This window comes from Nitrosopumilus sp., from assembly GCF_025699125.1.
GTDB lineage: Archaea > Thermoproteota > Nitrososphaeria > Nitrososphaerales > Nitrosopumilaceae > Nitrosopumilus.
The window spans coordinates 169,543-211,692 of sequence record NZ_JAILWC010000004.1 but is presented as its reverse complement, the minus strand read 5'-3'; the positions used below and the strand labels follow the sequence as shown (position 1 = coordinate 211,692).

Here is a 42,150-nt window from a genome sequence, read left to right as displayed (position 1 = left end):
CAGAACCAACACCAGAACCAACACCAGAACCAACACCAGAACCAACACCAGAACCAACACCAGAACCAACACCAGAACCAACACCAGAACCAACACCAGAACCAACACCAGAACCAACACCAGAACCAACACCAGAAAAGAAAATTTCTTCTGATGATCCGTTTGACGGAATTAAAGATGATGATATTACAACTTATTCAGATCTGTTTGATATCGCACCGCCTGAAAACGATGATGAAGCTTTCAAATTAGGAAATAAAATTCGTCAGTGGATTAAAAATGGCAAGCCTACACCTGGTGACTCTGAAGTTGAACAAGATGAAGAACAAAATGAAACAGAAGATACACAAAAACATGATAAAGAAGAAAAACCTAAAAAGAAACGAGGTATGTTTGGATTCTTTAAGAAATGAAACTCAAAACAAAAAATTTACTCACTTTAGCGGAATTAACCCCAAAGGAATTTTTAGGATTAATTGATGATTCTATCAAACTAAAGAAGGAACTCAAAAAGGGATCAAACAAACCTGTTTTGAAAAATAAAACTTTGGCAATGATCTTCCAAAAACCATCTACTAGAACACGAGTAAGTTTTGAAACAGGAATGTTTCAGCTAGGCGGGCATGCAATTAATTTGTCATCAAATGACATGCAATTATCTCGTGGTGAATCAGTTGAGGATACTGCAAAAACTCTTTCAAGGTATACTGATTGTATAATGGCACGTGTTTATTCTCATGATTTGCTAGAAAATTTATCTGAGCATTCTAGCGTACCTGTAATTAATGGACTATCTGACTCTTTTCATCCTTGTCAAATTTTGGCAGACTTTATGACGATTAAAGAAAAAAAGAAAAAACTCAAAGGATTAAAGATTGCATGGATTGGGGATGGAAATAATGTATGTAACTCTATGATTTATGGTGCTGCATTATCTGGTATAGAAATGTCAATTGCAACTCCGAAAGAATTTGCACCTGACAAGGATGTTGTAAAAAAATCAAAAAAATCCACAACCATTGAATTAACTTCTGATCCCTTAGTTGCAACAAAAAATGCAGATGTGGTAGTTACTGATACACATTCATCAATTCACAACAGTGATCCTAAACGAATCAAAAAATTTCTTCCAAAATACCAAGTCAATTCCAAACTGATGAAAACTGCTAAGAACGATGCGATCTTTTTGCATTGTCTTCCGGCAAAACGAGAACAAGAAGTTACATCATCAGTAATTGATGGTACTCAATCTGTTGTTTGGGATGAGGCAGAAAATCGTCTTCATACTCAGAAGGCTTTGTTAGCTGCGCTAATTCGCGCTTAACGTATATAAGAGCAGATTCAAACTCGGTTTCTATAGATGGCCTATTCGACAATATTGCGAAGATTAAGGGAACAAAAGACCAATTATAAAAAACGTGGTACCATGTTGATGGGTAAACGCGATTTTATCACTGTAAATATTACTAATGAAAATACTCAAGTTCAAATTCTGAAGCCTGGAATGACGGGAGACAAAGTTCTTGCTTCTGCCCACTCTAGATATCTCCTTGAAAAAGGATGGAAGGGCTCTAGAAAAAGTGTACCTGCAGCATATCTTACTGGATATCTTGCAGGTAAGAAAGCACTAAGTGAAGGCGCAAAGGATGCAATTCTTTACACTGGAACTAGAAAATATACCCAACGAATGGCAGCAGCCCTCAAAGGAGTGATTGACGCAGGAGTTGCAGTACCAGCTAATGCTGAAACATTTCCACCAGAAGAGAGAATCAACGGTGAGCATCTTACAGTAAAAAATGAAGTTTCAAAAATAAAGTCTGCCATTGACAGTGAGGTCAAATAGACATGAGCCAAACTGCACAATCAAAAGGTGGACAAGGTCAAAGAGGACGAGGTGCACCAGTTTATGGAAGAGGTCCATCAGGTGGATCTAAAACAGGCAGTGATCGTCCTAGAAGACCAAGAAGAGAACCGGAAGAAGAAGTTTGGGTTCCAAAAACTATCTTAGGCCAAAAAGTAGCATCTGGAGAAATTACTTCCCTAGAAGAAATTATTGAATCCGGATTAAGAATTCAAGAATCTGGAATTATTAAGAAACTATTGCCTGACTTGAAAAGCGAAGTTGTAGATGTTGGTATTATTCAAAAGATGACTTCAAACGGACAATCAACTAGATTCAAAGCAATAGTTGCAACTGGAAATGAAAACGGTTACTTGGGAATCGGTCAAGGAAAATCCAAACAGATGAGAATTGCAATTGAAAAAGCAACTAGCCAGGCTTTCCTTAATGTTAGTCCAATTAAAATGGGATGTGGCAGTTGGGAATGTAAATGTGAGCAAAAGCATTCTGTTCCATTCAAAGTAAAAGGAAAAGGTGGAAGTGTTACAATTGAAATTATTCCTGCACCTCGTGGATTAGGTCTTGTTGCAGGTGGTAAAATTAAACGATTGTTGGAATTGGCAGGTCTCAAAGACGCATGGACTACTGCAAAGGGTTCTACTCCTACAATGAATTCAACTTCTAAAGCAATTTTGGACTGTCTGAGACAGACGTTTAGTCAAGGTTGATAGAAAATGGCACACGCTTATCTTGTTGTTAGAATTAAAGGTCAAGCTGACTGTCCTTATTGGGCAACTCATACTATGACTTTGTTAAAATTAGATAAAAAATACCGTGCCACAATTCTTCCTGCCAAAGAAAATACTTTGGGAATGCTAAGAAAAGTTCAACACTATGTTTCTTGGGTTGAACTTGATGCATCATTGGCAAAAGAATTGATTGATAAAAAAGCAAGAAAAGGCGGTTATCAAAAAATTACTGCTGAAGATCTTAAAGAACTAGGATTTGCAAATTCTGATGAATTAGGAACTGCATTAGCAGAAGGAAAAGCTACTCTATCTAAACTAAAACCTCTAAAACCTTGGTTTGCTTTAGCGCCTCCGAGACTTGGATTCAAAAGAAGTACAAAGAGACTTTATGGAAATAAAGGCATTCTTGGACAAAACAAAGAACTTGACGCTATTGTAAGGAGAATGATTTGATATGGCAACAAGACTAAGAAAAACAAGACGACTTAGAGGTGGACGACACATGGGATGGGGACAAGTAGGTCAACATCGAGCAAGTGGTCACAAAGGTGGTCTTGGAGTTACTGGTATGATGAAACATCATTGGAGTTCTACTTTAAAATATGATCCAGATCACTATGGTCATGATTCCCCTAAAACACCTCACCCAAATATTGCCAAAACATGGACTAGCGTCAGAGATCTTGATGACTTGTTCCTAAAGTTCGGTAAAGAAGAAGGAGGAAAGAAAATCGTAGACCTTGAAAGCGCAGGATACGAAAAACTCCTTGGTGGCGGAAAATTAACTAATGCATATTCCGTCAAAGTAAAACAATTCACTGCAACTGCAGAAGAAAAGTTAAAAGCTGTTGGGGGAGAGGTGCTATCTAATAATGGCTGAGGGTAGTATTACCACAATTATTCGAAAGGTTGTTTTCAAAGCAGAACCGTATCTTCCTCAAGTACCAAAACCAAAAAAGAAAATTCCACTTCCAACTCGATTGTTGTGGTGTGGAGTAGCATTACTAATTTACATGATAATGGGTCAAACTCCATTATTTGGAGCAACAGCACCTCAGTTTGACTTTTTAGCATTTGCTAGAGTAATTTTTGCATCACAACAAGGAACTCTTGTTGAATTAGGAATTGGGCCGATTGTAACTGCTGGACTCTTAATGCAGTTGCTGAGAGGTTCAGATATTCTCAAATTTGATTTCAAAAAACCTGAAGAGCGAGGAATATTTCAGACTGCAACTAAAATTGTTACATACATTGTAATTGTTGCAGAATCTATTGTATATGCTATCGCAGTATATGGGCCTGGCGTTACAGAGCCTTACTTTTTGTATGTTATGATTGGACAGCTGATGGCAGCGTCAATTATCATTATGTTCTTAGACGAATTAATTCAGAAAGGCTGGGGACTTGGCAGCGGAATCAGTCTTTTCATTATGGCAGGTGTTGCTCAACAAATTCTATGGAGTATGTTTAGCCCGCTACCTGCAGGAGATGGAGGAACAATTGGTATTATTCCGTATCTCGGTCAGTCAATACTTGATGGGGATCTGTCTAATGTATTCTTCCGTCAAAACCAGCTTCCTAGCATCTTTGGTGTGTTTCTTACTGCAGGAATATTGTTAATTCTGGTATTCACACAGGGAATGAAAATTGAAATTCCAATCGTCTCTACAAAATACAGAGGTTTCTCTGCAGTATATCCTATCAAATTGATGTATGTTTCTAACATTCCAGTAATTTTGGCATCTGCCCTTACTGCAAACGCTGTTTTCATTTTCCAAATGCTGTGGGCGAACATGAACCCGCGAAATAATAATTTCTTCATGAACTTTATTGCACAATTTGATCCTACAAGTCCATCTACACCCGTTGGTGGAATTATTTACTACATTACTCCTCCAAGAGGATTGGATGTGGCAGCATTGGATCCAATGCGTGCAGTCGGTTACATTTTGTTTATGGTTGGAATTGTAGTTGTATTTGGTAGATTGTGGGTAGAGCTGGGAGGATTATCCCCCAAGAGTGCAGCTAAGAACTTACTTGATGCTGATGTGCAAATTCCTGGATTTAGAAGATCGAATGCCCCCGTTGAAGCGTTACTAAACAAGTACATTCCATCAGTTACTATTATTGGCTCAATGATTTTAGGTCTGCTAGCCGGCGTATCTGATGTTCTTGGTGTATTTGGATCTGGTATTGGAATTTTACTTATGGTGGATATTCTCATCAACTATTACACACAGTTAGTAAAAGAACAAGTAGAAGTCGTTATGCCGCGTTTGGGTGCTTTACTTGGAAGGAAATAGGAGGATAATTCTAGTAGGAATTCCCGGTGTGGGGAAAACGACAATTCTTTCTAAAATGGTTCAAATTCTAAAAGATCATGATAAAACTGTACATGTAGTAAGTTTTGGAACGTTGATGTTTGAAGTTGCCAAAGAAAATGGTCTCAAAGACAGAGATGAGCTTAGACATTTACCTGTAGAGAAGCAACAACAACTTCAAAAAATTGCCGCTGAAAAAATTGCTGCATATAATGAACAAGTGGTTATTGTAGACACTCATGCGTTTATCAATTCACCAGAAGGCTACTATCCTGGATTACCAGAACATGTCTTAAAAATTATCAAACCAACTAACTTTGTTTCAGTTTCAGCAAAACCTGAAGAAATCTACAATAGGCGAATGAAAGATGAAACACGAAATCGAGACAAAATTACTCTGCCAAATATCAATAAAGAACTTGACATCCAATCAGCAATGATATCTGCCTGTACTGTGCTCACAGGCTCGCCTGTAAAACATATTCTTAATAGAGAAGGAAAGATTGATGAAGCTATAGACAAAATAATTAATGCAATAGGACTGTAAAAAATGGACTTTAACTTTATTCTACTATTTCTTGATTCGATACATCTGCAATTTGATATCTTTGGCGGTGAAAGCAGACAGGCCTTAGGCAGTGATGATCCAATTATCAAAGGATTGATTCTTTCAATGTTTGCAGTATCTGGATTTGGGATTTTACTGAATCTCTTCAACTCTGCTGTTAGAAAGAAGATGGTTGATCAAACAAAACTCAAACGAATAATGAAGGAAACACGTGGATGGCAAAAAGAAAGAATGGCTGCAATGAGAGCAAAAGACCAAGCCAAAATTGCCGAACTTGGAAAAAAGTCTGCATATATGAACAAAATGTCAATGGAGATGATGCAGATGAACATGCGACCAATGATGATTACTTTCGTACCTTTAATTTTGATATTTTATTTTGTATTGCCTCAATTGTTTTCTTACACTGTGGCATTATCTCCAATTCCTCTAAATGTAATCCCCGGAGATTTCTTCCAACTAACATGTACTGCAGAACATGCGGCAATAGAAGGTGATCCTTGCTATGGGCATGAAAATTCACTGTATCTCTGGGCATGGTACTTCCTTTCATCTATTGCGTTTAGTGGCATTGTTATGAAACTGACTAAAACCTCAATGGATCTCAGTTGACAAAATCTATAGTAATTTCTGGTCCTCCCGCAGTAGGTAAAACAACTGTTGCCAAAGGATTGGCTGAAGAGTTTCAACTAGAATATCTTAGTGGCGGTGATGTGCTAAAAGAGATGGCAATGGATGAAGGATTTGATTCTGATGGTGATGATTGGTGGGATACTGAAGAGGGAATGAGATTTCTAAATAAACGAGAACAAGATTCAAAGTATGACAGAGCATTAGATGAAAAATTAACACTGCTCTTCAAGAAGGGCGGAGTGGTAATTACTAGTTACACTTTACCATGGTTAGTTACAGATGGAATTAAAATTTGGTTAGAAGGTTCCCATGAAAGCAGCACAAAAAGAATGCAAACAAGGGATAACATGAGTCCTCAAGAGGCATATGAAATCACAAGAGAAAGATTTGACAAGAATAAAGCATTGTATAAAAAACTTTATGATTTTGATTTTGGTGAAGATAAATCTGTCTTTGATTTAATAATAAACACTGATCATCTAACAGCTCAGCAAGTAATTGATGTTGCAAAAGAAACTGTGAGAAAATTACTATGACACTCAAACAACTTGAAAATCTAATTGAAATTGATCAGGATATAACTGACGATGCATATGGAACGCCTTATGACAAAAGAACACTCGAACAATTGCTAAACTATGGTGTTATTTTGCTAGACAAACCTCCTGGTCCTACAAGTCATGAGACTGTGGCTTGGGCAAAACGAATTTTGAAACTTCCCAAGATTGGTCACAGTGGAACACTTGATCCTCAAGTATCAGGAGTATTGCCATTAGGATTAGGCGAGGCAACAAAAGCACTGGGAGTTTTACTTTTGGGTCCTAAAGAGTATGTTGCATTAGGACGAGTGCATTCTCTTCCTTCAAAAGAAAAACTTTCAGAAATTATTAATTTGTTTAAAGGGGAAATTTTTCAAAAACCCCCACAACGTTCTGCAGTTGTGAGACAAACAAGAACGAGAACTATCTATGAATTTGAATTAATAGAGCAAAAGGAAAGACTGCTCTTGACTCGAGTCTTGTGCGAAGCTGGAACCTATATTAGAAAATTATACTATGATATAGGAGAAATTCTTGGACCTGGAGCTACGATGATTGAGCTTCGAAGAACCAGAGTCGACCAATTTTATGAAACTGACGGCCTAGTAACTCTTCATGAACTAGCAAATGCATTTGCACTATGGGAAGAAAACAAAGATGAAACAAGATTAATGCAAATGATAAAACCAGTAGAGTATGCACTAAGTGAACTAAAATCAGTAGTAATTCGTGATTCTGCAGTAGACGCAATGTGCCATGGCGCACAACTTGCAATTCCAGGTGTTTTGAAAATTTCTCCTAATCTAAAAAAGGGGGATCTTGTTGGGATTTACACGCAAAAAGGTGAGGCAGTTGCTTTGGCTGAATCTACAATGTCTGAAGAAGAGATTCGTGATGCAACAAAGGGATATGCATTTGAAACAAAGAGAATCATCATGGCTCCAAATACATATCCTAAAAAATGGAGAACAAAACCGACTCATTCAAAGGATTAATTTAAAATCATTCTGAAGACATGTTAGCAAAAAGCCTGGTAATTTTTATTGTGATTGGAGTAGTTTCTGGATTTGCATACGGCGTTTACTTGATGGATGTGAAAAACACCAGTCAATTAGTATTTGTTGATGGTCCATCAATCTCATTAGTTACTGAAAAATTTGATTTTAAAAAAGGTGAAGCAATTAAAATTCGAGTAGTGAATTCTGGCACAACTCCTTTGACTTTCTCTGATACATCTTATGGCCTTAGAATTACTGGACTATCTGGAATATTGATGTACACACCTGTTGGCGCACCAGTAATTTCTAATCTTGAACCTGGTGACGAAATTGTATTATTCTGGGATCAGATAAGAAATGATGGCAATGTTGCATTGGAGGGTCTGTATAAAATATCTGCAAAAGGGACAGATGAGAAAGGAAATTCAGTAGAAAAATCAACTACAGTTACAATTTGGAAGTAGATTTCCAATCAAAGTAACATAATTTATAATCACATTTTACCGAAGACTTTTGTCGTAAGACTTGTGCCGGGGTCGCCTAGCCTGGTAGGGCGCGCGCCTGGAAATTGTTTAACCATAAAGCGCGTTCTCGCAAGGGAACGGGAGTTCAAATCTCCCTCCCGGCGCCTTATATTATGAGTCGTAGGCGCAATGAACAAAATTTTCCCCCCTTAAATCCAACCCAACATCGTATTTGTGTGAAAGAAAAAGCAGGTGGCATAGATTGGCACAACTCAAAGAGAAGGGCGGAGCTTGCAAAGATGAGAATTCAAAAAAGATTCTCAAAGGAAAACACAGCTGTTGCCTGGAGATTCCTGGACCGATTGAGGCTTGATAACATGTCTTATGGAAGAATTGAAAACTATTCGGGCTCTGTAATCAGAATACTTCAGCTCAAAGATGACAAAGAAATCAAAGACTGGTCCAAAGAAGAGATTGAAAAAGTGCACATGATGATAGCAGACTCGTCTTATGAAAATTCCGTCAAAAAAGATACCCTTACTGCCCTCAAAAGGTTCTATCACTTTGCAGTACACAATGAAATTGTTGTCAAATCAAAAAACCAAGAGTATGATCCCAACGTTGCATGGATAACCCCTGGGTCATTTCGTGATAAATTTGAAAAAATACAACCGCGGGATCTTCTCACTGATGAAGAAATACTGCAGTTAATTCAGGCCATAAAAAAGATTGGAGGAAAATATGTAAAAAGAAACATTGCACTCGTATTTGTTCTACTTGAAGGAGCATACCGTCCGGGTGAGCTTCTTAACATCAGGATGGGAGGAATTGAATTTCATAAAGACTTTGTGCAAATTCACACTACTGGCAAAACTGGTCCAAAGTCACTAACACTTGTTGCATCATACAATCCGCTCAGGGAGTGGTTAAATGAGCATCCAAAAGATGGTAATCCTTTGGCCTTTCTACTGTATCATGACAATGAAAGCGAAGTCATGAGATACTGGGCACTTGATCATCTCATAAAAAAGGCAAGGGAAAAAGCTGGAATTACAAAACGTGTATGGCCATATCTGTTTAGACACACGGCGTTGACCGAGTATAGCAAAAAGCTAGGAAATATTGCTAAAATTTACGGCAACTGGTCAAAGGACTCGGACATGCTATCCCACTATGAACACCTTGCAAGCTCAGACCAGCAAGATGCTGTTTTGAAGCTTCATGGTCTTAAAAAAGACGATGAACAAAATTCAATCTTGTTTTCCAAAGTCTGCCCTGACTGCAAGCAGCAAAACAGTAGCGACAAGTCGCATTGCATTCGCTGTGGAATGGGACTCTCAAAGGAGCTTGCACAGGTAAGGCAAGCAATGTTGCTATACTACATTATACGAAATCACGACAAGACGATAAATCGAGAATACTATCTGTATTCAGTAATTTCAAAAATAGGCTCTCGTCAAAACAAAGTTTTTAAAATTTACAGAGATTTATGTGAGAAATTTGGTGCACCTTCAGATCAAATTGACTATCCCCTAATGTGGATGAATATTGCAAATTATTTACAGCAAAACCACAATTATGAAATAGATTCTGAAGAATTTAAACGGCTAATTAAAAAATATCCTGCAAAAAAATTTAGTCAAATGAGGGGATTGAAAATATTATTTAATAGAGCCCAGAAATCACCAAAAAGATATTTGGAAAAAGAAATAGAAGCAATTATTACAAAATCATTTTCTGAAATGCATTTACTATAATGAAACAATATTGTTGACAGTTTAGAAGTTTTTAAATTTCATAATTTTCCTTCTTTGTTCATTGTCAATTATTTCAGTTTTTAAATCTGCTAATTCAGGATATTTTTCACGATAAGTAATATTACCAAAATTTACTAACAATAAATGGATTAATCGCAGTATCTTTAGTATCTGAAAACATAAGATAATTTCTATTTGTATTTAGAAACATTTCATCTGTAATTATTGTCCAATTCTTCCCACCATAGTCTATAGCTTCCAAAAATGTTACGCCAAATTCATTAGTGATTTCTTTCCTAACTTGAATTTGTGTTGGATATACCTGTTTATCTTTTAATTCTTGTGCAACATCAATTAGTTTATCAATAATTTCTTCATGATTAAATGTTGTATCTAAAATTCGGGTTTCAGCATCATGTGCAAACCGAGTTCTGTTAAGATTAATTTTCTTCAATAACTCAAGTATGTTTTTGGGTAAGATTTTATCTCGTTTAAAAGTAGACCGTATTTTTTTCTGAAAATCCTCTTTTTGGCTTGTTACGTTAATTTTTTCCAATAGCAGGACTAACTCACCAAATGTATGACGATCAATATTTTTTGATGCGATTTTTGCTTTTCGTAACACTTTGTTTATTTCCTTGTTTTGATCTTCTGCTTCATAGTCATTGTTGATATCTGGCCAAAGAGCAAGAGAGTAAAAATAAACCATATCTTTCAGTATTTTTTCAGATTCAACGTATATCGTATTGATTATCCCTCTCATTTCTTCAACACCTGAATTTTTTATTTGAGTTTGGTATCCTAGTAACATAGAGGTAAAACTTTCAATCCCTTCTAATTTTCTAGGAACTGAAAATCCTAATCTGAGAAGGATGTATCGAATAAGATTCTCTTTATTATTTACCGAGTCTACGGATTTTAATCCCAAATTAATTGCGATTTTTCTCAGGTGAGGCATTCCAAAAAGATTTGAAAGAATGTCATCAGGTCTTTCTTTAACACATTTTTCAATCAATCTTGATTTTACTGTTCCAGTTAAATAATTCTGTATTTGTAGTTCTGTTTCTAACTCATTTTCAGGATATTCTTTTAAAATAATTTCAGTCATTCTTTCAACAGGATCATACACTGAATCTTCAAATATCCCGCATGGGGTTATGGTGTAATTCCAAAACACTTCGTCATTATGTATATTGATTATGGATTCATCAATTAGTTGATTCAAAATTGAAAGGATATCGTCATCTTCACCATATGTTAGAATTAGTTGTAGATATTTTAGATATGTTATAGGCTCAGTTCTATCATAATTGTTATTCTTTGGTAGGAAAATAGATTTTTCAATAAACTTTTCAACAGAATTAATATTCAAGTATTTTAACAAAAGACTTATCAAATCATCAGCATCAGTTTGTTTTCTAGTTGTTACAGATTTTGTAATTCCCAACGCACCTACAACCCATTTTCCTTTTTGAGACAATGGATCTATTTTGTGCTCTAAAATCAGTTTTGGTAAAATTTCAGCAAAATCTTCAGGTTTTGTATTTTGTGTAATTTGTAAACTTAATGAATCAATGTTTTTAGAATCATATTTCCATTTTTTCTCTTTTTCACTCAATATGTCTGCAATTAATAATAATTCTTCTTTTGAAAAAAAATCAGTTGCTTTCCAAATGGAATATCGTTTTACAATTCCTTCAAAACTTTCTGCATTCATTAATTTTTGGCAAAATTCTTTTTCCATATTGTCATTGATCATAGTTTCAATTATTTTGTCATAGGATATCCTCTTTGAGATGTTTAATCTCAATGCCAGATTTAGTAGATTAACAAAGGATTCTTTGTTTTCAAACATTTCCCGAATTATAGGCACCATATTTTTGATTATTTCTTCTTTTTCCAGAATCTTTGTTTATTTGTTCAATATATGAAATTTTAGAGACACAAATTTTGAAATAGAGCACTGTACCAAAAAAATCATTGAAAAAATATCTTATGATATTCATATTTGTGCTAGTTATCTGGGTACCGTTAAATGCACATGCAGTTTCTACATCGTTAGGTAAAATTTGTCTAAATGAAGATGGAATTCGAGAACTCAATTTTCATTATACTGTAGGATTGCAAGAATTTGACGTGTTAAACAAACAAGTGTATGCTATTATTGATTTTGATGCAGAGGATGAAGATAAACAAACAGAATCTTTTCAAGTTATTCATAGAAGATATCCTTACTTGGGAGCACAGATTATTCATGTGATTGAAAAAAACGATAAAGGGTATTTTGAAACTGAAGTAAATCAACATATTCATGAAAGAAGAATTACGCCTATTTTTGATTCTCCAAATCTGTGGCCATATCAAACATACGAATTTCCATTATTTTTAGAATTTGATAAAGATGTAAAATTATGTTATGACAAGTGGGATGATGCTAGTAGTGATATTAATATTTACAAGGTAGGAGATTTTTCACAAAACCCTAGTTGGAGTCTAATGATAACTCCACATGAAACCAGTTTTGAGAAAATACGAGAATTAGTCCCAGACATAAATCCAAAATTTGAAGATTCAACGATTTTTCAATTTGATGTTGAGATAGCAAACGCTGAAAATTATCAACAGAAAATTATTCCATATCTTGTCTTAACTGGAATGCCAATATTACTAATGATTGGTCATGCATTGTGGATAAGATCTGATACATTCGTTTTGCATGTGACATATTTTGCTGCTGTTTCTATTTTGATTTTGTCAAGTATTGTAGCAATGACTGATTTTATTCCTCCTGACCTTACTTGGTTTGAAGTTTTAACCATATCCAGTGTTACATTATACATTATTGGGTTTTTTGTATTTGTAGCAAAGCGATATTACAATAATACAAAAAAGAAAAACAAATAATACAATTCTTACCAAAAAAACTAGGTGAGGATTAATTATGAGCAAAGAAAAATTTCTGTCTGCATATATGTTTGTAATTCTAGTTGTTGCCACATCAATGTTAATCGTAGGTGTAATTTTGGTTATTTCTGGCATCTATCAAATAGATTACAAAACAGAAAACGATTTCATGAACTGGGCCGCAGTCGTAATTGAAGTAGGTATTGCAGGATTTATTTCAGGAGTAGTGTTATTGTTTGATAAAAAATACAAAAAACAAATGAAATCTCAACAAGGTGAAATTTCTGAATTAGTTATAGAGATTCAAAATATGGAAAAATCCCAATTGGATCTAGATAAAAAACTACTGGAGACAATAGAACAACAATCTTTGTTTACAAATAATCGTAAAAACTTTGCATACCGCAAGATTATTCTTGAATTATTTAATGTACTTAATGGTATAAAACAGATTAGACAAGCCATTCCAGAAGGAGGAGAACAATATATCTATCCAGAACATGACCAAGATTCGTATGTCTCCTATCTTAATTATCCAATCGAGGAACCAATTCAAAGCATCGAGCATGTTATTGAATTATCTAATGATGTGATTGATTCAGATACGTTGTATAGTCTGTTTGCGTTTATTCAAATAACCAAAACACATCGTGTTAGCATTTATGAAAACATCATCAGTAGAGAAAGCATTAATTTTCTCATACCTCCACTAGAAAAACTAATTGAAAAGATCACCATAGAATTAGAGAATTTTCGCTGATTAATTTACTCAAGATAATTTTAAACTAAACAGACTCTCAAAATTTACCTAGTTCCTAGCACAATTTTACTCACAAAGAGGGGGCGTTCCCTTTTTACTGTTTGTCGATAAAAACAGTATCCCCCCACTTTACTCGTGATTTTATGACGCTTTGTCGTAATGCTTAAGAAAATAATCCTTCTTTCCAATACCACATAATTGTTAATGTTAATATCAAAACCGAGATGATGAAAGTTCCCCAATCTTTTATTTTTAAAACAAATTTGTTAGATGTAATGATATTATGTGATTTCACGCCCATTAGTTTGCATATTTCATTCAGTGCATCATAATTGTTATTGGATTTAAATGACGCTATTAGTTTTTGAATAATTTGTATTTTTTCTGATTCTTTTTTAGAAACAATCTCAATAATGATATGTTGAATATCAATAATTTTTTGCTTGTGATGTATTTTAAAAAAAGTATTGTATGATTGTAAACCATAATCCAAATACTCTTTAATTTTATCTTTATTTTTTAATCCTTCTTCGAAAAACCCCCCAGATATCCATAGTAAAAAATCATCTTTATCACGATCCACTTTTATTTTTACAGATGTGATTGTAAACATGAGCATAAACCCAAAGAATAATGAAAAAAAGAATACAGCAATAGGATCCAATTGTTCTGCATTTATGTCATCGCTTTGAGGATTTATCACAATGTATGCTACAAAGATGATTACTGAAATAATCATGAGAATAAATGTCACAAGATAAATTTTTTCCAATATACGATTTTCTTTAATTATGTATTTTGAACCTAAAATTTCAAAATGTTTTGAAACATTGGTTTTTTTATATGTGCTTACATATCTGTTATTAACTATCGAAATGAAAATCATCATCAAATAGATAACATATGGTCCAAAAGGCAGTATGGGTGTTTCGAAATTGGAATTAATTGATTTAAGAATATCTGAACTGTAAAAAATTAAAAGTAAAAAAATACACGGCACAATTATGACATATAGAAAAATTTTCCATATCGGATTTTGAATTAATTGATTTTTTATTCTAGATGGTTTTGAGATTTTTTTCTCACTGTATTTTGTAGTAATGGTTGTAGTTATTGCAGATATCTTGCTATCGTGAAGAGAAGAAGATGCAGTTTGAAAAATCCGAATAATTGTAGATGTGCCCCATATTATGAAAATGACTCCAAAACTAAGTTCTAATGCTAAATCAGTTAACAACTTTTTCTGTTCATTCGAAATGGGGTTTGAAAGTCCGCCTTCATTAATTAATGTGGACAAAATATCAGTCGCATAATAAGAAGATGCAATTCCTAAACAAAGCATAATAGATGCTAGAAGAAATGAGAAGAAAAGACGCTTCTTGGTAATCATAACACGAAAGATTTGTTTGAATTCATCCACAGTTCCGAATTCTTTTTGTTTGAATTTTAGAAATTTTTTAATTCCAACAAAAATCAACAGGGCAAAAATTAATGTAAAAAAGATATTTTTTCCAAGATTAAAAATGAGTGATTTTAATAACTCTTCTGAATAGTCATCAATAATTAGTTTTAATATATTTTCATATACCGAAACTATTGCAGTGATTTGACTTGCAATTAATAATGACAATATTAGTGAAAATAAAATTGTAAAAATCCGATTTGAGTTAAAATCACTCATATCCAACAAATTATTTTCATACTAATAAGGTATGATCATATTTTTGAAAGAAATACATCTACGGAACAGATTATTTTATCAAACATTTCTAATGTTTGTGTCTCAAACGTGCTACCCAAACTGTATGACGACAGTTGTCCTTTCAGATCACGTCTTTCATCAGTATCATGTGAATCGTTGTATGATTTGATGTATGTGTTCATAAATTCTAAATCATGCAATAAAGAATTAATTCCATGAGTGTAACTGCCTTGTCCAGTATGTTCGCCCCACAAGTCTCTTTCTTTTAGAAATGCATCACAAGAAACAGCAGTAGTTCGTAAATACGATAATTCTAGAAGAGAAATTTTCATGTTTGACTCAGGCGAAACAAAATAAATTCTGCTAATAACATGTCTAAAAGATTCTTCCACCATACTACTTGCAGAACGTAAACTTTCAAGATTTTTCCTCTGTTCGATTGATGTTCCAAATAAATTAAAAATAATTGAACGATTTGCACGTATTTTTGAGTTATGAATTCTTACAAAACACTGGTCAGTTGAACGTACAAAATAAGGTTTATTTGAAAAATTATTTTGAATTTGGATTACGATATAGAATTTTTTGTTATCTTTTTCATGAACTGGAATAATATCCACATCAGGTATTGGTTCTATCAGAAGAACACTGTTACTGATTTGATTTTTAATGTTATCTTCAAAACCATGTTTAAACCCACGTTTTTCAAATTTTACAATTTGCTTTCCATCTTCACTATCAATTTGTTCAATCCCCAATACTAGATGTCCTCCCTTGGTATTTGCCATTGCACAGATATGTTCTTCTAATTGATTTGGTTCTTTTTTAAAATCAAAAGTATCTGATTCAATCCCCACATATTGAATCAACTCATCTATTTTTTCTATAGACCAATTCTCAACTGACGAAGGAATTTTGGGAATTTTCATCATATCATCTCAATTTTTCTTCTAGAGCAAGTGTCAATATCTCGATTTTTTCTTTTAGAATGTTTCTCTGATCATTGATTTTATTATATGGGAATTCTGCATCTAGTTTATCTATTAAATAGGGAATCATTTTTAAGATTTCAGTAAAAATCAACGGATTGTTTTGATGCCATTTGTCATATGATTTTGAATATCTTTCGCCCCATTTCTTTAGTGCAAAGTCTTTTAATGTTACGTACAACTCCAATCGATTTTGAATTTGAGGGTTAAACAGAACATCCTGACAGTTATGAATCCATTCTTCGGGATTAAGATCATATCCTCCAAAAGAAAGAGTTCCATCCAAATTGAACAAATGATATTTTTCAAAAATAGGTCTAAGCATTTCTCCTAATTCTTTTCGTTTGGATTGGCATTTATTTTGAAAGTCTATCCACATTAGATGCCAAGTATTTCTCTCTTTTTCGTATTCCTGAAAAAGTTTTGATATTTCAGGCTCACATTTTAATTGCCAAAATGGTTCAAGTTTGTTCCACGCATTATCTGGAATTTCTGTTATGAAATCTCGTTTTGGATATATATTCATTAATTGGTTAAAACAAGGACGATACACATGTGTAATTAGATCATCTTTTTCTTTTTGAGATAGTTTTTTTCTAATTCCATTTTTTTGAATATTTTTTATTATATTTCCTAGATATTTTTCAAAATCATATCTTGTAAAAATTTCAATGTCTTTGCCTTCTACTAATACTCCTTTTGCTTCTTTTTCTTCAGCCATTACTCTGACAGGAACTCCAATTCCCATAGCGTATCCTATTTCTTGATGTACTGATGGTGCAAAATGAGAGTTTTTAGTAATAATGGCTACTAGATAGTCTGATGATTTAATTTCATTTTTTATTTTCTCTCCAAATACAATATCATATTCTTTTCTTCGTTCTGCCAAGTAACCATAGATGTTATTTTCATTAAGATTGTGTTCTAAGGCTTTTGCTAATTTTTGGTCTGATTTTACAAATTTGTGGCTGATAAAGACCTTGATTTTACCAGTATGATCTTCATGAGACACATCAAATTCTAATGGCTCATTATCATCAGCATGTTCTTTTTCATAGTTTAGTAATTCATCCATTCCATTAGCGTTGATTCGTTGAACCCATTCACCATGAACATCTTTGAAAGATCTTATCCAGTCTTTTTCTTTCAGATAGATTAACGCCCCTTGAATTACTTCTTCAGGAAGTTTAAGTTCTGGTTCAAAGTAATCCATACCCATGTAACTCATAGGGTCCATATTGTAAAGATCTCGCATTATTTTCAAAATTTTGTATGGTAATTCATTGTCCATTTTACTTTCCTGATTGAATAGTTTTGTCCACCACTTTACATTTGAAAACTTTACTAAATAATCAGTAAACTTTACTCCGATAAGGTGTTATTTTTCATACATAGAATTATGATTTTACTGAATTTTACTAGGCATAAAACAGTAAATTTTTCCTTGTTTTCATGATTTTATTCATAATTTTACTGGGGTTTCTGTAAACTTGTTTTCGTAAATTTTACTGTATCAAAATGAACAGGTTTTCAAAAATACCCTCCAATTACTGAAAAAGTTCATTGATGTCAACGGCGATTCAAAAAGGTTACGATTCGACAAACTAGGTTCACTTGATGATTCGAATTAGGTCAATTCCTATGCTTTTGCCGTTTAACTAGGCGTGAAAAGTGCAAATTCGAAGATATAACTCGAACGGGCTTTATCCGAATTAATATCATAATTGGAATTTTACAATTCGAATTAGAATTAAAAAAGATAATACAAACACAATTTGAAACTGTAACAGTTCCATTAGGAATTATTCCACATGTGGAATTTTTTCTACGAATAAATAATTGGAATTCAAAATGGAATATTATGCCTGATTCTGTAATAATTCACAATATTATGGCTAGTTATTCACAAAATCAGTAAAATCATTACTGAATTGTTACAATGAAACTAAACCTAAACTGTAACTCATTATGGAATTGTAATGATATAATTATGTAAAAACATTAATTTTTCTTTATAGTTTTACCATTTGAATTAAAATTACATTAATGATTATAGTAGACATATTTTTAAAAATATTTTATTCAAAGTGTTTTCTAAATGGATTATTTTTAAAATCAATCTTTCCAACTTTGACTCCAATTTTAAATCCTCCATATTGATTCCAAAGAGTTGCAAATTTTATCAATGCTTTTTTAGGTATTTTTTCTTGTACAACAAATAAAAAAACATAAGACAGAAGATGATGATACAATTTTTCTAATTGTTTTTGTTGTAATTTTCGTTGTGATTTTGAACCACGTACTTTTTTAGGTATTTCATCATTAACATGTTTTTTTAATTTCATTATCCTTTCATTGATTTTCTCAAGCGAAATTCTTACTGGAATGGGCTTTGTTGTTGATGTATTTATTCCATACAACAATATTGCAGCACACATGCCAACCATGTTTGTGATTTCCTGTAATAGATTTTGGTAGTTTTTTGGTTTTACATGAATATTAAGATCAACTATAAAATGATTAAAAAATTCAGCATTGGTTACCAGAAATAAAAGATAATTCATATCAGCCTTATCCAATACAACATCCTTCGAATTCAAATATTTTACAAGTTCATCAGTAAGTGTTTTTGGATTGTGATGATATTTTTTGTCTTTATATGTGATGTATCCGTGTTCTATCAATTTTGCCAAAACTCGATAAACAGATTTTGTGTTGGGGGTCTTTGTCGTATTCTGAACAATTTGAGCCAGTTTGTAGCCTGATGCAGGCATCATGAATATCTCAAAAAATAACTCTTGTGAAAGGCGATTTTTAAGAACAGACTTAGGATTCTTTTCATTTACCATGTCATTTTTACCTTTTTTGACATATGTCTCATAACATCATAAATCTACTTACCAACTGATAATCTATGGTTTTATGCCTATGATATGCGAAAAATCGACCGATTGCGCTCAGAAATTGAAGTTATCAAGAAGGAAATTGAGCAATTACAGGTATTTCGACAGACGGCTCAAACCAAGAAATTTCTCAGACAGTTGATGGGCGAACGCATGAACATTCAGAACCAGATTCAAAAACTGCTAAAATCTAAAAACCAAAAAGAAGAGGAAAGACAAAAGAAAAGATCAGATGCAAACAAGAATCGCAGTCAAAAGATGCGACGAAGCTGGAATTACTTTAGATCTATACAAAAGAATTTTGATACTGGAAAATCACTTAGAGAAATAAGAAGCGAATTCTCAAAATTAAGGCGAGGACTTGAATCAGACATCTCAGATGTCATATGGAGGAATCCAAGCCCATGACATTGCAAGTTTACACTCCGAAATCAAATGCCAAAGACCTGACATTTATCAAAACTAGAAAGCAGAACAGAAATCCAAACATCTCACAACGAAGAAAAACTTTGGGGGCTGACACTGAAACTGTTAAAGGAAACATTTTTCTTTTCATGTTGTCAAATGGTGTTAAACTAGAATATCCAGACATAACATTTGATAACATTGCAAAACTTCTTCTAAAGCATGAGGGGTATTGGATATTTTTTTACAATCTACAATATGATGCTGAATGCATTTTAAAATTATTGCCCAAAGACATTCTTAAAACCTACAAGACTAGTAAAAGATTAGATTTTCAATACAACGGATATCAAATAAGATACATTCCAAAAAAGCAACTAACAATTAGAAAAGACAAGCATTCCATTTCATGCTATGATATTGCACAATACTATGATAACAAACGACTCGAGGTTGCATATTCTGAGCATATCAAAAAGACTCTTGATCAAGAGTATCTTGAAACAAAAGAAAAGAGAAAAAAGTTTTCACTGCGATACTTTATGAGAAACAAGCAAAAGATCCGAGACTATTGTCTTTTGGATTGTGTTTTAACTCAAGAACTGGCAGATTACTGGCTAGATACTTTTTTTAACGCATACCAGTTTTACACGGCAAACTGGATAAGTTCGGGATATCTGGCAGAAAAAGTATTGATATTCAATGACGTGGAAATCGCATTGTTTACTGATATTCCCTATGAAATACAGGATTTGGCGTGGAAATCGTTCTATGGAGGGCGATTTGAGCTAATTCAACGCGGATTCATCGGAGAGTGCTACATCTATGATATCAATTCAGCGTATCCATATGCGTTAACATTTCTTCCAGACATTACTGATGGCAAATGGATTCATTCCACTAGAATAAACCCCAAAGCATCATTAGGATTCTTTCACATCAGAGCATATGTTTCTGATTCTGTTAAAATTTCGCCATTTCCATTTAGAACAAAAAATAATAGAATCATCTACCCATCAGGAGAGTTTGAGACATTTGTCACACTAGAGGAACTAAAGGCAGTAATTGGTGACTCTAGAATAAAATACAAAATAATAGAATCACAGCAATTCATTGCAAATGAAAACTGTACATATCCATTTAGAGACTTTGTAAATTCCCAATATGAGAAAAGAATGGAATTACAAAAAGAAGGAAATTCGCTAGAGAGAGCAATCAAGATCATTCTAAATTCCGTCTATGGTAAGATGGCTCAGCGAACAAATGGTGTTATGGGCAATTTGTTTAATCCAATTATTGCATCTTACATCACAGGTTTTGCAAGGGCACAACTGTACAAGTTTGTCAGAGACAATAACATTGAAAGAGATGTAGTGGCATTTGCAACTGACTCTATTGCATGCAGAAAAAAGATTCCAAATCTAGATAGTAAAAAACTAGGGGGGATGAAACTTGACAAGTATGGCTTTGACACGTATTTTCTTTCTAACGGATTCTATCATATCAATGGCAAATGGAAGAATCGTGGAATAGGATATGACACTGAAAGAAAGATAGAGATTGAACATTTGGCAACAAAGATTGATGAGGAAGGAAATCTCTACATTACTGTTGCAACTACAAGAACCACCCATATCAAAGGAGGAATTGTATATGACAAAATTGATGATATTGGAAAGATTGAAACGTATGACAAGAAAATTGGACTAAACTCAGATAGAAAGCGACATTGGTTATCCGATTTGGAATCATTAAAAGACAAGAAATGGTGTGATTCTGTGCCTATTCCTATTGATATTATAGGAGATATTATCTCAAAGAATGAGATTATTTGGTCAGGATATGATGAATTTGTATATGAACCTGAAAGTGATCTTTAAATTCTTTATCAGATCGATTGTAAATAGTGTATCTTGAAAAAATACGTCTAGAGAATTTTAAATCACATGTTAATTGGGAAATACCATTAAGTCAATTCAATATTCTCATAGGATCTAACAGCAGTGGAAAATCATCTATTCTTCAAGCTCTTTTAATTTTAAAAACATCATTGAAACAACAAGGAACCAATAATCTAACATATTCAACAGACTCTTATGATTATGGAAATTTTAAAGATGTTGTCTCATTTGGTGACCTTACACGAAAAATACGAATTGGGGTAGAAGGGATAAAAACAATCGCCACCGGAATTGATTATGAAGGAAAAACAAAAGCTGATTTCGGGTATTATGTTACAGAAGGGGAAAAGGGTATTTCTGATGTGTATCTAGGTGTAAATGTAGATCACTACGATTTTGAATTTAGTTATCGAAATCAGAAAACACGTATTAATTCTAGAAGAGGACAAGAGGAAAAGTCCACGTTAGAGTGTTCCATAAATGGACTACACCCACGAATAGCATCTAAGGAGGGGAGTGAAACAAGTACTAGAATCAATAATATATTTGCAAATGGGGAATTTACCGAACAATTGTTAGATGAGTTTTTCTATATTCCATTTTTTCGTTCTGCAACAAAATATGGTGTTAAATTGGTACGAACACCTGATGATTTACTTTCAAGTAGTCCAGAATCTTTAATGGATGTAACTTTAAGCAAATTAAGCAAAGATACCGATTTGCTAGGTAAAATCAGTTCATTTATCCATCAATTAACGGGTAAAACGATTCGTACTAGAAATGTAGACCTTCTTTCATCTGAACTGCAAGGAGTGACCTTGGAATTTGTAAAGAATGGATTTGCTAATGCTATTGCAAACGAAGGAACTGGTCCTAATCAAGTAATCTTGTTACTTACAATACTGGTAGGAAGTCCTTCAGGTTCTGTAATTGCCATAGATGAGCCTGAAATCCATTTGCATCCCAAAGCTCAATCAAAACTTGTAGAATTAATGATAGAAATTTCAAACAAAGACAATAAACAGCTTATTTTTACTACTCATAGTGAGCATATGCTCTATCCATTTTTAGCAAAAATTGCAAGCAAACAGCAAATTAACCCCACTAGAGTCACAGTAAATTCATTTTATCAAGATGAAAAAACAGGGGTTTCAAAAATAGAGACTTTACCTATTAATGAACATGGACAAATCAAAAATGGATTAAAAGAATTTTGGGAAACTGATTTTGAAATGTTTTCTAAATATGTGGGTGAACCCAATGACTGATTATGTAATTGATGAAAATGTTGTTTTAAATGCAATTCATGGAAAAAAAGCATCAAACAATAAATCTAAAAATGCAGATACAGAAAAAATATTTCTTTATGGATTTTTCTCAAACAAAGACAAACAGTTTATGAATTTGAAAATTCAACAAAAGTTTTTTGCATTACCTAAAAAAGTGGAACAGAAATACAATAACGAGATATTAGACAATCATATAATTCCTAGATTTTTAGGAGTGATGAGTGATCCATTGAAAACGAGTATAATAGAGGGTATTTCAAATAATTTTGAAGGAGTTAAAAAATGTGACACTGAATTTGTTGGTGTAACATTACAATCTAATGCAATCCTTGTAACTGCAGATGGAAATCTAAAAAAAGCTATTCAAGAAGATAGTTTTGTTTCTAAATGTAAGTGCTCTACAGTTGAAGAAGTTTTAGAAAAATAAAAAATTATTGGCTACAAAAATCAGATAATTTTTGAATCATAATCTTTGCAACAGTAATTTCTTGAACTGATTTCAAACCCGATTCAGTCTTCTTTCCATGCCTAAAATCATACTTTCTTTCCTGTTGGAACTGTCTTTCTAACATCTCCAAAAACCTCTTGATCAAAGATGAATCCATCACGACATTCCCCTCCCTTGTATGAACAAATTCCTTGAGTTTGATTCTATAACGATAATTTGGATGGTTTGCAATTTTGAATACAGTATAATCAACTAGCCATCGAAATGGTTCTATCAAATCATAAACCAACGGTTGAAATCCCGTATGAGATTTGTGCATAAATCCAAAATAAGGATCTAATCCAAACCCGCAGACAAACTTTGAGATTTCCCCTGCCAAAACAGAATAACCATAGTTTAGTAACGCATTGATGATATCAGTTGCATTGTTTTTTGATGTTCGGATAAACGATTGATTTCTTGAATTAAATCCATATCTTTCAGGAATGACTTTGGCAAATTCTTTGAAATAGACTTTACTTGCAAGATGTTCTTTTTCAGGTAGAGAAGTTACATCACTACCAATTAGTTTTAACAGTTTTAGTTGAGATTCTTTTTTACTTTGTATAATCTGCTTACGCAGATACTCACATTTCTCAGGATCTCTGAACGTATCGTACTGTGCCATTCGATATTTTGTAGCCGTTAGAGAATCCATCATAGAGTTGCAGAAGATTATTGGTTTACCGTATGTGTCAATTAGGATTATGTTTCTGTTCTTTTGAGATAATAATGATAATGCTTCCGTACTAACATATCCTTTTCCAGAAAGTATTATTTTTTCATATGGCATGTTGTTGACAAACCATTCTTCGGATTCTTGTTCTCCTGTGATAACATGCCTTCCATTTTTTAGAATAATTTTAGAGTCTTTGAGAGATATGGATACTCCGTAGCCTCGTAGTAGTTTTACGTTATAGTGATTCTTTTGTCCCTTTTGTGTCATTGTATTTTAGTAATGGAAACGAGGCAGTGTCTAAAGTTTGTTCATTATTTTGAGCATAAATCAAAAACCTATCCACTATCACCCAAGTTTTTTGCATTATCTCTACCCGTTCATCATGTGTGATTGATTTTTGTTTTCCATGTCTCGGATCTAATGCAAAATCAGCTATTCTAGCTGTCCAACTTTTATCAACATTAAGCTCTGCATTTAATTTTTCCCAAGCTTTTTTTCTTGCATCTCTGGAATCGCCTTTAACTCCAAAATATTGTCTAATGCTTTCAACGGCTCTATAACAAAAGGTTCCTGTATCAGAAGGATATTTGATAGATAGTCGAAGATTTGCTAATGTGCCATAAATGAATCGATATTTGTCTTGTATTGCTAATAAGATAATTTTATCTATTTTTTGAAACGCGCGTTTGGATTCTTCATCGGTCAATTCCTTTATCCCTACTCCAAAAATTATGTAAGGTTGATTGTTCTCGCCACTTACAGATGTGATTTCTGCATCATATGCATATCCCTTAATGTATCCGTACGAATCTGTATGTAATCGAACAAAATCCAGTAAGAAATTTCTAACTTCTGCAAAATCAGTAATTTCTCCAAAAGATGTTACATGTATTGAAATCAAAGATTTTCGAATTTCAAAAGATATTCTAAGATCATACCCAGTGCTAGTTTGTATTCCGATAATTGGACCTCCTGTGATTTCGACATCTGCTCTTTCTGGTAAAACTCTGCCATGAAATACATACTTGAATTCTTTAGGCTTTTGTGATTCAGACAATAATTGTTATTTTTGATCTTAACAGAAAAGCATTACGACAACCGTCAGGAATTTACGCGTATTTCGGGGGGATACTGTTTTTACTGTTTGTCGATAAACTCGTTAACACTTGAAATTAGAGACTTGAATCAAAGAGACAGTTATTCTTCAGAGAATTAGAGTGCCGAATTATTCTTGTAAATCTCGCTCAAGTAACTGACATTTATCCCCAAAATGGGAGTAGAATCTCCAATAAGACAATGTAATATATGATAAAAAATACATTGTGACATGGTCAAAGTATCAATCAAAGCTATTGAAAATGGTCCATTAATTGTAGAAACTGATGGAAAGAGACTATGTGCATTATGTAGATGTACTGCATCAGAAAACAAACCAAATTGTGATGGTTCACATGCAAAATCTGGTTTCAAAGCAGAATCATCAGAAATTAAAGTCTGTGATTAAATTTACAATACATTTTTTCTTATTTGATACTTATCTGCGTCCATTTCCACCCCAAAATGGTGGTAGAGTCCCCGTGGATTCAAACCAATATTTGCAAAACGACTATGCGTCTGTGAATCATTCCTAGTTTAACTTACAGTATGCATCAAATTAAATAGACTGAAGGGGTATGACTTTCAGTGTTTTACTTTGCTCTTTTTAGTCTTTTGACTATTGGGGGAATAACATTTGATGATGATCTGACTTCTGCATTTACTGATTTTGAAAACATTACAAGTCAATTTGGAACTGATGTGTCAGTTGCAGATTTGATTGGTTATTCTGTTGGAATGGTAATTTATGGAATCTTCATCTGGAATTTCTATAGATTTCTTGCAAGACGTGAAATGATTCCTTTAGGATTAAAAAAATATCAAACCGATGGGAAAAAGATTACCTCGATCGTAGCATATGTTCTCAAATACGTCATCATATTTCCATTAGTCGTTTTAGTCTGGTTTGTTGTTTATTCCACATTTTTATTTTTCATGGCACCTGACTTGCCAACCGAACATGTATTTTTGATTGTCATCTCTTTGGTAGTTACAGTAAGAATATCTGCATATTACAAAGAAGATCTTGCAAAAGACTTTGCCAAACTAATTCCATTTGCTTTATTGGGTATTTTTCTTACTAGCAACATCTTCTTTACTCCAAATGATATATTGGATAGGGCATATGGATTTGTTCCATTTTTAGGTAAAATTATTGGCTTTGTAATGTATGCAATACTAGTTGAGGCTGTTTTACGAATTTTATTTTTGATAAAACGAAAGATTTTGCCCGTTGCTGAAGAAAAATTAGAGGAGCAAATTGAAAAACAAATTGATGAGAAGATAAAAGTTCATGTAGAACAAATTGAAGAAAAACATGAAGATCTAGAAAAGAAGATAGAAAAAGAAACAGATGAACTAGAGAAAAAAATTGATAAAGAAAACACTAATTCAAATAAGGATTCCATCGAAAAATAGCCTTGGCATCTGGATCTACCAACGCAGTTTACGCAGCACTTTTTGGAAATCTGGGAATTGCAGTTACAAAGTTTATTGCAGCTGCAATGACGGGTAGTGCTTCAATGTGGGCAGAATCTTATCACTCTGCTTCAGACACAGTTAATCAAATTCTGTTGTTGCTGGGTATCAAAATAAGCAAAAAACCTGCTACTGATTTACATCAGTTTGGCTTTGGAAAGTCCCAATTTTTCTGGTCATTTGTTGTAGCTACCATGATCTTTGGAATATCTGGCATATTGTCCCTTGAACAGGGATTCTCATCTTTGTTGGGCGAGGGGCATAATTTTGAAAATCCTGTAATAAATTACATTGTACTTGCAATTGCATTTGGTTTTGAGGCAAATGCGTTAAGAATTGCACTAATTCAATTTAAAAAACCAATTAAAGAACGAGGTGAAAAGACAAGACCTTCAACTTTGTATAATGAATTTAAAAATAGCAAGGACACTTCAATTCTAACTGTAGTGGTGGAAGACACTGCTGCATTGTTAGGAATTGGAATTGCAGCTGTAGGAATATTTCTTACAGACATAACTGGAAATACTGTATATGATTCTATAAGCTCAATTATTATTGGAATACTGCTGATGTCGTTTGCCTTTTTCTTGGCCAAAGAAAACAGAGGTCTGCTAATAGGAGAATCAATTTCCCCAGAACAAAGAAAACAGATTATAGGTGTTGTTGCTGCAATACCTGAAGTCCACAAAGTTGTCACTATGAAAACAATGCATCTTAGTCCTACTATCATCATAGTTGGAATTGAAGTAAATTTGATTGATGGGTTGGATACGGATAAAATTGAGGTGGTAACTGATGTGATTGAACACGAAATTATGAAAATTCTGCCAAATTCCAACAAAGAGTATATTTTTGTAGAAATTGAACGATAGTTATATGCAAAATCTAATTTTCATATGGGGCCAATATTGGGAATTTCATCTTTAATATCTGGCATCACTGTAAGTAAAACTGAAAAGACCACTTCTCCATTTGCAATAAGAGCAGGTATCAGATGCACTTGCATGTGTCAATCCAACAAAATACAGGCTTGGCGCAATACTGCACCACACAATGCTATTGAGAACACCCATAGTAGATCTCTTTTTGTAAGATTACAATGATGTGAGATCCCCCAATTCAGACAACAAATGATGGAATCAACAACACAAGATCAAGAGGCAATAAGAACATGGATGCAAAATACTCAACATGCAGAGGATATGGGAATTATGATGAGAAAAAATCATGATTTTATGCAGGAAATGATGATGGAAATGATTAACGATCCAAACATAATATTGCAGATGTTGGGCCACATGTCAGAAAACCCAGAGGTAATGGGGCAGATGCAAGAAATTATACGCGGAAACATGATGGATGATAAGATGATGCATCCATGATCGAGTTCAAATTAAATAAAAAAAATTATTGAAGAATTTTTGGAATCTTCAATTTTGAATTGATGGAAATTTTTCCTGTACCTGTTACAATAACAAATAGCATCATTGTCAGTAGTGCAAGATCATAATCCCATCCACCTTGGGCTATGAAGAATCCATTTTCCCATCTGATGTGAAATATTGCATCTAGCAGAATTATGCTAAATACAGCACCAGTAATTCTTGTCATAAAACCAACTATTAGGAATATTCCTCCTATGGTTTCAGCTAACGCAATAGGAATTTGCAGTTCTGGAGGAAATCCAAAGTTGATTAGATGTTGTTTCCATATCGGGTCGAATTTTTGCATACCATATACAAAAAAGATTGCTCCAACTGAGGCTCGGATTCCCCAATAGGTTAATTCTTGGATTTTGTTTAGTTGTTGTTTTTGTTGTTGTGAATTTATCATGTATTTACATATGCTGCAGGATAAATCAACAGTATACTTTACAATTGTAAAATGAAAAATCTGAATTGCACTACATCCATCATAACCAATATTTACAATTGTAAAGTCTAGCGAATATCTATCCAACAATCTAATGCAAATTCATGAAATTACATATGACAATCCATGCAAATTATGAACAGCGTTCATTGAATTTACGAATAGAAACAACAACGCACATATCCAATAATATATTATATCATGAGAAAATCTGTTCAAGAAGGAAAAAATTTTCTTATCACTATTTTTTTTTATTTTCTTTATACTGTTCTATTAGAGACTGTATTCTTCCACCATACTTTCCCTTGTAATCATTTCTACAAGATGTACAGCAAAAAAATCGTTCAATGTCTGCAAACTTTAGTGATTTGGGTCTTCCATTGATTGGACCCTCACAGAAATCGCATTTCATTTTTACTTGAAGATTATCAATTTTAACATGAAAGTGTTTTTTGTTTGTTTTAAGTGAATTAAGCAAATCCTCCGAAAGAGATTTTTTGTTTGACTTGGATATTTTTGTTATATCAATTTCAGGCCTCACAGATTTTATCAAGCCTATTTTTACTAGTCGTTCGTATCTTGCCTTTATGGTTGGCGTACTGATTTTCAATTCTCTAGAAATTGCACGAAAGGATTTTCTTCCATCCTCCATTAGAGAAGTGATAATTGATGTATCTAGTTGATCTAACTCGTAACCCATACAATGTCAATTCCCTATTTTGTATTTAGAGTTCTCTTTACATTTGTAAAGTAAGATGTTATACATCTGTTTTTGGCAATATAATCATGGCAAAAGATCCTGTATGTGGAATGGTTGTAAATGAAGAAACAGGCATTAGTTCTGAAGTAGGTGGAAGATTATTCTATTTTTGCAGTCCCATGTGCAAGCAGACATTTGTCCAGCCTGAAAAAGAACTTGCCAAAATGAAAAAGAGAATGTATGTTGCAGCATCTGGTGCCCTAGTTTTAGCAATAATTCGGGCTGCCCTTTATCTCAGTGTAGCTGCTGGTGCAATGGTGGTTTCTTGGGTTCCCTTTCCTGAAATCCCTTTTCTTTCATACGGGCTTTTGTTGTTCATCATAGTAACTCCTGTTCAGTTTATTGGAGGATGGTCTTTCTATGTAGGGGCATATCATTCCATAAAACACAGAACAGCTAACATGGATCTCTTAATTGCAATTGCAACTCTAACTGCATACATTTACAGCACTGTTGTACTGTTCTTTCCAGACGCAATTCCGGGAGAAGAAAAATACGTCTACTTTGAGGTATCTGCTGTAATCATTGCATTTGTTTTGTTAGGTAAGTACATGGAAGAGGCAATCAAAAAGAAGAGCTCAGCTGCTGTAAGAAAATTACTGGACCTAAAACCTGCAATGGCTAGGGTCATACGAGACGGATTAGAAACTGACATTCCGTCAAATCAGGTAATTGAAGGTGATGTAATGATAGTAAAACCCGGAGAAAAAATCCCAACTGACGGAACTGTAATAGAAGGTAAATCATCAGTTGATGAAAAAATGATTACAGGTGAGAGTCTTCCAGTAGGAAAACAATCAGGCGATGAAGTGATTGGTGCAACCTTGAATATACAAGGACTGCTCAAAGTAAAGGCAACAAAAGTAGGAAAAGAGACTGCACTATCCCAGATAATTCATGTAGTGGAACAAGCACAAGCATCTACTGCAAAGGCTCAGAGGTTGGCAGATTCAATTGCAGCAAAGTTTGTACCCGCAGTGGTTTCTGCATCTGCTGTAACTTTTTTGGTGTGGTATTTTGTAATGCAGGATTATATCTCAGGACTGTTGGCTTTTGTTGCAGTATTAATCATAGCATGTCCGTGCGCACTAGGCGTTGCAACCCCTGCAGCATTAATGGTAGGTGTAGGTAAAGGTGCCGAGTCTGGAATATTGATTCGAGGTGCCGAATATTTGGAACGTTCACAAAAGATCACTACTATTGTATTTGATAAAACTGGTACTCTGACAAAGGGTGAGCCAGAAGTAACAGATATTGTATGTGTGGGAACACTTTCTGAAAAAGAAATTATGGAATTGGGTGGATCTGTGGAGACTGGTTCTGAACACCCGATTGCTCAGGCTATTGTCAAAAAAACAAAAGATATGGTAACTTTACCTTTATCTCTGAATGATTTTGAATCACTAAACGGTCTTGGGGTTCAGGCTATTGTAAACGGTAGACAAATCTATGGCGGTAATCGTAAGATGATGAAAAAATACGACATTTCAACTGAAAATGTTGAATCTAAATTAAAACAACTAGAATCTCAAGGAAAGACTGCAATCATGGTTGCAGTTGATAATAAAATTGAAGGAATTATTGCAGTAGCTGACTCTCTAAAAGAATCCTCTCCCATGGCAATTGCAGCACTAAAAGATCTTGGAATTGAATGCATAATGATTACAGGTGACAATGAAAAGACTGCAAGTGCAATAGCAGAAGACGTAGGAATCAAAAAGGTAATTGCAAATGTTCTTCCTTCTGACAAGGCATCTGAGATAAAAAAATTGCAATCCAAAGGTGAGATTGTTGCAATGGTGGGTGACGGCATTAATGATGCGCCAGCACTTGCACAAGCTGACATTGGTATTGCTATAGGAAGTGGTTCTGACATTGCAAAGGAAACAGGTGGAATTGTTCTAATCAAAAATGATATCATGGACGTATCTCGTGCCATAAGACTAAGCCAAGCTACTATGAAAAAAATAAAACAAAACCTCTTTTGGGCATTTGCATACAATTCTGGAGCTATTCCATTGGCAGCAATCGGATTGCTTAGTCCAATTATTGCAGCAGCTGCCATGGCACTAAGCTCTATTTCTGTAATTGCAAACTCTGCAATGCTAAAACGTTACAACATTACTAATGGTGAGGAGAAACTAATGAAAAATTTCAAAAATAAAAAATTCTAAGTGTCATCCTATCTGCGCCTATCTTTATCTTCGAAATGGTGTTGTATCCCGTAGAGTCATGGGCATGAATTTCGTGACAATTACCCCTTCTCATTTTCTAAGGTGTGATTCATGTTAATCATAAAAAAGGAATTTTGTTGCTAGCCTAACAAACCACTAGCAACAAGATATGCTCCAGCACCCATTCCAATTACTGCGCCGATTCCCATGCAGATGAGGTCAAACTTTACGACCTTTTTGAAAGGGGCATGAACCATTCTATCCCAGTTTGAGTTTTGTGGTGTTTTCATAATTCTATTTAGAACTAGTTGCAGATAGAGTGCGGTAAGCTACTTAGCTTACTCTAGCTTATCATCATATGATGAAACGCAATACAAACACTCAAACAACAAAATTATTTTCTTGATTGTTTAACTTCTTGTGATATATTCTATTTTTTGCTCTAATTCGTAGTTTTGTGTTGCAACAAGAACATCTAATCGATTCTGTTTTGATGAATCTGGAACATGTCGCACACCATTTTAATCCATTTTTATATTTTAATCCATTCTCAAATCTTTTTGTTACAAAATCAACACAATGTCCTTTACATCTTGGGGCCAAGATAAATTAAAGAAAATCAAAGTACATAAGAACAACGTATGGTTGTGTTTGCAATTGTTTGCAAAATAAACCTCTTAATTAAAAACAATATCTGATATTGCTTTTCGTGGACAGAACTACTGTTATGCTTATAGGGGTTGTTTCTCTTGGAGTGGCGCTTGGTATTTTTTTCTTAAATGCAGAGATACCTTTACAGTCTTTTGCTGAAGATAATTCTGTCCACAATTCCCCCGTTACTCGTACATATACTGTGGTTGCAGAAGATACAACCTTGGAGATTTCACCTGGTCTCAGGGTTGAATCTTGGACGTATAACGGTACAATTCCTGGTCCAACATTGCGTGCAACTGAAGGCGATAGGGTAATTATCAATTTTATCAATAATGGAAAACTTCCACATACAATGCATTTTCATGGAGATCATGATGAGAAAAATGATGGTGTGTTCCAAGAAGTTCTTCCAGGTGAATCTTACACATATGACTTTACAGCAGAACCTGCGGGATTATTCATGTATCACTGCCATGTCATGCCCGTCTCTGAACATATCCGAAATGGCTTGTATGGTGCGTTTATCGTAGATCCTAAAGAAGGATTAGAACCTGCACGTGAATATGTGCTTGTCAAAGGTGAATACGACTTGGAAGACCAAGAGACATGGACTCCTGATTATGTTTTCTTTAACGGGTATGCTGATCAATATTGGACAAATCCATTACCTGCAAAAACAAATGAATTGGTAAGGCTATACTATGTTGACATGGGTGCCATCCCTGCATTTGGATTTCATATTCATGGTACTATATTTGAGACCATAGTCTCAGGAATATGGGCGAATGCTCCCATCAAGACTCAGACATGGGAGGTAGGTCCTGGCAATGCTGCAATATTTGAAGCAAAATGGAAAGATCCTGGAAGGTATCTCTTCCACTTGCATGGTATCCCAGAAGAAAAGGGTACTATGGCATACTTTGATGTTAGAGATGCTCACTCTGATGCAATTGATGGCGTGGATATTGCAAAGACTAAATCCATTGACATGTGGAATTGGCAAAAACAAATCTTGACAGACTTGGAAATGCCTGATAATGCAGAAATTACAAAAACTACTGCAAACACATCTTCTCATGAGAAACATCTCACATTTGCACAAAACACTGATGAGTCACAGATAGTTGAAACTACTCTTTGCGAAGTGGAAGAAGGTTCTGCGATAAAATCTTCCAACAAGTCATACTATCCTAAACTAACGCAGATTCAAGTAGGTGACACCGTAACGTGGACAAACAAGGATATCTCAGTTCACACTGTAACAAGCAATGATGAATTGTTTGATTCTGGAATGATGATGCCTGGAGATACATTTGAGCAGACATTTGAAAGTGTGGGGTTGTATGAGTATTATTGCATGCTTCATCCATGGATGACTGGAACAATCAAAACTGTTTGATTATTTTTCAAAAGTCAATTCCGTCATTCTGTCTTTTATCTTAAAGTCAATCCTTTTCTCAAACGCATCATTGAAAATTAATTCCAACACTGTTTTGTGATATAATGACCAGTTGTATCCTAAATCATGTTTTATTATGTAACTATGCGTTGAGTTTTTTATCGTGTGGTTCAACTCAAAATCCGATATTTTCATTCTTGTGATGAACCATGATACAAACGAGTCTAGGTCAAGTGAGCCTTTCATGAATGTGGCTATGTCTGATACGATGCTTTTGCCAATTTGTTTTGCCAGGTCAACAGTCTCTTGTTCTGAAAGTTTCTGAAATAATGCAGTTACAATGGGCTTAGCTATTGGAACCATTCCGACTTTGGGTTCAAACATGCCCCAATCCACATATCTTGAAAAAATTTTGTTTGCCAATATGTTCAAACTAACGCCTTGAGATTCTGATTCTGTTCGTAATTTGTCTAAGATCTGACTGTCTAGTCTAAACGACATTGTCTCTGTTTTCTTTTTTTGTTCAGTACTCAATTGCTTCTTTACCATAATTGATAGTTAATTATGTGTTCTATTTTGAAGAATCTTTATCCAATTTGTAAGATTGTCCTATGACTGAGCAACGTGTTGTTTACTACCTATAATGTAGTTGTATGATAATTAAGAACATGGAAGTATGCCCAAAAAGGTATCTGAATCCTCGTGATGCTGAATCGAATCTTTTCTCCCAATAAACAGTTCAAGCCTTTACGGGTTCATAACCTTTGGTAGATTTTTTGTAATTTAATCTGAAATCACTCATTATGACGGTAAAAATAATGCCACATTGATTCTTTTTGGTAAAATTTGATTTTCATCAAAGATTATAATCTCATATTTTATCACATGATTGATAATGATGTTCGAGTTTACCCGAAACAAAATTGCATTCTTTATGGGACTTGCAATATTTTGTTTGGTTTTTCAACCAACAGTTTTTGCTGCTTCTCCAAAAGATGCTGCATTGGATTCACCTTTTACTCTAAAGATTGAAGACACTGCAAAAATAGATTCAGAGTTACAACTTACTGTACTTGACGCTGTCGAGGATTCCAGGTGTCCTTCTGATGTTACTTGTGTGTGGGAAGGTACTGTGTCCGTACAAGTTAATCTAATCAAAGATGACCTAGATCTTGGCAATCATGCAATTCTGTTAGGGGAAAGTGGGGATGATAAACAAATCTTTGATGGATATTTTGTTAAATTAATTACCGTGGAACCTTATCCATCAAGTACTACTCCAATCAAATCTTCTGACTATGTCATGACATTTCTTGTTTCTAAGATAAATGAAATGAAAATAGATGCCCCATTAAAACAATTCAATATTGGAATTTCCATTAACAATATTCAATGCAAGGCAGATCTTGTACTTGTCATCAAGTCAAGTAATTTCAGTCCTGCATGTGTGACGCCAAATACTGCAGAAAAATTGTCTTTACGTGGATGGATAGATGAAAATACAATCTCCGTTAATCCGATAATTAAAACTGGAACTTATGCGGGACATTGCATTGGATATTGTGCAAAAGAGTTCCTGATAACTCCTGATAAAATTATCTTTTCACAAAATGGTCGTGATTTTGTTTCTGATGAATGGTCCGATCTTCCTGAGAAAACCAAAGAATTCACACTATCTCAAGCAGAATGGAATGGATTGATAGATTTGATTGATTTTGATCAATTTAGATCTCTTCCTGACAAAATCGGATGCCCTGGTTGTGCTGATGCTCCAGTTGAATGGATTGAAATTTCATATGATGATAAAACAAAAAGAATTGAATTTGAAAATGGGGATGAAATTCCAGAACTCTCCGAACTTATAGTTGCCCTCCAAGAAATTCAAAACAGAGCAGAACCTATTGCAAGCTTTGAGGAATGTGTTTTAGCTGGTAATTCTGTTATGGAGTCATACCCAAGACAATGCAGAACAATTGATGGGAAAAATTTTGTTGAAGAAATTGATGATGTCCTAGAAACACCACATGAGATTGAGGGAAAACGATCTCCAGTGAATGTTCCTGACGCGATAAATGAAAATGATATGTTGTGTCAAACTAGTTGGAATATAGAAACAACTGAGGTTCTAGACACGGTGTATGTTAAAAATTCAGTTCAAAGCACAATTGCACAGTTTGGAGAAACCTATTTTCTTGAAGAACGCATCATAGATGTTTTTGAAAATTCTGTAGGGTACACAGTTTCAATATCTGGTTTGTGGGATCGTGATTCTATTCAATACCAAATGATTGCAGAAGATCTTGAAAAGTTTGGAACAATACAAGGTGAACCTGCATCATGTCAGTAAATTCTAATGAGAAAAACTTTTGAGAAAAGATTGAACACTGCGAATCTACGAAAAAGAATAATCATTGTAATTCTGGGAATTCTTGCATCTTATTTTGGTATAATCCCGTTAGGTTTGCTTTATCATAAGCTATCCTATGCTCCATTGCCAGACCCTGTATCGTCATACTTTTTCTTTAACAGTGTGAGAATTGGAATCATGGTGTTGTCTTTGTATCTTGCACTAGTTCATGTCAAGCCATCCCTTGTTCCACAACAAGAAAAATACAGAAAACTTGTCCTGGTTTCAATCTTGATAATTGCCACTATTGCAGTTGCATTGCCAAGCGGATATGTCATCCCTCATCTGGAACAAGGCGGGTGTATTACAAAATCTGGAAGCTATAATGGTGATGGTAATTTTAGCGGTTCGTCTTCGCAGGGAATAACAACCGAGTCTGAATGTGTTGATAACTGTATATTTTCTGGCAAGTTTAACACGCAAGAAGAAAAATTTTGTGAGTTTAAGGGAATATTTGGAAAAACACATTGGATGAGATCCCCTGATGACTTTGACACTCCTGTATTTGGGGAAATTGTAAAATGAAAATTTGTAAAATCAAGTGGAAAACTTTACAAGAATTCCGCCAATGATTAACGCACTAATTCCACCGACGAAGATCAGAGGATTGGGTTCAGAATCAAACAAATTTGCAACGCCAATAAGAGTAGCAATAAAACCCACTGCCAAAACAAAGATCGCCAATACTAAACCTGCGTCATCAGTTATCATATTTTTTCACGTTAAGAAGCTAGTGTAATTCTTCATAAAGAATTCTATGTTTGAGTTACTGGTAGAACCAATTTCATTCATAGTTTACACCTATGAATGAAATTATTTTATTGAAAATATTCATGGATGCGAAACATCATTCAGGCTTATGTTGTGATCCATTGCATCAAAGGTGAAGAATATGCAGTTTTGAAGAATCTCAGTCACATTCCAGAAGTCAGAGACAGATGTTGTTTTTGGATTGTATGATGTAATTTGTAAGGTAGAGACATCAAATAGTACGATATTGGATCATGTCATTACAAAGGCAATCCGAAAAATGCCTGACATCATTTCAAGTATCACATTGCATGTTGTCACAGAACAAGGTCTTGAATATCAAATAAACAAAACACATTGAACCTTAATGACTTTATCATAGAAAGTTTTAGTGCTCTAACTCATTTGAACATTCTATAGAACATACATCGTCACACCAATGCTCAAATTTTTTTCCACACACAATACAAGTTCTCATGATGCATACGACGTTTCTTTTTTATTAGTATTTTTTGAGTTTTCTTTCATGATTTCCATCAATTTTCTATTTCATATATTCAACTAATGACAAAGTAGATTCAATTCCTTCCATCTTCCTTAGCTTCCATTGCACGGCATCACGTAAATGATCCAAGTTATCTGCTTGTAATTTTACAATAATTCTCCATGGACCATCTACTAATGTGGCTTCTTTTACAACATCAATTTCCTTTAATTGATTTATTATGTTAGTCATTGATTTGTGTGCACACATTATCAAAACAAACACAATACTGGAAGTATTTGTCATTTAGATTTTCTCCAAAATTGAGTTTGATGTACTGCAGGTATCAGATACGACTAAATTTTTTCCATTTTTATCCTTGTGAATCTGGATTTTTTTCTTTAGTTCATAAAATCTGTTCCTGATGGTTACGGCAGTTATGCCTGATGCATTCGCTATTTGTATTTGTGAGAATCCATCATGCCTTATCACGTTTGAAAAATAAATTGACGCTGATGCCATTCCCACAGGATCACGTCCTGCCATCATATCAAGTTCGGTTGCTTTTTTGAGAATTTCTATTGCAAGATTTGTTGTCCCTGCAGATATTTTGAGAGTGTTTGATATTTTTAAAATAAAATCAGACTGATTAACAAGAGGTATTTTTAAATCCAGTCGTTTTACGATGGCCCTATAGCTTTGAGCGATGCTGGTTCTTTTGATATTTGCAGCTGTCGCAATATCACTTAAATTTCGAAGTGTGTGAGTATTTCTACACGCAATATACATTGATGCTGCAGCTACTGAATAGGTTGGTCTTCCGGATGTAATCTTTCTCTCCACTACCTTTCTGTAAATATGTGCTGCAGTTTCTTTTACGCTGTTAGACACACCTAGTTTGTCTTGAAGGCGTTCAAGAAAATCAAATGCCATATTGAAACTTGCATCAGAACGTTTTGCTAATCTGCTTCTAGCATCTTGAATTCTTATTCGTTTTACTGTTGATGAAAAAGCAAATGGGATGGATTTTCCATGAACATCTATATTTTCAGAACTAATTACAGTAGAAAGACCAAAGTCATTTCTGGATAAAGTTATTGGTGCACCAGTTCTGCGAGTGTCTTTTTGATCATCACCCGAACTGGATTCGTATCCTGAATTCTCTATCTTCTCATGAATTACAAATCCACAACTAGCACAAAAAATTTCACCCATACTCAAGTCTGTAACAATTTGTTTTTTAGAGCATCTTTGACATTCAAATTTTAAATTAGATTTCAATACCGTATTGGAACTCATTTTTTCACTTCATTGATAATTAGAATTTTCTCAAAGCCTGCGATTCTAATATGAATACGTAATGATCATACAGACAAATCTGCTCAAAATTTAATCTATTCATAAATCCTGTACTTTTTTAATGAATATAATGACTAGGTATACATTGTGACATATTGTCACACAACGATTGACTATGCTTGTAGAAAAGATACTTTCATGTCTAGATTAAAATTTGTGATTTTTTGAAGTCAGGTGTGAAAAATGAGAACAAAAAGCCTGAAACTGAACATGCAAGTTTTAGAATTAACAAAAAAATTCTTGAATCATTAAAAACTATTTCAAGAGAAGAACATCTGAGTCTTAATACCTATGTTAATCGTATTTTTGATTCTCACTTGAACTGGAATCTATTGGCACCTGAAGTAGGGTGGGTCGTTATGTTAAAATCTGCAATGAAGGAAATTATTAAAAATTTAGATAGTGAAACCATTGTTCAAATTGCAAGAAATTCTGCAGAAGGTGGATCCAAAGAAATTGCACTATCCATGCGTGGTAAATACGGTGTTGATGAGTGGATTTCTATTTTGAAAAACAGAGCAAAATCATCTGATTTTACATTGAAAGAATACAAAGAAAAGGATATGGTTAGACTGGTATTGTATCATGATATGGGAGAACGTTGGTCTTTGTTTTTTGAAACTTATTACAAGACAGTATTTTTTGAGTTGGGTGCAAACGTCCAGTCAGAGTATACAGAAAATTCCATTATGTTAGAAATAAAATCGGAAAATCGAAAATAAAACTATGTTGAAATTTAAAAAACTATTTTGTGGTACAATGTGTTACTAAACATAGGTTTAATTGATTTCAAAAAATCTGTTAATTCCACCCTATGGCTGATGTATTTTGCTAGAAAATTTTTATCTTGTATATGCTATTGTAGGATTTTTTTCTTTAGGTGCAATATTCGGATTATTCTCTAGAGGAAAACCACAACATGTGTATTTAACATACATACCTTCCATCATTGGATCTTTTTTAGCAATTATTTTATCAATTGTTGTATTTACCTCTGAAGATATACACATAACTTTAAGTTCACAGCAAATTTTTAATTTTGAAATTTTTATTGATGGGGTTGCATCTTTCTTTATTTTAATAATTGGATTGATCTCATTTGCTGTTTCTATTTACTCTTTGTCGTATTCTAAAAAATTCGATGACAAAAAAAATAATTCTAATCTTGGAATGTTGTTTAACCTCTTCATTATTTCAATGATGTTAGTAGTTGCAAGTAACAATATTTTCTTTTTCTTGATCTTTTGGGAACTGATGTCCTTAACATCCTTCTTTTTAGTAATATATGAGCATGACAATGAAAACAATCTCAAGTCAGGTCTTACGTATCTTGTAATGACCCATCTTGGTACTGCCTTTATTCTGGCATCATTTCTATTCATGTATGCACAAAGTGGCAGTTTTAGTTTTGATTCTTTTAGGGACGCAGGAATAATTCCGGACTATGTGCGAGACATTGCCTTTATTCTGGCTTTCATAGGGTTTGGCACAAAGGCAGGCGTGGTTCCACTGCACATATGGCTACCACAAGCACACCCATCTGCCCCTAGTCACGTATCGGCACTAATGTCTGCAGTAATGCTAAAAATTGCAATCTATGGAATTGTCAGATATCTATTTGATTTTAATTCCATTGATGGTTCATCTCATTATCTTTGGTGGGGGTTGGGGGTTGTTGTAATTGGCTCTATTTCGGCATTAGTTGGAATATTGTATGCGTTAGTTGAACGAGACATCAAGCGTATTCTTGCTTTTAGCAGTATTGAGAATATTGGGATTATTCTTATTGGTTTGGGACTTTCTGTAGTTTTTGCATCTTTTAATCTTACATCGCTATCCGTTTTGGCTTTTGTAGCTAGTATGTTTCATACATTGAATCATGCAATTTTCAAAGGGCTGTTGTTTATGACTGCAGGCTCTATCCATTATAGTACCCATACAAAAAACATTGAAGATCTTGGAGGTTTAATCAAAAAAATGCCTTGGACAGGATTGATGTTTCTTATTGGAACAATTGCAATTATCGGGCTACCCCCACTAAATGGATTTATCAGTGAGTGGTTGATATTACAATCCCTTCTTTCAGTTTTCCAAATACCTTCAACTATTTTACAAGTGTCTCTTGCATTTGCAAGTTTGGCGCTTGCACTTACCATAGGTCTTGCAGCTGCTACATTTGTAAGATTATTTGGAATTTCATTCCTATCTAAAAGTCGTACCCTAAAAGCTGCAAATGCAGTTGAGGTACCACGATTTATGCTTGCAGGCAAAGCAATACTTGCATCATCTTGTATTGTCTTGGGAATATTGCCCTTTATTGGAATAAACCTAATTGCCACTGCTTTTAATTTATCATACACTCCTCTAAATCCATTTGAACCTCTTTCAATTATTACTGAAGATGGAAAAAGTTTTGCAAGTTTAATGATGCCTACTGTATTGATAATTTTATTATCCTCTTTTGTATCTATTTTTGTCCTTGTTAAAATCATTGGAAGTAAAACAAGTGTAAAAAAATACAACACATGGGATTGTGGATTTGGTGGGTTATCTGAGAGAACCCAATACACTGCAACATCATTAGCAGAGCCGCTAAGCAGAATTTTTGCTGTTTTTTACAAACCTAAAAATGAAATAATTAATTATTTTTATTCAGATCAAAATCAATATTTGAAAAAATCAATTGAGATGAGTCACACTACAAGGAATATTTTTGACGAATTTTATGATTTAACCCTATCTTTTAGTTTGTATATTCTAAATAAAATTCGAAAAATCCAGACTGGTAAAATCAACGCATATATTTTGTACATTATGATTGCATTACTTTCACTTCTATTTGCTATGGGGGCTGGAATAATTGAATGAGTTCTCCATTACAGAACCACTTTTTGGAATATTTCAAGTTTTGTTACTTGTAGTTTTGTCCCCTTTAATTGTGGGTATAATGAGAAAAACAAAGGCAAAGTCTCAAAAAAGAGTAGGCGCTCCCATTATTCAACCGTATTTTGATATTTTAAAATTAGTAAAAAAAGAGGAGGTAGTTTCTGATCAAAGTTCATGGATTTTTAGATGTAATCCTTGGGTAAATTTTGTAGCCACAGTATCTGCAGCATTTTTTATTCCGGTATCAATCGTTTATTCTCCTTTTGGTGTCATGGGTGATATTTTGTTGGTTATAGGCTTGTTTGGATTAGGCAAATTTTTTACAATACTTGCAGGATTGGATGTGTCCAGTTCTTTTGGCGGATTAGGCAGCAGTAGAGAAATTATGTTTTCTACACTTGTGGAGCCGGCATTGTTAATAACGATTTTTGTAATTGCCATTTTTTATGGAGGGACCAATATCAGCACAATTGTTGCATCTGCCAATGACATTTCTTTTCTTGCATCCCCTGGAGTGATATTTGCATTAATTGCATTTTTTATCATATTGATGGTTGAAACAGGGAAACTCCCATTTGATAACCCATCAACACATTTAGAATTGACAATGATTCATGAAGCTACAGTACTAGAGTATTCTGGAAAAAGTTTAGCGCTCATAGAATGGTCTCAATCAATTAAACAGATAATTTTGCTAACACTGTTTGTAAATATTTTCATACCGTGGGGAATTTCAAATAATTTTTCATTGACAGAAATTAGTTTTGGTATTGTTTTAATCATCGTAAAAATCATCTCTTTAGGTATTTTGATTGCATTAATTGAAACGCGTATTGCAAAGTGGAGATTATTTAGAGTTCCTGATCTAATTGCAATTTCAATTGCCAGTTCTATGATAGGAGTAATTTTCTTTTTTATCTAGGTGTTGATGATTTGATCTTTC

At 34.0% G+C, this 42,150-nt stretch carries 44 protein-coding genes, 1 tRNA gene and 1 pseudogene (1 of these 46 only partly in view); 32 read left to right on the top strand and 14 right to left on the bottom strand.

Annotated elements, in window-relative coordinates; genetic code table 11:
• From K5783_RS10755 to K5783_RS10690, 14 genes and pseudogenes are all read left to right on the top strand, one after another.
• Positions 1–413, top strand: a pseudogene (locus K5783_RS10755) (signal recognition particle-docking protein FtsY); the annotation flags it as partial.
• Positions 410–1,324, top strand: coding sequence for an ornithine carbamoyltransferase (gene argF, locus K5783_RS10750; protein WP_297474292.1), 915 nt, complete (start codon positions 410–412; stop codon positions 1,322–1,324). The pseudogene K5783_RS10755 and the gene argF, both read left to right, overlap by 4 nt.
• A 36-nt stretch (positions 1,325–1,360) precedes the next feature.
• Positions 1,361–1,843 carry a 50S ribosomal protein L18 gene (locus K5783_RS10745; RefSeq protein ID WP_297474291.1) on the top strand — a complete coding sequence of 161 codons (483 nt, stop codon included), beginning with the start codon at positions 1,361–1,363 and terminating at the stop codon, positions 1,841–1,843.
• A gap of 2 nt (positions 1,844–1,845) precedes the next feature.
• Positions 1,846–2,568 carry a 30S ribosomal protein S5 gene (locus K5783_RS10740; protein ID WP_297474290.1) on the top strand — a complete coding sequence of 241 codons (723 nt, stop codon included), beginning with the start codon at positions 1,846–1,848 and terminating at the stop codon, positions 2,566–2,568.
• A gap of 6 nt (positions 2,569–2,574) precedes the next feature.
• A complete protein-coding gene (locus K5783_RS10735) occupies positions 2,575–3,042 on the top strand; it encodes a 50S ribosomal protein L30 (RefSeq protein WP_297474289.1) in 468 nt (155 codons plus the stop codon).
• A 1-nt stretch (position 3,043) separates the two neighbouring features.
• The gene (locus K5783_RS10730; protein WP_109876376.1) at positions 3,044–3,469 is read left to right on the top strand and encodes an uL15 family ribosomal protein; all 426 of its coding nucleotides are present in this window, start codon (positions 3,044–3,046) and stop codon (positions 3,467–3,469) included.
• The gene (gene secY, locus K5783_RS10725) at positions 3,462–4,892 is read left to right on the top strand and encodes a preprotein translocase subunit SecY (RefSeq protein ID WP_297474288.1); all 1,431 of its coding nucleotides are present in this window, start codon (positions 3,462–3,464) and stop codon (positions 4,890–4,892) included. Before K5783_RS10730 ends, secY begins: the two co-directional genes overlap by 8 nt.
• The gene (locus tag K5783_RS10720; protein WP_225866822.1) at positions 4,870–5,457 is read left to right on the top strand and encodes an adenylate kinase; all 588 of its coding nucleotides are present in this window, start codon (positions 4,870–4,872) and stop codon (positions 5,455–5,457) included. Before secY ends, K5783_RS10720 begins: the two co-directional genes overlap by 23 nt.
• Positions 5,458–5,460: 3 nt before the next feature.
• On the top strand, positions 5,461–6,090 hold the full coding sequence (locus K5783_RS10715) for an EMC3/TMCO1 family protein (protein WP_297474286.1): 630 nt from the start codon (positions 5,461–5,463) through the stop codon (positions 6,088–6,090).
• Entirely contained in the window at positions 6,087–6,647 is a 561-nt protein-coding gene (locus tag K5783_RS10710) for a cytidylate kinase family protein (RefSeq protein ID WP_297474285.1), read from the top strand. Before K5783_RS10715 ends, K5783_RS10710 begins: the two co-directional genes overlap by 4 nt.
• Positions 6,644–7,645 (top strand): RNA-guided pseudouridylation complex pseudouridine synthase subunit Cbf5, encoded by a 1,002-nt coding sequence (locus K5783_RS10705; RefSeq protein WP_109876371.1) that lies wholly within the window; start codon positions 6,644–6,646, stop codon positions 7,643–7,645. The genes K5783_RS10710 and K5783_RS10705 overlap by 4 nt, the downstream gene beginning before the upstream one ends.
• Positions 7,646–7,665: 20 nt before the next feature.
• On the top strand, positions 7,666–8,112 hold the full coding sequence (locus K5783_RS10700; protein ID WP_297474284.1) for a hypothetical protein: 447 nt from the start codon (positions 7,666–7,668) through the stop codon (positions 8,110–8,112).
• Positions 8,113–8,177: 65 nt separating this feature from the next.
• Positions 8,178–8,276 (top strand) — tRNA-Ser (locus K5783_RS10695).
• Positions 8,277–8,348: 72 nt separating this feature from the next.
• On the top strand, positions 8,349–9,869 hold the full coding sequence (locus K5783_RS10690) for a site-specific integrase (RefSeq protein WP_297474283.1): 1,521 nt from the start codon (positions 8,349–8,351) through the stop codon (positions 9,867–9,869).
• A 121-nt stretch (positions 9,870–9,990) separates the two neighbouring features.
• Here the strand turns inward: K5783_RS10690 and K5783_RS10685 are convergent, their stop codons facing one another.
• Positions 9,991–11,724 carry a hypothetical protein gene (locus K5783_RS10685; RefSeq protein ID WP_297474282.1) on the bottom strand — a complete coding sequence of 578 codons (1,734 nt, stop codon included), beginning with the start codon at positions 11,722–11,724 and terminating at the stop codon, positions 9,991–9,993.
• 125 nt (positions 11,725–11,849) lie between these two features.
• Between K5783_RS10685 and K5783_RS10680 the strand changes: the two genes are divergently transcribed.
• Entirely contained in the window at positions 11,850–12,773 is a 924-nt protein-coding gene (locus tag K5783_RS10680) for a hypothetical protein (RefSeq protein WP_297474280.1), read from the top strand.
• A 37-nt stretch (positions 12,774–12,810) separates the two neighbouring features.
• On the top strand, positions 12,811–13,533 hold the full coding sequence (locus tag K5783_RS10675) for a hypothetical protein (RefSeq protein ID WP_297474279.1): 723 nt from the start codon (positions 12,811–12,813) through the stop codon (positions 13,531–13,533).
• A gap of 163 nt (positions 13,534–13,696) precedes the next feature.
• Here the strand turns inward: K5783_RS10675 and K5783_RS10670 are convergent, their stop codons facing one another.
• From K5783_RS10670 to K5783_RS10655, 4 genes are all read right to left on the bottom strand, one after another.
• Positions 13,697–15,214, bottom strand: coding sequence for a hypothetical protein (locus K5783_RS10670; RefSeq protein ID WP_297474278.1), 1,518 nt, complete (start codon positions 15,212–15,214; stop codon positions 13,697–13,699).
• A 35-nt stretch (positions 15,215–15,249) separates the two neighbouring features.
• Positions 15,250–16,167: a helix-turn-helix domain-containing protein gene (locus K5783_RS10665; RefSeq protein WP_297474277.1), complete on the bottom strand. Its 918-nt coding sequence runs from the start codon at positions 16,165–16,167 to the stop codon at positions 15,250–15,252.
• A gap of 1 nt (position 16,168) precedes the next feature.
• Positions 16,169–17,515, bottom strand: coding sequence for a toll/interleukin-1 receptor domain-containing protein (locus K5783_RS10660; RefSeq protein ID WP_297474276.1), 1,347 nt, complete (start codon positions 17,513–17,515; stop codon positions 16,169–16,171).
• Between the two features lie 787 nt (positions 17,516–18,302).
• A complete protein-coding gene (locus K5783_RS10655; protein ID WP_297474275.1) occupies positions 18,303–19,073 on the bottom strand; it encodes a hypothetical protein in 771 nt (256 codons plus the stop codon).
• 84 nt (positions 19,074–19,157) lie between these two features.
• On the opposite strand from K5783_RS10655, the gene K5783_RS10650 reads away from it, so the two are divergent.
• Genes K5783_RS10650 through K5783_RS10635 form a run of 4 tightly spaced genes read left to right on the top strand, consistent with a single transcriptional unit; the run spans position 19,158 to position 23,149 of the window.
• Positions 19,158–19,535: a hypothetical protein gene (locus K5783_RS10650; RefSeq protein WP_297474273.1), complete on the top strand. Its 378-nt coding sequence runs from the start codon at positions 19,158–19,160 to the stop codon at positions 19,533–19,535.
• Positions 19,532–21,412, top strand: a complete 1,881-nt coding sequence (locus K5783_RS10645) for a DNA polymerase (protein WP_297474272.1) — start codon at positions 19,532–19,534, stop codon at positions 21,410–21,412. The genes K5783_RS10650 and K5783_RS10645 overlap by 4 nt, the downstream gene beginning before the upstream one ends.
• A gap of 26 nt (positions 21,413–21,438) precedes the next feature.
• Positions 21,439–22,701: an AAA family ATPase gene (locus K5783_RS10640; protein WP_297474271.1), complete on the top strand. Its 1,263-nt coding sequence runs from the start codon at positions 21,439–21,441 to the stop codon at positions 22,699–22,701.
• On the top strand, positions 22,694–23,149 hold the full coding sequence (locus K5783_RS10635; protein WP_297474270.1) for a hypothetical protein: 456 nt from the start codon (positions 22,694–22,696) through the stop codon (positions 23,147–23,149). Before K5783_RS10640 ends, K5783_RS10635 begins: the two co-directional genes overlap by 8 nt.
• A 4-nt stretch (positions 23,150–23,153) precedes the next feature.
• Here K5783_RS10635 and cas1 read toward each other — a convergent pair whose 3' ends face one another.
• Together cas1 and K5783_RS10625 are read right to left on the bottom strand one after the other, a co-directional pair.
• Positions 23,154–24,155: a CRISPR-associated endonuclease Cas1 gene (gene cas1, locus K5783_RS10630; protein ID WP_297474269.1), complete on the bottom strand. Its 1,002-nt coding sequence runs from the start codon at positions 24,153–24,155 to the stop codon at positions 23,154–23,156.
• Complete coding sequence (locus K5783_RS10625; RefSeq protein WP_297474268.1) at positions 24,124–24,945, bottom strand: hypothetical protein; 822 nt, start codon at positions 24,943–24,945, stop codon at positions 24,124–24,126. The genes cas1 and K5783_RS10625 overlap by 32 nt, the downstream gene beginning before the upstream one ends.
• Before the next feature lie 270 nt (positions 24,946–25,215).
• On the opposite strand from K5783_RS10625, the gene K5783_RS10620 reads away from it, so the two are divergent.
• The 4 genes from K5783_RS10620 (at position 25,216) to K5783_RS10605 (ending at position 27,844) form a co-directional block, all read left to right on the top strand.
• Complete coding sequence (locus K5783_RS10620; RefSeq protein ID WP_297474267.1) at positions 25,216–25,392, top strand: CDGSH iron-sulfur domain-containing protein; 177 nt, start codon at positions 25,216–25,218, stop codon at positions 25,390–25,392.
• Positions 25,393–25,571: 179 nt separating this feature from the next.
• Entirely contained in the window at positions 25,572–26,402 is an 831-nt protein-coding gene (locus K5783_RS10615; protein ID WP_297474266.1) for a hypothetical protein, read from the top strand.
• Between the two features lie 2 nt (positions 26,403–26,404).
• Positions 26,405–27,334 (top strand): cation diffusion facilitator family transporter, encoded by a 930-nt coding sequence (locus K5783_RS10610; protein WP_297474264.1) that lies wholly within the window; start codon positions 26,405–26,407, stop codon positions 27,332–27,334.
• A gap of 258 nt (positions 27,335–27,592) precedes the next feature.
• On the top strand, positions 27,593–27,844 hold the full coding sequence (locus tag K5783_RS10605) for a hypothetical protein (RefSeq protein ID WP_297474263.1): 252 nt from the start codon (positions 27,593–27,595) through the stop codon (positions 27,842–27,844).
• 25 nt (positions 27,845–27,869) lie between these two features.
• Here the strand turns inward: K5783_RS10605 and K5783_RS10600 are convergent, their stop codons facing one another.
• Both K5783_RS10600 and K5783_RS10595 read right to left on the bottom strand, forming a co-directional pair.
• The gene (locus tag K5783_RS10600; RefSeq protein ID WP_297474262.1) at positions 27,870–28,424 is read right to left on the bottom strand and encodes a DoxX family protein; all 555 of its coding nucleotides are present in this window, start codon (positions 28,422–28,424) and stop codon (positions 27,870–27,872) included.
• A 151-nt stretch (positions 28,425–28,575) separates the two neighbouring features.
• Entirely contained in the window at positions 28,576–29,034 is a 459-nt protein-coding gene (locus K5783_RS10595) for an AsnC family transcriptional regulator (protein WP_297474261.1), read from the bottom strand.
• Between the two features lie 86 nt (positions 29,035–29,120).
• Here K5783_RS10595 and K5783_RS10590 point away from each other — a divergent pair, with 86 nt between their 5' ends.
• The gene (locus K5783_RS10590) at positions 29,121–31,268 is read left to right on the top strand and encodes a heavy metal translocating P-type ATPase (RefSeq protein ID WP_297474260.1); all 2,148 of its coding nucleotides are present in this window, start codon (positions 29,121–29,123) and stop codon (positions 31,266–31,268) included.
• Positions 31,269–31,408: 140 nt separating this feature from the next.
• Here K5783_RS10590 and K5783_RS10585 read toward each other — a convergent pair whose 3' ends face one another.
• Positions 31,409–31,558: a hypothetical protein gene (locus K5783_RS10585; protein WP_297474259.1), complete on the bottom strand. Its 150-nt coding sequence runs from the start codon at positions 31,556–31,558 to the stop codon at positions 31,409–31,411.
• Positions 31,559–31,977: 419 nt separating this feature from the next.
• On the opposite strand from K5783_RS10585, the gene K5783_RS10580 reads away from it, so the two are divergent.
• Positions 31,978–33,321 carry a multicopper oxidase domain-containing protein gene (locus tag K5783_RS10580; RefSeq protein WP_297474258.1) on the top strand — a complete coding sequence of 448 codons (1,344 nt, stop codon included), beginning with the start codon at positions 31,978–31,980 and terminating at the stop codon, positions 33,319–33,321.
• Here K5783_RS10580 and K5783_RS10575 read toward each other — a convergent pair whose 3' ends face one another.
• Positions 33,322–33,855, bottom strand: a complete 534-nt coding sequence (locus tag K5783_RS10575; protein ID WP_297474256.1) for a hypothetical protein — start codon at positions 33,853–33,855, stop codon at positions 33,322–33,324.
• Positions 33,856–34,216: 361 nt separating this feature from the next.
• On the opposite strand from K5783_RS10575, the gene K5783_RS10570 reads away from it, so the two are divergent.
• The gene (locus K5783_RS10570) at positions 34,217–35,668 is read left to right on the top strand and encodes a hypothetical protein (protein WP_297474255.1); all 1,452 of its coding nucleotides are present in this window, start codon (positions 34,217–34,219) and stop codon (positions 35,666–35,668) included.
• A gap of 30 nt (positions 35,669–35,698) precedes the next feature.
• Positions 35,699–36,253 carry a hypothetical protein gene (locus K5783_RS10565; RefSeq protein WP_297474254.1) on the top strand — a complete coding sequence of 185 codons (555 nt, stop codon included), beginning with the start codon at positions 35,699–35,701 and terminating at the stop codon, positions 36,251–36,253.
• 12 nt (positions 36,254–36,265) lie between these two features.
• Here the strand turns inward: K5783_RS10565 and K5783_RS10560 are convergent, their stop codons facing one another.
• The 3 genes from K5783_RS10560 to tfb all read right to left on the bottom strand — a co-directional run bounded on the left by K5783_RS10560 (position 36,266) and on the right by tfb (position 38,261).
• On the bottom strand, positions 36,266–36,439 hold the full coding sequence (locus K5783_RS10560) for a hypothetical protein (protein WP_297474253.1): 174 nt from the start codon (positions 36,437–36,439) through the stop codon (positions 36,266–36,268).
• Positions 36,440–37,022: 583 nt separating this feature from the next.
• A complete protein-coding gene (locus tag K5783_RS10550; RefSeq protein ID WP_278975664.1) occupies positions 37,023–37,268 on the bottom strand; it encodes an Lrp/AsnC ligand binding domain-containing protein in 246 nt (81 codons plus the stop codon).
• Positions 37,269–38,261, bottom strand: coding sequence for a transcription initiation factor IIB (tfb, locus tag K5783_RS10545; protein WP_297474252.1), 993 nt, complete (start codon positions 38,259–38,261; stop codon positions 37,269–37,271).
• Between the two features lie 236 nt (positions 38,262–38,497).
• Here tfb and K5783_RS10540 point away from each other — a divergent pair, with 236 nt between their 5' ends.
• The 4 genes from K5783_RS10540 to K5783_RS10525 all read left to right on the top strand — a co-directional run.
• Entirely contained in the window at positions 38,498–39,043 is a 546-nt protein-coding gene (locus K5783_RS10540; protein WP_297474251.1) for a hypothetical protein, read from the top strand.
• Positions 39,044–39,149: 106 nt separating this feature from the next.
• The gene (locus K5783_RS10535; protein ID WP_297474249.1) at positions 39,150–41,189 is read left to right on the top strand and encodes a proton-conducting transporter membrane subunit; all 2,040 of its coding nucleotides are present in this window, start codon (positions 39,150–39,152) and stop codon (positions 41,187–41,189) included.
• The gene (locus K5783_RS10530; RefSeq protein WP_297474248.1) at positions 41,182–42,129 is read left to right on the top strand and encodes an NADH-quinone oxidoreductase subunit H; all 948 of its coding nucleotides are present in this window, start codon (positions 41,182–41,184) and stop codon (positions 42,127–42,129) included. Before K5783_RS10535 ends, K5783_RS10530 begins: the two co-directional genes overlap by 8 nt.
• An 11-nt stretch (positions 42,130–42,140) precedes the next feature.
• On the top strand, positions 42,141–42,150 hold the start of the coding sequence (locus K5783_RS10525; RefSeq protein ID WP_297474247.1) for an NADH-quinone oxidoreductase subunit K. It continues 659 nt past the right edge of the window; 10 of the gene's 669 nt are visible here — the first part of the coding sequence; the start codon lies at positions 42,141–42,143; the stop codon falls past the right edge of the window.

Coding starts and splice junctions, on each gene's coding strand:
- argF (WP_297474292.1), top strand. CDS start 410: ATGAAACTCAAAACAAAAAATTTACTCACTTTAGCGGAATTAACCCCA.
- K5783_RS10745 (WP_297474291.1), top strand. CDS start 1,361: ATGGCCTATTCGACAATATTGCGAAGATTAAGGGAACAAAAGACCAAT.
- K5783_RS10740 (WP_297474290.1), top strand. CDS start 1,846: ATGAGCCAAACTGCACAATCAAAAGGTGGACAAGGTCAAAGAGGACGA.
- K5783_RS10735 (WP_297474289.1), top strand. CDS start 2,575: ATGGCACACGCTTATCTTGTTGTTAGAATTAAAGGTCAAGCTGACTGT.
- K5783_RS10730 (WP_109876376.1), top strand. CDS start 3,044: ATGGCAACAAGACTAAGAAAAACAAGACGACTTAGAGGTGGACGACAC.
- secY (WP_297474288.1), top strand. CDS start 3,462: ATGGCTGAGGGTAGTATTACCACAATTATTCGAAAGGTTGTTTTCAAA.
- K5783_RS10715 (WP_297474286.1), top strand. CDS start 5,461: ATGGACTTTAACTTTATTCTACTATTTCTTGATTCGATACATCTGCAA.
- K5783_RS10705 (WP_109876371.1), top strand. CDS start 6,644: ATGACACTCAAACAACTTGAAAATCTAATTGAAATTGATCAGGATATA.
- K5783_RS10700 (WP_297474284.1), top strand. CDS start 7,666: ATGTTAGCAAAAAGCCTGGTAATTTTTATTGTGATTGGAGTAGTTTCT.
- K5783_RS10685 (WP_297474282.1), bottom strand. CDS start 11,724: ATGTTTGAAAACAAAGAATCCTTTGTTAATCTACTAAATCTGGCATTG.
- K5783_RS10675 (WP_297474279.1), top strand. CDS start 12,811: ATGAGCAAAGAAAAATTTCTGTCTGCATATATGTTTGTAATTCTAGTT.
- K5783_RS10670 (WP_297474278.1), bottom strand. CDS start 15,214: ATGAGTGATTTTAACTCAAATCGGATTTTTACAATTTTATTTTCACTA.
- K5783_RS10665 (WP_297474277.1), bottom strand. CDS start 16,167: ATGATGAAAATTCCCAAAATTCCTTCGTCAGTTGAGAATTGGTCTATA.
- K5783_RS10660 (WP_297474276.1), bottom strand. CDS start 17,515: ATGGACAATGAATTACCATACAAAATTTTGAAAATAATGCGAGATCTT.
- K5783_RS10655 (WP_297474275.1), bottom strand. CDS start 19,073: ATGGTAAATGAAAAGAATCCTAAGTCTGTTCTTAAAAATCGCCTTTCA.
- K5783_RS10650 (WP_297474273.1), top strand. CDS start 19,158: ATGCGAAAAATCGACCGATTGCGCTCAGAAATTGAAGTTATCAAGAAG.
- K5783_RS10645 (WP_297474272.1), top strand. CDS start 19,532: ATGACATTGCAAGTTTACACTCCGAAATCAAATGCCAAAGACCTGACA.
- K5783_RS10635 (WP_297474270.1), top strand. CDS start 22,694: ATGACTGATTATGTAATTGATGAAAATGTTGTTTTAAATGCAATTCAT.
- cas1 (WP_297474269.1), bottom strand. CDS start 24,155: ATGACACAAAAGGGACAAAAGAATCACTATAACGTAAAACTACTACGA.
- K5783_RS10620 (WP_297474267.1), top strand. CDS start 25,216: ATGGTCAAAGTATCAATCAAAGCTATTGAAAATGGTCCATTAATTGTA.
- K5783_RS10605 (WP_297474263.1), top strand. CDS start 27,593: ATGATGGAATCAACAACACAAGATCAAGAGGCAATAAGAACATGGATG.
- K5783_RS10595 (WP_297474261.1), bottom strand. CDS start 29,034: ATGGGTTACGAGTTAGATCAACTAGATACATCAATTATCACTTCTCTA.
- K5783_RS10590 (WP_297474260.1), top strand. CDS start 29,121: ATGGCAAAAGATCCTGTATGTGGAATGGTTGTAAATGAAGAAACAGGC.
- K5783_RS10585 (WP_297474259.1), bottom strand. CDS start 31,558: ATGAAAACACCACAAAACTCAAACTGGGATAGAATGGTTCATGCCCCT.
- K5783_RS10570 (WP_297474255.1), top strand. CDS start 34,217: ATGATGTTCGAGTTTACCCGAAACAAAATTGCATTCTTTATGGGACTT.
- K5783_RS10560 (WP_297474253.1), bottom strand. CDS start 36,439: ATGATAACTGATGACGCAGGTTTAGTATTGGCGATCTTTGTTTTGGCA.
- K5783_RS10550 (WP_278975664.1), bottom strand. CDS start 37,268: ATGACAAATACTTCCAGTATTGTGTTTGTTTTGATAATGTGTGCACAC.
- tfb (WP_297474252.1), bottom strand. CDS start 38,261: ATGAGTTCCAATACGGTATTGAAATCTAATTTAAAATTTGAATGTCAA.